This window comes from Arthrobacter bambusae (genome assembly GCF_022606295.1).
Classification (GTDB): Bacteria; Actinomycetota; Actinomycetes; order Actinomycetales; family Micrococcaceae; genus Arthrobacter; species Arthrobacter bambusae_A.
Map to the genome: position 1 here is coordinate 1 of NZ_JAHHZS010000032.1, position 48,719 is coordinate 48,719.

Here is a 48,719-nt window from a genome sequence, read left to right on the forward strand (position 1 = left end):
TTCCACGCATGCCGCGGTCTCCCAGCAGCGCGCCGAGGGCATCCGGCTCATGCGCGACGGGCTGTCCGCGCATTACGCGGACGATCCCGGGCAATCCTTCGAGCCCCAATCGCGGATTACCGCCCGACGCCGGCACGACTACCTCTCGACCCTCGCCACCGCCACCCTGGGCGGAATCACCCGCAGCTTCAGCGCTCCGGGACAGCCGTCCCGATAGTTCATTGTCCGACGTAAGCCGCCAGGTGCTCGCCGGTGAGGGTGGAGCGGGCTGCGACGAGATCGGCAGGCGTGCCCTCGAAAATGATCCGTCCGCCGTCGTGACCTGCTCCCGGGCCGAGGTCGATGATCCAGTCGGCATGCGCCATGACCGCTTGGTGGTGCTCGATGACGATGACCGACTTCCCGGAGTCCACGAGCCGGTCGAGCAAGCCAAGCAGCTGTTCGACGTCGGCGAGGTGCAAGCCCGAGGTGGGCTCGTCGAGGACGAGCACGCCGCCCTTTTCGCCCATGTGGGTGGCCAGCTTGATCCGCTGCCGCTCGCCGCCGGAAAAGGTGGTGAGAGGCTGGCCGAGGCTGAGGTATCCGAGTCCGACGTCGGCCAGGCGCTGGAGGATCGCGTGGGCTGCCGGGATCCTTGATTCGCCGGCAGAGAAGAACTCCTCCGCCTCTTTCACCGACATCGCCAACACTTCAGCGATGTTGCGGCCGCCGAGGCGGTACTCCAGCACCGATGCCTGGAACCTCTTGCCTTCGCATTCCTCGCACGGAGTGGCGACGGTGTCCATGAACCCGAGATCCGTGTAGATAACGCCCGCGCCGTTGCAGGTGGGGCATGCCCCCTCGGAATTCGCGCTGAACAGCGCAGGCTTCACTCCATTGGCCTTCGCGAACGCCTTGCGGATGGGCTCGAGCAGTCCCGTGTACGTCGCTGGATTGCTCCGCCGCGAGCCCTTGATCGCCCCTTGATCAATGGAAACGACGCCGTCCCGCTTGGACAACGAGCCATGGATCAGCGAACTCTTCCCTGAACCTGCGACGCCCGTGACCACAACCAGGACCCCCAGCGGAATGTCGATGTCGACGTCGCGCAGGTTGTTCTGGGTGGCCCCGCGGATCTCCACTGCACCGGCGGCTGTCCGCACCGCTTGCTTGAGGGTTGAGCGATCCTCCAGGTGGCGCCCGGTCAGGGTGCCGCTGGACCGCAGCCCTTCGAGGGTACCTTCGAAGACCACTTCGCCGCCGGCGGTGCCAGCGCCGGGACCGAGGTCGACGACGTGATCGGCGATCGCGATCGCCTCCGGTTTGTGCTCCACGACGAGCACGGTATTGCCCTTGTCCCGCAGCTGCAGCAGGAGTTTGTTCATGCGCTGGATGTCGTGCGGGTGCAAGCCGATGGTGGGCTCGTCAAAGACGTAGGTGACGTCGGTGAGCGAGGAGCCCAGGTGCCGGATCATCTTGGTGCGCTGCGCTTCACCGCCGGACAGTGTGCCGGCCGGCCGATCGAGTGAGAGATAGCCAAGACCGATCTCCGCGAACGAGTCGAGGAGGTGCCGCAGCCCTTTGAGCAGCGGTGCCACTGAGGGTTCGTCGAGGCCGCGCGCCCATTCGGCAAGGTCGCTGATCTGCATCGAGCATGCGTCGGCAATGCTGATTCCCTTGATCTTGGACGAGCGGGCGGCTTCGGTGAGTCGGGTGCCATCGCATTCGGGACACGTGGTGAAGGTGATCGCCCGCTCCACGAAGGCGCGGATGTGCGGCTGCATTCCCTCCGGGTCCTTGGAGAGCATGGTCTTCTGGATCTTCGGGATCAGGCCTTCGTAGGTGAGGTTGATTCCCTCGACCTTGATCTTGGTGGGCTCCTTATGGAGGAGGTCGTGGAGTTCCTTCTTCGTGTACTTGCTGATCGGCTTGTCCATGTCGAAGAACCCGGAGCCGCTGAAGATGCGGCCGAACCAGCCGTCCATGCTGTAGCCGGGAATCGTGAGGGCGCCTTCCGAGAGCGACTTGCTGGCGTCGTACAGTGCGGTGAGGTCGAAGTCGGTGACCGAGCCCCGACCTTCGCAGCGCGGACACATGCCGCCGGTGATGCTGAAACTCCGCCGCTCCTTCGTCGTCGTACCGCCGCGCTCGAAGGTGACCGCGCCCGCGCCGGAAACCGAGGCGACGTTGAACGAGAACGCCTGGGGCGATCCGATGTGCGGCTGGCCAAGTCGGCTGAAGAGCATGCGCAGCATGGTGTTCGCATCGGTGGCGGTACCGACGGTGGAACGGGTGTTCGCGCCCATCCGCTCCTGGTCGACGATGATCGCCGTGGTGAGTCCTTCGAGCAGGTCCACATCCGGCCGCGACATGGTCGGCATGAACCCTTGCACGAAGGTGCTGTACGTCTCGTTGATCATGCGCTGCGACTCCGCGGCGATCGTGGCGAACACGAGTGAACTCTTGCCCGAGCCGGAGACGCCCGTGAACACCGTCAACCGACGCTTCGGCAGCTCGATGCTGATGTCCTTGAGGTTGTTCTCCCGCGCGCCCTGCACGCGAATCAGATCGTGGGTGTCGGCAGTATGCAGCTCAGGCGACTGGGTGTCGGTGCTCGTGGCCGTGCTCATCGTGTCTCCATCTGGTACGCGGGGGTCGTCTTCGGTCTTCGTCGGCAAGTCCGGTGGGCTATTGAGGATCCTGAAGCAGCCCGAGGACGTTGCCGTCCGGATCGGTGACGGTGGCCACCAAGCGGCCTCCTCCGACGTCGCGGGGTGCGTCCTTCAGGGTAGCGCCGGCGGCGGTCACCTCTGCCAGCTTTGCCTCGATGTCCGAGACGTGCCAGTAGGCGACGGGCGAGGTCATGGCCTGCGGGCCACCTCCCGGAACGAGCCCGATGTGCTGGCCCGCGACGTCGAAGCCGACGTAATACGGTCCGTCGGCCTGCGGCGGTGTCCCGAGCAACGCCGTGTACACCGCCTTGGCCGCGGCGAGGTCGGATACGGGATGCAGCACGGTCTTGATTCCCTCGGTGGAAGAGTCGCTCATGATCACTCCTGGAGTCATTAGGGGACGAAGCTGGCGAGGACGGTTGTCCATGACCGCCATTCTAGGCGCGGCCCGAAAGCGGCGCTTCTCCATTCCTGACCGGTCCGGGCAGGGCTCAGCCACCACTCCCCAGGTGCAGGATCAACGCGTCGAGGATCGGCACCTGCCCGCCTACCAGTTTGGTGCGGGCAACGGCCTCCGTGGCCCAGATGGCGTCGTCAATCTCCGGATAGCTCCGAACGACGCCAGATCCGCGTGGCCATTCCAGCTCGAAGGTGTTGCTCACGATCCTCTCCGGTTCAAAATCCGACTCCGCGGTGAAGGCCGCCACGAGCTTGCCCGACGGTTGCCGGAAGATGCCCAGCTGGTGATAGTCGACGTCGGGCGGGGGAGTGCCCATCTCCTCGGCGAATTCACGCTTGGCGGCGACGAGCGGATCCTCGTCTTCGAGGTATTCGCCTTTGGGGATCGACCAGGAACGTGCAGCCTTGTGGGCCCAGAAGGGCCCGCCCATGTGGGCTATCCAGAATTCCAACTCCGCCGCGGAATTCCGCCGGTATAACAGAATGCCCGCGCTTCGAATTGTCATTTACCCTCCCAGGCATAAGTTATCCGCCGGGTCCGGCGGTCGGAACACGCAGCACGGCCATGGCCTCAAGCAAATACGGCACCAGATCCGGCTCCGTCCCCACGGCCCACTGCATCCACGCTTCGAACGTCGCCCCGAGATACGCGGCGCACAGATAGCCTGCCGCGCTTTCGCTGACGCCCTGCGAAACGAGGTATAGCCGTGCCCGGTCCCGTTGTGGGGCCAGGGCGTCGTAGCTCCTGCTCGCCAGCTCCGGGTGTTCTGCGATCAGGCGCAGGCGCCCGCGCGTCACGGTAAGGTCCGGGAGCGCCGAAACCCCGGCGACGGCGGCCGCCGCCAGCCCGGCGAGGATGCCGCCGTCGGACGGCTCCGCTGTGCGGGCGTTCTCCAGCGCTCGGCCCGAGGCTTCCACCACCGGTTCCATGCCGCCCCAGACGAGGTCGGCCTTACTGGGGAAGTAGCGGTAGAGGCTCTTCCGCCCGATTCCGGCCTCGCGTGCGATGTCCTCCATTGATGTCCGCTCGTAGCCGTTCTCGGCAAAAAGCCGGAGCGCGACGCCGGCCACGGCGTCCGGATCAATCGTCGCCGGGCGTCCGGTGGAGCGCCCGATGACGGGCTTCGTATGGTCTGAGGGCATCTCTCCAGTATCCACTCTTACATAATGAGACTGAGTGTCATTATGTGAATGGAACGCCACCAACGGCCAGGCCACGGCCCTGCGCGTCGCGAAGGAAAGCGGCCGGGGCATATCGTCGTTGCCCCTGGCTGCCCCGTGAATCAACGTCACCGTGCTCATGCGCCTGACCCGTGCCGTGGTCGGCGCTGTAGGGCGGCTCAGCCGGTGTAGCCTTCCACCTGCTTCGGGGGCCGTGGCTTCGCCTCGTTCGGGTTCTCCCCGTACTGTCTCTTGGCCCGTCGTTGCCGCAGCAGATCCCAGCACTGATCCAGGTCCTGTTCAATACGCTCCAGCCTTGCGCGGTCCGGGGCGTGCGCAGGACCCGGCGGGGCAGCCTCAGCTTTCTCCCGGAGCTCCCGTTCCTCCTCCACGAGTGATTGGATGCGGTGGAGAATGCCCTGTTCGTCCATGGTGACCCTCTTCCTGAACTAGCCGTTACCAGTCAGGTTAGTGAGGTGCGCTGGGCGTGAACAGAGCTAGCGGGAGGGGAGCGGTTCGACCGGAGGACCAAGTCGTACCGAAATGTCGCAAGCCTTGACGAGTGACTCGTCGTGCGTGGCTATGATGACGGCGGCACCGCGCGCTGCTTCTTCCCACCGCTCAGGGTCGCGACCTTCTAGCTGCCCCGTCCGGTGAGGCCCACCCGCTCGAGTGCACTTTCAATGCTGGCTTTCAGGCGCGTCCTGACGCCGAACAATGACATTTGGGAGAGACGGACGTTGCACTCGACCGATTCCTCATCGATGAGGCCGTTGTCTTGGAAGACAAATGCGGCGTGCTGCTGCCAGAACCGGCGGCGACGGCGGTCATCCCAGCTCGTGGCTTCCTGGCCCTCTACGAGCACCCGCCCGTCTTTCCGCACCCACTGGGTCCAACAAACGCCAGGGATGCCCCGGGTGTCGCGTGGACTCTTCGTCTTTTGAAGACGTCCTTGCCGTCGATTGTCACTGTAATGTTCTCTGCTTTGATGTCCACTGGATGGTCCCGATTTGAGTGGCCTCAGGGTAGATACTCAGCCCCGAGGGTTTGCGGAATACTAGGACGCAGATTCAAGATTTCCGCAAGCGAAGGCGGTGATTATCCGTGAACGGCGAAAGCAGTGCATTCAAGCGCCGGCTGGAGCGAGCCATGGAGCTGCGGAACGTCCGCGCGACCGGCATGACGGCCGAAGAAGAAGCCGAACTGGAAGCCGCCGAAGAAGAAGAGCGGCAGAAGCGCAAGAAGGTGGATGACGCCGCGCGGGTTGAATACCTGATCCGCGACGCCATGGCACAAGGGAAGTTCGACAACCTGAAGTACGCAGGCAAACCGATCCCCGGGCTGGGGGAGCGCTACGATCCCGATTGGTGGGTCAAAGGCCTCATTCAGCGCGAGCATCTCAGTGGCCTTGGCCCGAAGGCCATTCTCCTCCGGACCGAGGATGCCGAACTGGATGCAAAGCTCGATGCGCTTTACTCGGAAAAGCAGGTGCGCGATCTGGTGGAGGACTTCAACGCCCGGGTCATCGACGCGCGGCGCCAGCTCCAGGGCGGCCCGCCGGTGATCACGAAAACCCGCGACGTCGGCGTCGAGCTGGAACGCTGGCGCGAGCGCCGGGCGGCGGCTGCCGAGGCAATCGCGGCCCGGGAATCCGTGAACCAGGAACTTGCGGGCAAGAGGCCGTGGTGGCGCCGGATCTGGAAAGGATCGGGGTAGGTCGGGCCTCAGTGGCTTCTGCTGGTGTTGAACGCTGGCGTTCCTGCCAGCCGGCCGCCGTCGACGGCGAGAACGGTTCCGGTGACGAACGAGGACTGGTCCGAGCAGAGCCAGAGGGCCGCCGCAGCAACATCGGTCGTGGAGCCGATCCGGCCCAGCGGCACAGCGGCGGCGACGCGATCCTGGGCGGCCTGGCCCGCCTCTGCAAGCCGCTCGGTGAGGATGGGGCCCGGAGCAATGGCGTTGACCCTGATCCCGTGCGATGCGTAGTCGAGGGCAGCAACCCGTGTCAGGCCGCCGACGCCGAACTTGCTCGCCACATAGCCGCTCATGCCGGCGACGCCTTGTTCGCCTGCTGTGGAGGACATGTTCACGATCGCCCCGCTGTTCCCGCTTGCCAGCATGAGCTCGATTTCGTATTTCAGGCAGAGGAACGCTCCCCGAAGGTTGACTGAGATTGCACTGTCGAACTCCGCGCTCGCCCACTCGGCCAGGGGTGCCGGGATTCGACCGCCGCCTGCGGCATTGTTGACCGCGACGTCCAGCCGGCCGAAGCGATCCCGGATCCGGGCCATGAGGGCTTTCACCGAGTCCTCGTCGCCCACATCCACGGTCATAGCCACCGCATTCCCGCCGCCCGAAGTAATGGCGGCAAGCTGTTGGGAGAGGCGGGCGTCGTCACGAGAGGCAAGGACAACGTCGGCGCCGGCGCCAGCCAGCACAGCTGCGACCTCCGCACCGATTCCGCGGCTCGCTCCGGTGACTAGCGCGACCTTGCCGGACAGCGGCCGGATGGGATCCGCCGTCGTCATGGCGTTGTCCGGCTTGCGCGGTGCATTTGGCTTGCCCCGGACGCATGCGCCCGGGGTTCTTGGTTCGCTGCTGCCCGGGTGCGCGGGAGCAGGAAGCCGGCGGCAACCAACCAGAGCAGGCCGCCGAAGCGTCCGATCGGCAACAGGAACTGAAGGGGCTCGATCGCCATGGACAGGAAGCTCAACTCTGACAGTGCGGCAATGACCAGGCCGGTCCAAGCCAGCCAACGTGGCATGAAGCCCAGGATCAAGGCGGGGACGGCCACGCCCGCCATGAGAAGGCCGATTCCGACGACGAAGCCGACGCCGCCGGTGATGAACGCGAGGAATGCGAGTGCGTGGGTGAGCGTCACATCCGCGGTGATTTCGGGCCGGCTCAACAGCCACGTCACGGAACCTGACAACATCAGGAAGAGCGCTGAGCTGACGCCGCCAAAGAAGCTGATGGCCGGTCCGGGAACACGAACCCCGAGCCGGAGCTGCCGGGCGTAGATGGTAGCCGCGTAGATTCCCAATGGCACTGCGGAGCCGAATTGGAGCATTCCGCCGACTCGCGTCGCGGCGACGTTTTGCTGGAAGAATGCGGCCACATGCTCCGCCTGGGCAAAGGGCGAGACGAAGGTCTGGCCTCCCGTCAGTATTGCGGACGTGATGAGGCTGGCGAGGAAAATGCCCAGGCTGACGAGGGCTAGAACGCCGGGGTGCGGGCCGCCCGACCGAGCTGGACGGCCGCCTTCATCGGGAATAGAACGACTACTCATGGCTGGACCTTTCTAGTGCTGGCCGATATCTCGTAATTGCATCACTACTAAAATAGTTCACCTCTAGAATTATTCTGTCAAGCATGTATCCTGAATCCATGGACTTAGCCACGCCGGGCCGGCCGAAACGGACTGCTTTTCTTTTGTCGCAGCTAGGGGCCGTGGCCTCCTCCCGCTTTGCCGACCGCACCCGGGAGATCGGGCTCACGCCCAGCGACGCCGGTGTCATCCGCCTGCTCGGTCGCGCTCCGGGATTGAGCCAGCGCCGGCTTGCGGACCGGCTCGGTGCCGTCCCCAGCCGGGTGGTCTCACTCATCGACTCGCTTCAGGAACGCGGCCTCGTGGAGAGGGTCCGCAGCAGCACGGACCGGCGGAACTATGAACTCCATCTCACCGACGCCGGCAAGCGCGTGCTGCGGGAACTGCGCGGAATCGCGGAACAGCATGAAGCAGAGATCCTGGCCCCGCTGACAACGGAGCAGGTCACGCAACTTGGCGACTTGCTCGTCCAGCTCGCCAACGGCCACGGGCTGGACAGGGAGCTCCACCGCGACGTCGGCCGCGAGCGTGGAGGGGCGGCGGACCTGACGGCCGATCCAGGCCCTGAGCCGGCTATCGGGCCGCGTTAAGCCGCCTGGAACGGACGTGACGAATAGGGCACGATTTTTGCCACATTGTGGGGAATAGCAGCCGCATGGTGTATGTTGCACATTCGCCAGCAAATATACAAGAGAAGAGATAACCCCAGGTGGCAACCGATTACGACGAACTCCGCTCCGACGTCGCGGAATCCCAAAGCACGTCACTTCAGGCCCTGCAGTCTGCCAATGCTCCGGATGCCCGCAGCGTTGTACGGGAGCTTGACGAGGCCGATGCTTTTGAAGGCAACGAGGTACCAGGCGGCGAATTCGTGGCCGAGGAACTCATCATTGCGGTCGTTCCCCAGAAGGAAGACGAGTTCACGTGCTACTCCTGTTTCCTCGTCCGTCACCGCTCCCAGATTGCCCGTGAAAAGAACGGTCACGCGTACTGCGTAGAGTGCGAAGGCTGAGCCTCTGAGATCCAATCCACGTGCCGCTTAGCCATCTCCCTCACCGTTACGTTCATCACAGGGGATGTAGGCGCTTCTTCTTGGCGAGCTTTTCATAACGTGCCCCGGAATCCGCTGCTCGCTGCTCTTCGGCAGCGAGCAAGGGGCGGTATGGCGAGTTGTCCTCCACCGATCCGCCGGTATCGCTCGCGAGCCGGAGCAGCACCGAGCGGCTGACAACGCTGTCCTGGTGCTCTCCTAGGATCTTCTGGATCTTCTGGGCGTTGCGGGCCAGTTTCACAGCGGGTTTCCTGTGGACGTCCCGCAGCGCTTCGGCTGCATGGCGCAGCCGTTTTGCGTCTTTACGGACCTGATGCAATGCCCTGTCGCCTTCGACGCCGGTTTGCCCGGCCGCTGCCTTCTGGGACCGGCGCAACCGCTTGACCGCTTTCCCGGCCAGCTTGGCCGTGACGGGACGGGCCTTCTTCCCCGCACGAGGTTTCGCGGGAGGCTCGTCGCGGAATTCCTCGAGTGACTCCAGGAGCCGGAAATAGCGTTTCGTTCCCAAGGAGCGGAGCATCTCGCGATACCCGGAGTTGAAGGCGGCCTCGAGTTCGTCATTGATCCTGCTGGCAGCTGGAGCGGACACCGAGCCGTCGGGTTGTTCATTCATCAATTCCCCGATCCGGTCCCGCAACACCTCGGCATCCCGTGCCTTGCCCAGGACCTTGCTCAGCCATTTGAGTTCGGCCTTGAGCTGATCCACGGCATCGGCGTCGAAGAGCTTGCCGTAAGCGGACAACGTCGAGCGGAGCCTGCGGGTGGCCGAGCGCATGCGGTGAACAGCGTCGTCGACGCCTTGCCGGACTCCGGAATCCAGTTCGGTGATTTCAGCGATCTGCGCGGCGATGTAGGCAACTATTGCGTCGCCCGCAGAACCCTTCCGACGTGCTTTCGGCGGCGCCGGCACGGCTGCCGGCCAGGCCGTGCCAAAGGCACGCGCAAGCTTGGACGCATGCCCGGAGGGGGTTGCGCCGGCCTCTGACAAGACACTCTCCGCGCTCTCGAACAGGGATTCGTCGCCGTGGACCAGCTCGATTTCCCATTCCCGCCAGCGCCTCTCCAGTTGCCTCGGGTGCAAGGTCTCTGCGGTCACGTGGTCATCCATGAAATCGGCCAGCGTGACGTCGTCGCTTCCGTGTAGCCGGTGCAAAGTGCGGCGGGTATGGATCCTGGCCACGGGCCTGAGCTCCTCGCCGCGGGTGAAGACGATGAGACGCTCCGCCAGCTCCTCCGGGACGATCTCAGGCTGCCCCAGCGGCGCCTGGATCTCCACGCGGTTGTCCCGGTCTGCCGGCAGTTTCAAATGCCAGCCTGAATCGATGCCTCCGGAGCGGCGCCGCAAGGTGATCCGGTGCTTGGCAAGGACCAGGCCTTCTGTATCGAAGTAGACGGCCTCGAGTTGATGATCCGCAGGATCTGCGACCTGTTCGACGCCGGTGATGTCCTCGAACGCGGGAAGGGGCGTTTCCAAGTCGGCGTCGTACTTGCGCTCTGTTTCCACGGATTCCTGGGTCGACATGCCGTTTCCCGTCCTTCTCGTAGCTGGTCCGCACCTATAGGCATCCTCCCACTAGGCCTCCTGCAGGGAAAGAGCGGTCAAGGTTTTACAACCCCGGTCCTTCGATTCCCTAGACCGGAATCCGCCCAAGCCCTAAGATCACTCTGACGGCACCAGCCCTGCGCTGATCGATGTCCGTCGCGGTCTCACCCTTAAGCGTGAGCGCCGGGTCCGTTCTGCGACTCCTGGGTCTTCGAACGGGCCCGGTCGACCTCCGCCGGGACCAGCCAACAGGGCCGCCAAAACGGGACATGAACCCGTGGCCTCGCCGCGCGCCCGACGCAATTCGCGATGGTTAGAGAGTAATTACTCGCAGAGGGTGACGGCGGCCCGACAACGGAGGATGCTTGATTGATGGGAGGGAAAATCATGACACGAGATGTGAGTCATTTCGAGCGCCTTTCGGCGTGGACTGAAGATGACATGAAGCCAGCCGTCGGCAAGCTGTTGCGCGGCGATGGCGTGCCTTCCGAATCGCAGGAAGACCGCCGTCCCTCGCCCTTGGACTTCCAGATTCCCGGAGAACTGGACCGCGCCCTGGAGTCGGCTTCACAAACGCTTAGCCTCACGCCCAGCGAGATCTTGCGCGAGGCCCTGTCCGAATGGCTGGGGAGCCACGGACAGCCGGCCACGGGCCACCATCCGTTCGGGAAGCACACCGCGCTGTAACGGCGGCCGGGCTGCGGGTCGCGAAGCTCCAGCCCTTACTGGCGTCTGCCCTGGACAGCGTCGCCGTGCCGCGCAGAGCGGAACGGAGAGGCCGCAAGGAGCAACGCCGCCGCCGCGAATCCCGCAATTCCGATCCACAACGTCGGCTGGTATCCGATTGATACCGCGAGGAGTCCGCCGGCCGGTGCGCCGACCACGATCATCGCGCGGTTCGCGGACCGAATTGTGGTGTTCATGCGTCCTTGCAGATGGTCCGGTGTTACCGCTTGCCGGTAACCCATCTCGTTCGCGTTGCTCAGTCCCAGGGCCAGTCCGTAGACGGCCTGCCCCGCGGCCAGCAAGAGAATCACGAGCCACTTCTGTCCGTTGCCGGTAGGCACGACGGCGATGATCGCCCAGCCGACCGACATGAGGAAATTGCAAATGATCACCGCACGCCCGGCACCCCATCGCATCCCGAACCTGGTCGAGAAGCTGCTCCCGAGCAGCCCCGCGACGCCGGCGGCCGCCAGCGTGATGCCAAGCTCGAAAGGCGACAACCTCAATTCGAGCAAGACGAAGGATACGAAGACTGTTCCGAGCATGCTGTTGGCGAGGAACCAGACGTGGGATCCGACGGCCATTGGCGCAAGAACGCGGTGCCGGTAGACCCAGCGGAGTCCCTCGGCGATCTCCGCGCGGAGGCCTCGCAGGGATGAGCCGGATACTTCCCGGGGCTCCACAACACGCACCCGGGAGATCGCCAGCGCGGAAAAGAGATAGGACACGGCGTCGGCGAGGACAGCGAAGGGAGCCCCCAGGAGCGTGACCAAGCCGCCGGCAACCAGCGGGCCGGAAGTCTGGGCGACGGCATCGCTTTGGTCGGCCCTCGCGTGTGCAGCCAGCAAGTCCCGCCTGCCCACGATCCGAGGGAGGAACGACTGGGATGCCGCGTCGCCGAAGAGGGAGAACACGCCGAAGAAAGCTACGAAGACGATGAGGACAACGAGGTTCAGCCGTCCCACGGCGTAGAGAACAGGAATGGCCAGCAGGAGGATGCCCCGCGCAAGGTCTGTTCCCACGAGCACGGGCTTCCGCGGCCGTCGGTCGACGAGGGCACCTGCGAGCAATCCGAAGAAGAGATAGGGGAGCCACCGGGCAGCGTTCAGCAGACCGACGTCGGTTGCTGTTCCTCGGAGCGAATCCAGCACCAGGACCTGCAGGGCCAAAGTGGTGATGTAGGTTCCAAAACCCGACACTGTGTAGGCCGACCAGAAAGCCAGGTAGCCGGGAATCCGGAAAACGTCCCGCGGGTTCGAACCATCCATGCGGTCAGCGTCCGTTCACAGGCAGGATGAAGCCGACACAGCGCACGCCATACCGACGCAATGCACCCGAGGACTGGGCAGCCATGGCCAGTCCTCGGGTCCGGAATGCAAGCTGGCTTTAGCCGCCGCAGTACTTGCTGTAGTTGGTGCCCGCGTTCTGGTAATCGTTCTTCAGCGCGTTGAGCTTCGCGGTATCCGGGCTGTCCTTCGAGGACTCGTCAAGGTAGTCCACGATCGTCTTCAGGGTGGGCTTCAGCTCATCCGAGGACACGGTTTCGATCGGGCGGAGCTGGTTGGCTACCCGGATGGTTCCCGTTTTGTCCGTGGTGTTCGTGGGGTTCGAGATGACGGTCTTGACCCGGCTGCAGGTGTCCGCGGTGCTCAGCTGCTGCGGTGCGGAGCAAGCCGATGCGGAGAGGACGAGCCCGGCCGCGAGCAGGGCTGTGGTGATTTTCTTCATGGTTCCCTCAGTAGTTGCTGACGTTTGATTGTAAGCAGACGTCGCGTGGCGCCCAATGCAGCTTCGCCAGCCGAACGGTTCATTTCGTGCGGCCACGGGTTCGAAGATCACAAGGGAGGGGCCCCGCGGCCGTCCGGCCGCGGGGCCCCTCCAGTGTTCGAAGTGCGCTGGATCAGCGCTGGGGGAGTGCCTTGGTCCCCTCGATCTGCACGGCCTGCAGCTTGTTCGGATCCAGGCCAAGCGTCTTCAGGATGGTCGGCGCAATCTGCGTCGTCTCAACGGCGGTGGTCACGGTCCGGGCGTGTTGGTCGTTGCCGCCTGAGATCACGAGGGGCACATCGCGGTCGTCCGCGCTGGCTCCGCCGTGTTCAGCGATCTTGGCCTTGCCGCCCGTGTACACCACGCCGGTCTGGGCGATGCCCAGGATGTCCGGGTAGCGTGCGTCGCTGGTTTTGGTGCCGAAGTAGTTTGCAACCTCACTGCCCGCGTAGACCTTGCTCAACCCCGAGGTTGTCACGGTCTTGGCGGCACCGTTGACGTCGTTGCCGGCGGCCGAGTGCGCTGCCAGGTAGTCCTTGGCGAACTTGGCTGCCGCCTGCGAGTGGTCCGAAAGCCACAGCTGCATGATGTCGTCGTCGGTGGAGAAGGCCACGAGGTCTGCCGAGCCGGGGTGCGCCGACTTCCATGCCGCGTTCAGGCCATCGATGATTGCGCTGTCAGGAACCCTGGTCAGCGTCGAAGAGTCCATCGGCGACTGTCCGTGCTTGGCCGAAAGCATCACCGTGGTGTCCTTGGCGTGACCGGAAGCGGCCAGCTCGGACTCGAACTTGCCCACGGAAGCGTTGACGAAGTCCAGGGCTTTGCTCAAAAGCGGCCCGGGGACGGTGCCGCCCTGAAGGTAACCTCCGGTGAGGCCGTCCGACGTCGGGAGCTTCTGTGCCGTCGAGACGGCCTGGAAGTTCATCCCGAAGATGCCCGGTACTCCGGCTGTCTTGGTGCCGGAGTGGTCCTTGCCGTCGATCTCGTTCAGCACGGCCTGGACCTTGTAGCCGTCGTACTGCTGGGTAGCGGCGTTGTCCTGCGTCCAGTCGCCAGTAAACGGAGCGGCGGCCTTGCTGTTGATTTCCGGGGTGAAGAGGTCATCCAGGCCCTTCCCGGAAGGGCCGTTCAGGATTTCATAGGCCGGGTGCTTATCCGACCATGCGGTGGTCAGGCCAGCGCTCTTCGCCACTTCGAAGACCGTGTTCACCTTCAAGTACTGGTGCGGGTAGACCGGCTTGCACGTCGCCGGGTCAACCGGGAGGGCTGCGGGGTCCAGGAGCGAACCGGGCTGTCCGGTCATGTTCAGGATGCTGCCCGGAAGCCCGGGCAGGCCCTGGCCGGCGTCGAGGGCGTTCTGGTCCTTGTCCGCCGCTTCGGTGAAGGCCACCTCGGCGCCGGGCGCGGTGTTCTTGCAATCCGTAGTGCCTGCCGGCAGGAGTGCCCGGTTGAAGGTGTCGTCATAGTAGACGCCGGTGGTCCCGGGATTGCCGCCGGTCAGCTGGCCGACCATGCCGGGGAAGGAATCCGAGGGCACGGGAGTCTGGGCGTGCGTGTAGCTGGTGCCGTGGTTGACCAGCGACGCGAGCGCCGACGTCGGGTGGTTCTTCACGTAGAGATCCAGGTCCTTCTGGTGAAGGCCGTCCACCGAAAGCAGCAGGACGTGCTTCGCCGTTTCGCCCTGGCCGCCCTGGCCCTTGCTGCCGTCTGATGCCTGCTGGCCCTGGACGTCCTGGCCGCCGCGTGAAGCGTCGTCGGCCATCGCCGGCGCCACCGCGGACCCGGCCACCAGCACGGCCCCCAGGACCGCTGCTGTGGCAAGCCTGTTTTTCTTGGCTGTCTTCATGGAAGTAAGACCCTTCGCTATTGCGTTCTTATCGTTCGAGAATGCGTCCCCGATTGATTCTTGTTGCGGGGAGGGCCTCCGTCCCCCGAATTGGGCCGCACGGCAGAAACGTTCACGACAGGTTCAATTGCGGGTAGCCGAACTCTTCCGGAACTCACAGGAAATCCGCGTAACCCCCGGGGTTGTGCAGGCCGTCGTGTCCCTCATCGACCGGAATTCTCACCGGGAAGGACTCGGCGGGGGCGTGCCCGTCATGGACGCGGGCGGCGCAGGGAAAGCAGCCGCCGGGTACAGCCCGGCGACCTGTGTCATGTAGTTGGCCCACTGCGGCCCCGCCAGCATGTATCCGTCGATGGCGGTGTAGAACTTGCCGTTGATCGTGACGTTTTGTCCGGCCCGGCTCTGTCCTGCCATGGTGTCGCCGAAGAAGGACGCCGTGGCGAGCCCCGTGGTGTATCCGACCACCCACGTGGAGCCGTTGCTGTTGTTCGTTCCCGTTTTTGCCGCGGTGGGGAACATGTCCTGGACTTTCGGCTGAATGTAAATGCCGGATCCCCGCTTCAAGACGTCCTGGAGTGCCGAGTTGACGCCCCGGGCAACCTCGGGCTTGATGGCGGGGTGGCATGAACCGGCTTGGGCGGGCAGCTTCCCGCCGGAGGGATCGGTGATGCCCACAATGGCGATCGGCGAGCAGTACGTGCCGTCGTCGGCGAAAGTGGCAAAGGCGTCGGCCATCACGAGCGGCGATATTTCGGTGCCGCCGAGGAGATTGCCCAATTGGTGCATGTTGACCGGTGCGTTGTCCACGCCACTGTGGAGGCCCACCGCGTCCACCACCTTCTGGATGCCGCAGAAGTCCAGTTGGGCCGCCTCGGCAAAGGTTGCGGTGTTGATGGAGTTGTAGAGCCCATAGTTGACGGGCATGGGACGGTAGTAGCCCTCGTCGTTGTTGCGGAGATCGTCAGCTGTGCCCAGGCCGGCAATTCTCTGGGCCGTGCTGTAGCCGCCCAGTACCCGCCCGCAGCTGTCCCTCCAAGGGAATCCTAGTGGGTAGACCCTCCTCGACGCGTCCACCACCGTGGTCATGGACTTGCCCTCGTTGAGCCACTCCGTGAAAGTGAACGGCTTCATGGCGGAACCCGGCTGGAAGCCTCCGGCTCCGTTGAGATCATTGCCGTTGGCGTCTTTGGAATCGACATTGAAGTTGAGTTGGGTATCGAATTTTCTGGGTTGGGGAAGAAATACCGTGTTTTGCGCCATGGCCAGGATCTTGCCCGTGCCGGGCTGCACTGTGACCAAGGAGGCGCCCCATTTGTCCGGGTTCGCGCCTGCCGTGGCATCGACCTGTGTTTGGGCGACTGCCTGGAGCCGGCTGTCCAGCGTGGTGGTGATCGTCAAGCCGCCGCTGTACAGGAGCTGTTCCCGGTCCGTGACGCTGGCACCGTACGCAGGGTTGTTGAGGATGAGGTGGGAGATGTAGTCGCAAAAGTACGCGGCCATGTTTGCGGCGGCGCAGCCTTGCTTCGCTGGTGTGATGGTGAGCTTCAAGGGAGTGACGACGGCGGCGGCATACGCTGCCTGCTGGATCTTGCCCTGAGCGAGCATGTCGGACAGCACCAGGTTGCGGCGCTGGATGGCGTTGTCCGGATGGACGGAGGGGTCGAAGTAGCTGGGGCTATTGACGAGGCCGGCGAGCAGGGCGGCCTGCGGAAGACTCAGGTCCTTGGCGGAAACGCTGAAGAAGTGCTGCGCCGCGGCTTCGATGCCGTACGCGTCCCGGTTGAAGAACACGATATTGAGGTAGCCCTCCAGGATCTGGTCTTTAGTGAATTTCTTCTCCAGTTCGACGGCGAGTTTCATTTCGCGCACCTTGTCGCCAATGGTTTTCTGACCGCTGAGCACCACTTGCCCGGTCTGGCCTGCCGCCAAACGGGACTCGTTGAGTACGTTGGTCACGTACTGCTGGGTCAGGGTCGAGGCACCCTCGTTGGTGCCCTTGGTGAAATTGGATGCCAATGCCCTGAGAATCCCTTGGGGGTCAATGCCGCCGTGCTCGTAGAAGCGGTTGTCCTCGATGGCGACAATCGCTTCCTTGATGTAGGGCGACATCTGGTCCAGGCTGACCCGAACCCGGTTCTCGGCATAGAAGGTGGCGATCGTCCTTCCGTCCGCGCTGAGCACTTTCGTGGACTGCGACGGCGGGTTGACCACCAGATCACCCGGGAGGTTGTTGAAGTACTCGATCGAACCGCTGACGGCCATCCCGGCCGACGCTACGCCGGGGACCACGAGCCCGGCAGCCAGCACGCCGCACAGCGCACTCACCACGAAGAATCCGAAGATCCTTCGCAGGACCCGCGCCAAACCACTTTTCGGGCTGTTCTTCGGAGCCATTTTTCCAGCTATCGAGCGTGCGTGTTTACAGATTACGCCGCCATTCGTCCCTTCACATAGGCCCTGAAATCCGTGGCGACACGGCCCTCGTGGTTATGTTCGTCACTTCGCCCGCGCGCTGACCGTGTCCGGCGTTTTTGCGGATGCATACTGAAGTTATTCGGGCGCGGTGATGGAAGGCAGGTGGCAGCCGGTGGAGACGCTGATGGCTGTAGTGAGGAGCGAGTATTTTCCGGCGGGAGCCGTGCTCTTGGGCGTGGTTTTGTTCTGGACAATCGGCTTGCTCGGCGGGTTGTCCTGGTTGAGCGGAGCCCAGCAGCCCTTGGCAATCCTGACGTGGCTGATCTTCATCTACGGCGTGGTTGTGCTGTCTCCCCTCGCTGGAATCTGGGCCGCCGTGGACCTTGCCCGCCGTTGGTTGCGGAACCGCCAGGCCCGCCGGCAGCAGCTCGGATCGGCCGACGTCGAGTCCTTCTAAGTCCCCACCGGCGTGAGCCCACACGGTAGGCGATAGCCTGAGGCTAGCGCCTGCCCACGATCGGACCGCACGGAACGAGGACCTCCCATGATCACACGCGTCGACGTCGATGAAGCCGCTGCCCGGATTGCGGGGAGGATCCGCCGCACACCCGTCTTCGAGGCGGATGCCGGGACGGTGGCCGGACAATTGTGGTTCAAATGCGAGTTCATGCAGCACACGGGGACGTTCAAGGCGAGGGGCGCGCTCAACCGTGTGCTGGCCGCACGGGAACGCGGCGAGCTCAAGGAAGAAATCGGGATCGTCGTCGCCTCGGGCGGCAACGCGGGGTTGGCGAATGCCTACGCCGCAGCCCAACTCGGTGTGCCCGCAACCGTTTTTGTCCCGGAAACCGCCCCTGCCGTGAAGGTCAGGAAACTCAAGGCCAGCGGAGCCACGGTGGTCCAGCGCGGAACCGAGTACGCCGAAGCATTTGAGGCCGCCCTCGACTACGCCACGGAAACCGGGGCGGTCTACTGCCATGCCTACGACCAAGCCGAAATCGCCGCGGGGGCCGGAACCGTGGGCTCGGAGCTCCTGGACCAGCTGGGCGACATCGACACCGTGGTGGTGGCCGTTGGCGGCGGCGGGCTCATGGCGGGAATCGCGGCCGCCGTCGAAGGCCACGCCCGGGTTGTCGGCGTCGAACCGGACAATGCTCCCACCCTCTATTCGGCCCTCGCCGCAGGCGCACCTGTCGACGTTGCCGTCTCCGGGATCGCCGCGGATTCCCTCGGCGCCCGGCAGATCGGCCGGATCGGTTTCGACGTGGCCGTCCGCACGGGCGTCCGGACGGTCCTGGTGTCCGACGACGACATCGCCGCGGCGCGCTCGCTGCTCTGGGAGCAGTACCGGATAGTCGTGGAACACGGCGCAGCAGCTGCTTTCGCGGCCGTGAACTCCGGAGCGTATGTTCCTGCCGAAGGGGAACGCGTGGCCGTGATTCTTTGCGGTGCCAACACCGACCCCGCCACGGTCTAGGGGCGAGTCAAGCCCTGCCGCGAGCGCTCCGCAGTTGCTAAGCTCGAGCCACAATGCCGGGGCACGCGAAACCGCTTCACGAACGGACAGGTGACATTTGCGATTGATCATCATGGGCCCTCCCGGCTCGGGCAAGGGCACCCAGGCCGAACATATTGCCGGGCATTTCGGTATACCCGCCATTTCCACCGGAGACATCTTCCGCGCGCACGTTGGAGGCAGGACGGAACTCGGAGCCGAAGCGAGCAAGTACATGGACAGCGGCGAGTTCGTGCCGGATCACGTCACCAATGCCATGGTCCGCCAGCGGCTTGGCGGCGCCGATGTCCTGGCTGGGTTCCTCCTGGACGGATACCCCCGCACAACGGCTCAAATCGATGCCTTGGACGGCATCCTGGCCGGCAACCGGCAGGAGCTTGACGCCGTCGTCGAACTAACCGTCGACGACGACGAACTCGTGGCGCGAATGCTCCGCAGGGCGCAGGAGCGGGGCCGCAGCGATGACACAGCGCCGGTGATCCGGCGTCGGCTGGAGCTTTACCGCAACGAGACGCAGGCCGTGGTGGAGCGGTACTCCGAGCGCGGTATCGTGCTCGCTGTGGAAGGTTCCGGCCAGCGGGAAGAGATCACTGCCAAGGCCATAACCGCCATTGAATCAGCACTAGGAAAGGGACTGTGAACGGTCAACCGCCTATCGGCCAGAGAATCGAAGACTATGCGATGATCGGGGACCTGCACACCGCGGCCCTGGTCAGCACGACGGGCTCCATAGACTGGCTGTGCCTCCCACGTTTCGATTCGCCCGCGTGTTTCGCCGCGCTCCTGGATTCACCGCAAGCAGGGCGCTGGCTTTTGGCGCCTGAGGCCGGGGGAATCTGCACGCGCCGGCAGTACCGGGACGGAACCCTCATCCTGGAAACAGACTGGGAAACCGAGGAGGGGCACGTCCGGGTCATCGACTTCATGCCCCCGCGCGACGCCGTCGCGGACATCGTGCGGGTTGTTGAAGGGATCCGCGGGACGGTCAAGATGCGCGGCGAGCTGATCCTGAGGTTCGACTACGGGCACGTCGTGCCTTGGGTGCGCCGCGACAGGCATGGCCTCCGCGCCGTTGCCGGTCCGGACTCCGTCTACCTCAAGACCCCGGCGCCGTTGAAAGGCAAGGACTTCACGACGGTCAGCGAATTCACGGTGAACGCCGGCGACCACATCCCCTTCGTGCTGACCTGGGCTCCGAGCCACGAACGGCGGCCACGCACGGTCGAGGCAGATATCGCGCTCGACGACACCGCGGCGTTCTGGATGGACTGGTCCAAGCGTTGCACCGTCCGGGGGCCTTACCGGAAAGCCGTACTGCGTTCCTTGATCACGTTGAAGGCCCTCACCTACGCGCCCACCGGGGGCATTGTTGCCGCCGCCACCACCTCGCTGCCCGAGCAGATCGGCGGCCCGCGGAACTGGGACTACCGCTATTGTTGGCTCCGTGACGCCACGTTGACCCTCCAGGCCTTCCTCGCAGCGGGCTATACCGAGGAGGCCGCCGCGTGGCGGGACTGGCTCCTGCGTGCTGTGGCAGGCGACCCGGCCGACCTCCAGATCATGTACAGCCTGCACGGACGCCGGAGGTTGCCTGAGGCGGAGCTGACCTGGCTTTCGGGGTACCAGGGGTCGACGCCGGTGCGCACCGGGAATGCGGCAGCGGAGCAGCTTCAGCTGGACGTCTGGGGAGAAGTCCTCGACTGCCTGTCCCTGACCCGCGCATCGTTGATGAACGTCGGCGATGAGACCTGGGCAATCCAGACCGCCCTGATGCGCCACCTTGAGAGCACCTGGGACCAGCCGGACAACGGGCTCTGGGAAGTACGCGGCCCGCGGCGGCACTTCGTGCACTCCAAGGTGATGGCCTGGGTTGCAGCTGACCGCATGGTCCGCGGAATCCGTGAATCGGGGATGCCCGGCCCCTTGGATCGCTGGGAGGCTTTGCGGGACACCATCCATGACGAAGTCATGACCCACGGATTCGACGCGGACCGCAACACCTTTGTCCAGTCCTATGGGAGCAAGGAACTGGACGCGAGCCTTCTCCTGATCCCCAAAGTAGGCTTCCTGCCGCACGACGATCCACGCGTGATCGGCACCATTGACGCCATCCAGCGCGAGCTCACGGAAGACGGCTTTGTGCTGCGCTACCGTCCGCAGGACAGCGACGACGGGCTGCCGGGCAGGGAAGGAGTCTTCCTTGCGTGTTCCTTCTGGATGGTGGACGCGCTTTTGGGGGCCGGGCGCCGCGCGGAGGCGACGGCACTCTTCGAGCGGCTTCTGGCCTTGCGCAATGATGTGGGACTGTTGAGCGAAGAATGGGACGTCCAGGAGGGCCGGCAACTTGGCAATGTCCCCCAGGCCTTCAGCCATTTCGGCATGGTGCTCAGTGCCTTGCAACTTCACCACGGCAAAGCGCACCACAGCAATGTACCGATCGGCGGGGTCCCGCCGTCGGACACGTCGCCAGGGTCGCATGAATCGTAGCCGGCTTCAGGAGCGGCCTTGAGCTGAGGTTCCGGCGCGCTTGGGCCAGCGGAAGATCCGGCCTGCCAAGGCAAGCCCGGCCCCGAGGTTGAGCATTGGCAGGTAGGCCCGCGCCACGGCGGTTCCAACGGCAGGCAGGGACGCGGCATCGGGGTAGAGCATGTAGAGGGGCTCGTACCGGGGCCGGAACTTTGCCTTGAACGCCAAGAGGGACCTGAACCCGTACACCGGTTCCAAAGTCGCCCCCAACCAGTCGAGCAAGCGGTCGAGGTTGCCCGGAGGCCGGGATCGGAGCCTCGGGCGTGGCATCTCGGAAGGATCCTCTTCGACCCGTGCCAAGGGCGCACCGGAAAGGCTCACGAATTCGCATCCTTCATCCTTGAGGCTGAGGGCCGCGGAAGCGATGAGGAATTCGATGCTGGCACGGAAGCCGCCGCTGCGTCGTCGCATGAAATCCAGGGTCCAGCCCACGATGTGCCCGTTGCGGTAAACGGGCAACCAGGAGGTGACGGCGTGAACGGTGTGGCGCTGGTCGATTGCGAGCAGGCAACGCACTTCGGGGTCGTCGAGCTCGTCGAGGCTGCCTAGGGTGAAGCCCATTTCGGGCATGTTCTTGTCAGCCACCCATTCTTCGGAGATTTCCTCGATCTGGACCTGGACGGAGAACGGCGCCGAGGCGTAACGCGTCCATTCGTAGCGGATGCCCGCCTTCGAGGCATTGTTCAACGCCGTGCGGATGTCCTGGAACTTCTTCCCCTTGAAGGACACCGAATGCAAAGGCAGGATCGTTTCCTGGGCTACTTGTGCCGAGCTCCAACCGGAGGCATCAGCGTGGTCGCGCAATTCCTGGGGTACGGAGTAGAAACACGGCGTCCACCCATTGCCCCTGCAATAGAGGACAAATTCGTCGAAGACGGCCTTCATCTCGGATTTGGGGCCCACCGGGCCGCCGAGCGTGAGGGCGACCCCCGTGCTGACCCGGTAGGCGACAAAGGACTGCCCGGACGCTGAGAACCAGTACATGTTTCCCGGCCAGGTGGTCATCCAGGACAGCGAGCTTCCCTCCCACGTCTTGATGACCTTCCGGGCACGCTCCGTACTGGCGTCGTGCCGGGTGTGGGACTGGTGGAGGAAAGTCCTGAAGATCAGGACACCCGCGACGGCCCAGAAGACGACCCCCACGCCCTCGTACACGAGAACGGCGGCCGTGCCCAGGGGGAAGATGGCCGGGGGCACGTCCAGGACGAAGCCCAGCGGAAGGAAGCGGTCAGGGACATCCGCCAGTAGGTCCGGCAGCCCCGGAACAGGGGAGAATTCCCGGGCAAGGAAGAGCCCGGCGCCCACATAGACAACACTGAGCACGGCCGCCATCGCGAGAACCCTGATGGCGAGGCGTCTGTAAGTCCCCTTCGGCGCCTTGACGTGAAACAGCTTCCGGGTTGCGAGCAGGATGATGGTCAACGCAAGGGGCAAAAGGAGGGGGAGTGCCAAGGTGAATGGCTGCGAGGAGGCCGAACCTTCGATTGCGACGATCCCCTCGCTCGCACCGGTGTCCGAAGTAGACGGCTGCAGGACTCCGGCGAGTGCAATTCCGGCCAGGACGGAAAGGCCCACCTGGATCACGAGCGTCCCCACCCATGCAAAGCGCCGTCCACGGCGGAGGCCCTCCGCAAGCAGGAGCAGGAGGAAGGACGGAAGGATGGCCATGAAGATCCCACCGGCGCCGGCGCGCAACTGCAGCTGTGCGACGGCACAGTCCTTCGCTTGCGCCGGATCCGAACAGAGGCTCTGGAGTGTCTGGGGATCGACAGGTTGGATGTTGGTAAACAGGAAACGCAGGATGGACAACGGTCCCACGGCATGCGGGATCAGGCCGGCGACCACCGGTCCGATCGCCGATGCGGCAATGAGCAGCGAGAGCAGCACCCGGCCTTCGTGCCGGGAACTGACCGGGCGCGCGAACCGCGGCCGACGGCCCATCAGGAATGGACCGAGAGCCATGCCCGCACCTGCGGCGCCGAGCCTGACCAGATCCGCAAAGCCTCCGCTGTACAGGGCCAGGAGAAGGAGCAGGGCGGAGACGACCAGCCGGATGCGGCGCCTCCACAGGGTTGGCACGGACGCAGTTCCCGCCATCGCCGTACCGATGATGAATGCACTCGGACCGAAGAAGAGGTGACTGCCTATCTCCTCGGTCCAGTTACCGAGCAGGCCCTGGGCCACAGCAAGGAATCCAAGGGCAATGCCGACGCCAAGAATCTGGCTGGAGACCGCAGCTATGGCGAACGCTCGCCGCCCCATTCGCCGCTCCAAAGGCACGCCCAGCAGCAGCACCAACGCAGTATCCAGCACATAGCCCGTCAGATCCCTGGCCCAGGCGGCGGAAGCCACGATGGCCTCCCAGTGATCAGGCAAGGAGCGGGGGGTCAGGGCGACGTTGAGCCGCCACTGCGCGTCCGGTCCGGTGGCAAGACTTGAGGTCAGGGCTCCCAATCCCCAGAAAACGATGACAAAGCCCAACGTGAGCTGCGCTGAGCGCAGCCTTCCCGTCCATGATCGCCGCAAGCGGACGTCCGGGACAGGCGGGGTTCCCGGCTTGGGCGCCGGTGCGTGCACGGGGTTCCTATCTGTGCGTCGGAAGGATGGGGGTGCGAAATGAAATTCTTCCACACCGGCCGTCCGACGAGGTTAATTCCGACGTCGCGGTGACCTTCCCGGTCCCGATCCAATAGACTCCGACGTAGGCAGGCCGGCGGCTCGCACCGTCACCCGCCTATGAGTAATGGAATGGTGCTTCACCACCGCTAAACCGAACAGAAAGCAAGCCCGGTACAGGACGATGCACAAATCTCGCATATTCCGCTTCTCTGCGTCCGTGATCGCCGCCGGAGTGCTCTTGGCGGGCTGTTCGCAAGCGGCCACCGTACCGTCCGACTCATCCGGCGGCAGGCAAACAGCGGCACCGATTGCCCCCTCGGGGAGTCCGGCGGCAGCGGGCCAAGGTCCCAGGAAGGTTGATTCGGGGCAGGACCCGTCAAAGCTTCCCGTGGGGTCCTTGTACAAGAATCCCGGCGACAACCGGAACGAGATCATCCTCGCGGACGTCCGGCACACGGCCGTCCTGATTGGCGACTCACAGTCCCAGCCTGAAGGATCCTGGCCGCGGGCAGCCTTGGGCGCCATTGGCTACAAGGTGTACACAGTCGGTCGCGGCGGAACGGGTTTCGTGGCCGCCACGAGCACCACCGGCAACTATATCGATGCGCTGCAACGCGGAGACTGGGTACTGCCGTATGGGACGCCACCCCTGATCGTCCTCCAAGGCGGCGGCAACGATGCTTCCCGCAAAGTGAGCGATGAGCAGATCACGAGCAATGCCAACAGGCTCATTGCAGCCCTCAGGAAGAGGTATCCGCTGGCGAAGATTGCGATGATCGGAACCCTGGCAAGGGGTACCAACGCCGGCGGTGGCCGCCGTACGCAGGTTGACGCGCTACTGGGCACCATCGCGGCAAAGGCCGGAGCGACCTTCTTCAGCGTGGGCGATTGGATCACCAAATATCAGGTCGCCGGGGACCTGGTGGACGGCGTGCACCTGAATGCTGCCGGGCATGCCAAGCTCGCTGGTGTCCTGGCGGCAGACATGGCCGCGGCGGGACTTCGCTTGCCTGCGGATCCTGTCAACTGACCCGTCTCCACAGTCACGGACCTGCGCCAAGATTGACGCTGGCAGAACTTCGTGCGCCGGAGAACAATTGATCTATGGTCAGCTATTCAGCCCTTGAAGACGCGTCCAGCAAGAATCCGCATGACTGGGGCCGGGCGATGGCAACGGCGATGACGAAGCTCCTGGATGCGGCTCGGATTGACGGACGGCATTTTGAACACGAGTTCCTCTACGGCGAGGAACTGCGCCTGAGGATCGACGAGAACAACGGCGGAGCCACGGTCAAGCTCACGTGGACGCCCGCGGACCAAGAGCCCGAACAGGAGGGCAACCCCGGCTGAGCGCGCCCTTGGCGTACTGAGCTTGGGCGGCGGCTACTCCTTTGCGAGGGGCCCACGGTCGTCGCTTCCGAGCAGGCTCCGTGTGAGGGCCTCGCCATCGGCCATGAGCTGGCCCACCGCGTCGCCCAGGTGCGAATCGCCGGGAGCCTGGCCTGCCGTCGCGGCCGCTACCACCGAGCGTCGGATCAGTTCCTTGGCGAACGACGCCGTAGTGCCGGCTGTGTGGGCAGCGGCACCTTCGATCGCCGAAGGGGAGAACCGGAGTCCGCTCGAATACAGCTTCAATAGCTCCACCCGTTCGTGCTTGGACGGAAGGGGTATTTCAACCGCCAGGTCCACTCGTCCAGGCCGCTGGGAGAGTGCCCGTTCCAAAAGTTCCACGCGATTGGTGGTCAACACGAACGCGACGTCAGCGTCGTTGTCCAACCCGTCCATGGCGTCGAGCACTTCGAAAAGAAAAGGTCTGGGTCCGTGGCCGAAGCTGCGGTCCTCGGCGATCAGATCGCAGTCCTCCAGCACCACGATGGACGGCGCCAAGGCCCGGGCCATCTTGGCTGCCTCGGCAATCCTGGCGAGCGAACCGCCGGAGAGGAGTACCGCCGTCGTACCCTCGCTTTGGCTGAGCAGGTACCGGACCGTGTGTGTTTTGCCGGTGCCCGGCGGCCCGTAGAGGAGGAGGCCGCGCTTGAGATGCTGTCCGTGCGCAGCCAGGATGGCCGATTGCCGGGCAATGCCCAGGGTGTGGCCCTCCACTTTGTCGAGGAGGCCGGCCGGAAGGACCACGTCGCTGCTGGCCAGCTCCGGGCGCCTGATGAAGGTCACCCCGCTGATGTTCGGCCCGTAATCGCTGACTGCGAGGGCGACGATCTGGCCTTTGAAAACACTCTGGCGTTCCATGTCGCGACGCACCTCCGCCAGAAGCCCGGATGCGACGGCAGGGCGGGTGGCCAGGACTTCGAGCGAGACAGTCTGCCGGTGTCGTTCCATCTTGGCCTCGCGCTGGAGGACTGCCACGGGCGAGCCGCCATAGTTGAAAAGCCACAGTCCCAGCGCCACGGCCTGGCGCTGGGAATCCGGCCCCGTGGCCAGGTTGGTGTAATCCGGCTGGGCGATGGGAAAGCGCGGATAGCTGCGGGACTGCTGGAGCATATCGCTGAAGGACATATGGTGGCGTTGATCGCCACCGCCGATGCCTACCAGCCGATAGTCCGGATCCCGGCCGGCAAGCCTTTCCATGACGATGTCCACATCCACCAACCGGTGCGGCGGGATCTCCTCCGCCACCACGGATAGTTCATGTGCGGGCACGCCGAGATGCCCGGTCAGCGCCTGCAGCAGCTGCTCGGCGTCGGACTGGTCCAATCCAGACTGGGCCAATCGGGTCAGTGTTGCGAAGTCCTCGATGAATTTCCCCAGATTCTCATCCATGGTCAGACCCTAGCAGGAGGGGAATTGCATGGTCAGGGGCGCCGGCATCGGAGTGAATCAGCAGAGTCCGTTCATCGCCGCGATGCCCACCTCCCGGAGCTGTTCGAACTCCGGCTGGCCGCTCCCGTCTGTCGACTCAAGGTGCTTTTCCGTGTCGGAGGGATAGGCGAAGCTCATCGCTATCTGGCGGCTCCCGTCGCTCGTGGACAACGCGATGCTCGCAAACCAGGTGCTGCCCCCATAGCCGTAGTAGAAACCGTTGGTGCATTCGTCATTCCAACGCTGCAACCCGAGTCCGTGGTCCTCCTGCCACATGGTTTGCATGTCGCGGAGGGTGTCCGCCGTCAGGAGGCGGCCTTGCATGAGCGCTGCATAGAACGTGTTGATGTCGCCCACCGTCGAGATGACCCCCTCGGCGGGGGAAGCGATGAGATACTCCGGCTGCGAGGCGTTGATGCGCTCGCCGTCGATGAATTCGTAGCTCTGGATCATGTCGCGGGCATCGCGATCCGGCTCGGCTGCCAGCGAGGTGTGGCTCATTCCCAGCGGCGCGAAGATGTCCGAATTCAGGACATCGCCGAGTGGTCGGCCGCGGAGCTTTTGCAGGATCGCGGCGAGGACGAAGTAGTTGGCATCCGAGTAACGGAAGAGCTGGAAGTTTGCGTGCGCCCACGGAACCGTCCCGGCCATCCGGAGATAGTCCTGGATGCTGAACCTCGTGTCGATGGCCTGTTTGGGCGGCATGGCCTTCAAGATGGCTTCCGGCGCATCGGGCAGGCCGGAACTGTGGTTCAGAAGGGAGCGGATGGTGACGGGGCCAGGCGGATGGTCGAGCTGCTCGAATTCCGGGAAGTATTCCGTGACGGGGTCCTCAAGGCCAAGCTTTCCTTCCTGGACCAGCTTGAGCACCGAGACCGCCACCATCGACTGAGTGATGCCGCCGGCCTGGATCCGGTCGGTTACGGCAACGGGTTCGCCGGTTTCGACGTCTTGGCTTCCATAGGCCTGGGACCATTCCCGACCCCGGACTTTGATCTGGACGACGACGGCCGGCGCACCCCGGTTGAGCATTTCATGCGCGAAGAAATCCGCAACAGGGGACTCAGGAAGTGCCGCCTGCGAATCGGATAGCGAAGTGTCCGCCGGGGGTTCGCTTGTCAGGGGGTAGGTGCAAGCTCCGGACACCAAGCTCAAAGCCAGGACCGCGGCGACCCGCGCTCGCCGCGACGTCCGGGAAGTCCGAGAGGCCCGCGCAGCCTCCATGGCTGCCTCCTGAAGCAACGCTGCAGGGCAACGGCTGGGCGCCCTTGCCCCCTAGCTTCGATCGTCCTCTTCCCAAGCGAGGGGGTCAACGCCGAGAACGCAGGTGCCCCCCAAACCCAACTGACTCGCAGTAGTTGTCGTTATGAGCGCTCATAACGACATTAACTGCGAGCCAGTTGGGGAAGCCGGAAGGACGAGTCCTAGGTCAGTTTGATCTGCCGGTTCATGTCCTTGTACAGCAAATAACGGAACTGGCCCGGACCGCCGGCGTAGCAGGCCTGCGGGCAGAAGGCGCGGAGCCACATGAAGTCGCCGGCTTCCACTTCCACCCAGTCATTGTTGAGCAGGTACATGGCTTTGCCCTCAAGCACGTAGAGGCCGTGCTCCATGACGTGGGTCTCCGGGAACGGGATGACCCCGCCCGGCTGGAACGTCACAATGTTCACCTGCATGTCGTGGGCCAGGTCGCTGGAATCCGTGAAGCGGGTGGTCTTCCAGGCGCCATCGGTGTCCGGCATCGCGGTGGGTTCCACCTCGGCATCACTCGTTACGAAGGACTTTGCCTCGTAACCCTCAAGCCGTTCGTAGGCCTTGCGGATCCATTGGAAGGAGACGATGTCGTCGGAGACGTTTTCCAGGCCCCAGGAGGCACCGGCGGCGAGGTAGGCATAACCGCCCTCCTCGAGCTCGTGCAGTTCGCCGTCGAGAGTCAGGTTGACCTTGCCCTTGGTGACGAAGACGACGCCTTCGACGCCGGCCTCGAACTCGGCCTTGGGAGCGCCGCCTCCCGGGCCGATCTCAACGATCAACTGAGAGAACGTGGTGGCGAATCCGGAAATGGGGCGGGCCAGGATCCAGGAACGGGTGTTGGAGAAGCCCGGCAGGGTGCTGGTCACGATGTCCGTCATGACACCCTTGGGGATCACGGTGTAGGCCTCGGTGACGATGGCCCGTTCCGTGGTGAGGTGGGTCTGCGGCGGCAGCCCGCCCTGGGGGTAGTAGTACTTTCCCATCATTGGATCCTTACTTGGAGGTGGTGTGTGCGAGCCGCGGATGCGCCAGTGCAGTCAGCCGGGGGAGTTCGACGCCGGCAAGCGCCAGCACTTCTTCGGAACCCACCGCTCCGCATTGGACGCCGCGCAGGACGAAGGCGGCCAGGGCGCGGGCGGTGGCGGGTTCGTCCATGACGCCGCCTTCGGTACGCTCCACGTAGTTGCGGAGGCGGGCCGCGGCGGCAGGCAGGCCCTCGCGGTAGAAGGCGTACGTTGCCGCGAAGCGACTCGGCAACTGGGCAGCGTGCAGGTCCCAGCCCTGGTAATAGCCGCGTTCAAGGGAGCGGCGGACCAAACGACCGTGCAGCTTCCACGCGTTTTCCACGTTGTCCCCCACAGGGATGATGTTGGTGGAGCCGTCGGAGAGCCGGATGCCCGTTCCCGCGACGGCCAGCTGCATGACTTCCTTGGCGAAATCGGCCACCGGGTGCTCCATGGACTGGTACTCCGCGGAAATCTGCAGCGAAGCGGAGTAGTCGTAGGTGCCGTAATGCAATGCGCTGATACGGCCCGGAACTGCGTGCGGAAGCCGGGCAACGGGGGAGGTCCCCTCCGGGCCGAGGATCAGCTGCGGCGTTTCCACCTGGACTTCGAAACGGAGCCGGCCCGCCGGAAGGGAGTGGATCTCTTCCAACCGGGACACTGCGAAGTCCATCGCCTGTACCTGGGCCACTGTGGTGACCTTCGGCAGTGTCAGGATAAGACCCTCGGGCAGTTCCCCGGCGGAGGCCAGCGTGGAGACGAACAGGTCAAGGGTCTTCAGGCCACGTGCCCGGGTGGGGGCCTCGAAGCATTTGAAGCGGATGCCGATGAACGGCGGGGCGGAACCCGCGGAAACGGCTTCGCTGACAGCCTGGGCCGCCGCTACGGCCGCGACGTCTTCCGCTTCGTCACCGCGGTCGCCGTAGCCGTCCTCGAAGTCGAGGCGCAAGTCCTCGATCGGTTCGCTGCGCAACTTGGCAGCCACACGGGTGGCGACGGCGGCAGCCAGTTCAGGCTCCTGGCCCAGAAGCGTGCCGAGCCTTTCGAGACCGCCGTGGGCCTCCGCCGTCGTGATCGCCTGAGCGCCCCATTCTGCGGAGAGCGACGGCGTGAAACGGTCCGCCGGGACGTACACGGTGTGCACGGGCTGGCGGGTGCCGTCGTCGCCAGGGTAGTTGCGTTCCAGCAGCTGGTCGGTCGCGGCCAGCTGGGAGTCTATCGCGGCGAGATCGGCCGCCGAGAAGGAGGATGCGGCCATTCCTACACCAGCTCGTAGGCGGGAGTGGTGAGGAAGTCCGTGTAGTCCTCGGACAGGCAGATGTCCGCGATCAGGCGGCTGGCCGGCTCGTAGAACTTCCCGAAGGTCTCGGCGTCGACCTCGCTGCGCAGGCGGTCGGTCTCTTCGCCCAGGATCTTGGTCACCAGTTCGCGGGTGACCGTGTTGCCGGTGTCAGCCAGGACGGACTTGTTGCGGATCTGCTGCCACACCTGGGACCGGGAGATTTCCGCGGTGGCGGCGTCTTCCATGAGGTTGTGGATGGCAACGGCGCCGCTGCCGGAGAGCCACACGGCGGTGTACGCGACGGCGACATAGAGGTTCAAGCGAAGCCCCGCCTCGGTCACGTGGCCACCGGCGGAGGAAATGTCCAGCAGTTGCTCGGCGGTCACGGAAACCTCGGGTCGCTGCTTGTCCAGCTGGTTCGGCTTCTCGCCCAGCACCGAGTCGAACACTTCGCGGCACGTGGAGACGAGGTCCGGGTGGGCCACCCAGGAACCATCGAAGCCGTCGTTGGCCTCGCGGGTCTTGTCCGCGCGGACCTTCTCGAACGCCTGGGCAGTAACCTCGGGCTCGCGGCGGTTCGGGATGACGGCAGCCATGCCGCCCATGGCGAAAGCGCCGCGCTTGTGGCAGGTCTTGACCAGCAGTTCCGTGTAGGCGCGCATGAACGGGGCCGTCATGACCACGGACGCACGGTCCGGCAGGATGAAGGACTCGCCGGCGTCGCGGAAGTACTTCACGATGCTGAAAAGGTAGTCCCAACGGCCGGCGTTCAGGCCGGACGCGTGGTCCCGCAGTTCGTAGAGGAACTCGTCCATTTCGAAGGCGGCCGGGATGGTTTCGATCAGCATCGTGGCGCGGACGCTGCCCTGCGGGATGCCGAGGTAGTCCTGGGCGAAGACGAAGACGTCGTTCCACAGCCTGGCCTCGAGGTGGCTTTCCATCTTGGGCAGGTAGTAGTACGGGCCGTGGCCGTTGAGCAGGAGCTGCTTGGCCACGTGGAAGAAGTGCAGGCCGAAGTCCACCAGCGCACCCACGGTGGGTTCGCCGTCGAGCAGCAGGTGCCGTTCGTCCATGTGCCAGCCGCGGGGGCGGGCGACGACGACGGCGAGCGGCGCGTCCGTGCGGAGCCGGTATTCCTTGCCCTCCGGGGAGGTGTAGCTCAGGGTGCCCTGGGCGGCGTCGCGGAGGTTCAGGATGGCATCGATGACGTTCGCCCACGTCGGCGTGCTGGCGTCTTCGAGGTCGGCGAGCCATACCTTGGCGCCGGAGTTCAGGGCGTTGATGGCCATCTTGGCAGGGGAGGCCGGGCCGGTCATCTCGACCCGGCGGTCCTGCAATGCCTTGGGTGCTTCGGCGACCTTCCAGTCGCCGTCGCGGATGTCCTGCGTTTCGGGCAGGAAGTCGAGGCGGCCGGTACGGGCCACTTCTTCGCGCTTGGCGACGCGGGCCGCGAGGAGTTCGGTGCGGGTGCCCGCGAAACGGCGGTGCAGTTCCTCCACGAAGGCCAGCGCCTTGGGAGTCAGGATCTCCTCGGCTCGTTCGATCGGCCGGGGGTCTGTGACTGTGAGAGCCATGGGATGGTCCTTTCCTAGAGAGCGCTGGTGGCCTGCGTTTGCTGCTGCCGCGCGTTTGCCGCGTTGGCTGCATTGGCTACGGCTGCGGCGACGTCGGCTGCAACGTGGGGGTCGAAGACGCTGGGGATAATGTAGCTCGCATTCAGTTCATCATCTGCGACCCGGTTGGCGATAGCCTCTGCGGCGGCCACGAGCATTTCCGGGATGATGTCCGATGCTCCGGCGTCGAGCAGTCCGCGGAAGAAGCCCGGGAAGGCCAGCACGTTGTTGATCTGGTTGGGGAAGTCGCTCCGGCCTGTGGCGACCACGGCTGCGTGCTTGGACGCGATCACCGGGTCGATTTCCGGGGTCGGGTTGGCCATGGCGAACACGATTGCGTCCTCGGCCATCGAGGCGACCTGCTCTTCGCCGATAACGTGCGGTGCGCTGACGCCGATGAACACGTCGGCACCCTTGAGGGCTTCGTGCAGCGTGCCGGAGAAGCCGGCCTCGTTGGTGTTCGCCGCAATCCAGGAACGGTGCTCGTCGTCGTACTTTTCGCCTGAGTGGATGGCGCCGGAGCGGCCTGCGGCGACGATGTGCTGCGCGCCCTGGGCCTTGAGGAGCTGGATGATCGCCGAGCCGGCAGCACCGACGCCGGAAACCACAATCTTGACCTCGGACAGCTTCTTGTCGACGACGCGCAATGCGTTGACGAGGGCCGCGAGGGTGACAATCGCGGTTCCGTGCTGGTCGTCGTGGAAGACGGGGATGTCCAGCTCGTCGCGGAGCCGCTTCTCGATTTCGAAGCAGCGCGGGGCTGCGATGTCTTCAAGGTTGATACCCCCGTAGACGGGGGCCATGGCCTTGGCGATCATGATGATTTCTTCAGTGTCCTGGGTGTCCAGGCAGACCGGCCAGGCATCGACGTTGGCGAACTGCTTGAACAGTGCGGCCTTGCCCTCCATGACAGGCAGCGCCGCGGCAGGGCCGATGTTGCCCAGGCCAAGGACGGCCGAACCGTCGGTGAGGACGGCGATCGTGTTGCGCTTGACCGTCAGGTTGCGTGCAGCGGCCGGGTCCTCGGCGATGGCGAGGCAAACGCGTGCGACGCCGGGGGTGTAGGCGCGCGAAAGGTCGTCGCGGTTGCGCAGGGCCACCTTCGGGACGACCTCGAGCTTGCCGCCCAGGTGCATGAGGAAAGTGCGGTCCGAGACGTGCTGGACCGTGACGCCGTCGAGCGCGTTGAGGGCGTCCTTGACGCGGTTGGCGTGGTCTTCGTCCGTGGTGTTGCAGGTGACGTCGACAACCAGGGTGTCGTGGTGCGACTCGGTCACATCCAGTGCGGTGACGGCTGCGCCGGCAGCGCCGACGGCTGCGGCCAGCTCGCTCGTAGCAGTGAAGCTCGACGGCGCGGCGACGCGCAGGGTGATCGAATTTCCGGGGCTCGGGTTCGCCATTGAATTTCCTCCTCGTACAAGGCCCGTGACGGGCCTCCGCTCAAACTGAATGTTTTCGTATTATGGATATTATTATCTACAAAGTGGAAACACAAGCCCCGCTTGGTGAGCGAGCATTCCGGCGTCGCGTGCTGTATCTTGAGTGTTCTAAGCAATTCTTTTCACGATGCGGATAAGAGTTGTCGGATTCCGAGCCATAGGAGACAACGGAATGGCTGAAAAGCCCTCGGGAGGCGTGCAGTCCGTCGAGCGCGTCTTCGAACTGCTGGAACTCATCACCGACGCCGGCGGAGACGTCACGTTGAGCGAACTGTCGTCGTCGACGGACCTGCCGCTCCCCACCATCCACCGCCTGCTGCGCACCTTGGTGTCCCTCGGCTACATCCGGCAGCTGCCCAATCGTCGTTACGCGCTGGGCCCCCGCCTCATCCGGCTTGGCGAAGGCGCCAACAAGCAACTCGGAGCCTTGGCCCGCCCCCAGCTGAAGTCCCTCGTGGACCGGCTCGGCGAAACGTCCAACATGGCCGTGCTGGATTCCGACATGGTCATTTACGTGGCCCAGGTTCCGTCGTTGCACTCGATGCGCATGTTCACCGAGGTGGGCCGCCGCGCACACACGCACGACACCGGCGTCGGGAAGGCTATCCTGGCCCAGCTCGACGACGAGGTGGTCCGCGGGATCGTGGCCCGCACGGGAATGCCGACCCCCACGGCCAAGAGCATCGGGGACATCGACTCCCTGCTCGCCGATCTCGACCGGATCCGCGAACGAGGCTACTCGATCGACGAAGAAGAGCAGGAGATCGGCGTCCGTTGCTTCGCGATGGCCGTCCCCAACGCTCCGACGCCTACCGCCATTTCCGTGTCCGGACCGGTGTCCCGCGTGGACCAGCACTTTGCCGACCGCGCCGTGCCGCTCCTGCGCGAGGCAGCCCTGGCAATCTCGGCCGAGCTGAACCAGAACTAACCCGTCCCGGACGCTCGCTCGCTCACCTATGTGGGGGTTCGGGCGGACGCTCGCTCACCTACGCTCGTTGAACAAGTTGCATCAACACAACTGCTCCCCGGAAATCGGAACTGAAATTCTCAGTCCAACTTCCGGGGAGCAGTTCTTCATGTGAGCGAGGGTCTCAAAAACAGTCCATATACGTGAGCGGGCGTCGGAGGAGGGCCGTCAGTGCTCGGCGGGGCTGTCCGACTTGAGCGGCACTTCCTTGCCTTCGGCGTCGATCAGTTTGCCGTTCTCGAAACGGTCGCCGTGCGCGAGGCATGCAATGTCCGCTTCGCTGACCACGCGGCCCGTTCCTGCCACGAACACGGATTGGTTGTCCGAGTTGCCGGCCTTGAGGTGGTTGAAGAGCACGTTCAGCAGGATGGCCATGAGCGCGGCCGAGCTGATGCCCGAGTGGAAGATCGTGGAGAACCACGCCGGGAACTGGTCGTAGAACTTCGGGGCCGCGATCGGGATCATGCCAAAGCCGATGGACGCCGCCACGATGATCAGGTTCATGTTGTTGCGGTACTCCACCTTGGAGAGCGTCCGGATGCCGCTGGCGGCCACGGTTCCAAAGAGTACGACGCCGGCGCCGCCCAGGACCGGCGTGGGAACCGCTGCGACAACTCGCCCGAGGACGGGCAGCAGGCCGAGGATCACCAGGATGAACCCGCCGGCGCTGACCACGAAGCGGCTCTTGATGCCGGTGATGGCTACAAGGCCGACGTTCTGGGCGAAGGCGCTCTGGGTGAAGGAATTGAAGATCGGCGAGATGGCGCTGGAGAGCATGTCCGCCCGGAGGCCGTTGCCGATACGGCGTGAATCGACTTTGGTTTCCACGATTTCCCCGACGGCGATGATGTCAGCCGAGGTTTCGGTCAAGGTGACGAGGATGACGATCAGCATCGAAACGATGGAAGCGATCTCGAAGGTGGGTGCACCGAACGCGAAAGGCGTGGGGAAAGCCACCACCGGACCTTGGCCGATCTTGGAGAAATCGGCCATGCCCGTAGCGAGGGCGATGACTGTTCCGATGACCATGGCCAGGAGGATGGACAGGCGGGAGATGGCCGCGTTGCCGATCTTGCTCAGGAGCAGGACGATGCCCATAGTGGCCGCCGCGAGGCCGATGTTCGCCACGCTTCCGTAGTTGGGTGCGGCGCTGTTGCCGCCCATGGCCCAGTTGGCCGCGACGGGCATGAGCGTCAGCCCGATGGTGGTGATGACAGTACCCGTGACTACCGGTGGGAAGAACTTGATGATCTTCGAGAAAAGGGGTGTGATCAGCAGGCCGATGAGGGAGGCCACCATGACAGAGCCGAACACCGCCTGGATCCCGCCCCCGCCGTTGACGATCGCCACCATGGTGGAGACGCCGGCGAAGGACACGCCCTGGACCAGTGGCAGTTGCGATCCGAAGAACGGGATGCCGACCGTCTGCAGGATGGTCGCGAGGCCACCCACAAACAAGCAGGCCGCGATCAGGAGGCCGATGTCCTGCGAGGACATGCCTGCGGCGGCTCCGATGATGAGCGGCGGGGCGATGATGCCGCCGTACATGGTCAAGACGTGCTGGAAGCCGTAGGCGAACGTGCTTCCGAGCGAGAGGCGCTTGTCCTCGGGTCGGGCTGGCCCGGACTCTGCGGGGCGGGATTTCTTCTTCGTGTTCATGGCAGACTCTCTTGGTTCATGGCAGACGTCTTTGTCTGGCTAACTTTGTCTGGCTAACAATGTGGTTTTGGGTATGGCTGCCCAACTGACTCGCATTTGATGTCGTTTTGAGGGTCCAAAACGACACTTACTGCGAGCCAGTTGGGCGGGTACCTGGGGGCTTAGCAGAAGCCGGCGATGCCGTTCCACGCAGCCGGGGCAGGTGTGGTGTTGTCGCGCTGGACCGTGGCTTCGATCAAGCCGTACGGGCGGTCGGCGGCAAAGAAGACCTCGTTGGGGTTGTCGAGGCCGAACGGGCTAAGGTCCACCAGGAAGTGGTGCTTGTTGGGCATGGAGAACTTGATCTCGTCCACTTCGCTATGGGCTTCGAGCACCTTCTTGCCCATGTCGAACAGGGTCTGCTGCAGAGCGTGGGAGTAGTTCTCCGTGAAGCCTTCCAGAAGCAGGGCCTTGATGTCTTCGTAGCTCTTGTTGAAGTCGGTCCCGGCGACGTCAAGGCCGGTGCTGTAGCGCCAGCGGGCCGAGACATCGGTGGCCAGGATGCGGTCCGTGGTCTCGGGCAGCGTGGTGTAGCGGTCGCGGGGGTAGCCCACGAAGCCGGACTGCGTGGTCTTGAGGACGGTCAGGTCCTTGAGGCCCGAGATGACGTGCGTGGTGTTGCCTTCCCGGACCACGACGGCGGTGCGGACTTCCTGCCCCTTGCGGACAAAGCTGTGGTCGTGTTCGGAGCCGTGTGCCTGGATGCGGTCCCAGGTGTAGGCCTCGGCTTCCCAACGGCCGCCGGTGACCCACTCGAAGCTTGAGGTGAAGTGTTCGCTCAGGCGCAGGAGGAAGGCTTCAGGGGAGCCGATGCCCTCGCGGGCAAAGGCGTAGACGGTGTTCTTCTGGGTGTCCGTGGCGACGACGTGTGCGTTGTCGCCCTGGAGGTGCGCAGCCTGGAAGTCGCCCCGCAACTGCGAGGTGACGTTGAGGTCTTCGATCTGGTGGCGGTCGGTGTCGCGGGTGACTTTGACGACGCGGACTTCTGCCTTGCCGTACTGGTTGTCGCCGAGGACGATGTTGTTGCTCATGGTCATATCCCAACTTCTATGAGGTGGAACCACTAAGGTCCACCAATGAAATTAAGCGCGTGTTTCATACGCGTTTCTGGTGGAGCCGACCCAACAAAAAAAGAGCCGGCATCCGTTGATGCCAGCTCATTACGACCCTGCCTGCTGCTCCCAGGTTACGTGACCTGCGCCACGAATTGAAGAAAGCGTAGCCCACGTTTGCCAGTGGTGTACATCACTTCCGAAGAATCGTTATCTACTTTCCGATTGTGACCGACGGCGGGTGGCGGCGATGGCGTGCCTCTTGGGCACCCCTTGACGCGGTTCCGGAATCCCCCTTACGATTTCCATATAACAAAAACTGTTTTCCAGCATGTGGAAGTTCAACTGAGAAGAGCCACATCGCCACGGAGAACTTGAGCGCATGAAACAGGAGGACAGATGGACTCGCAGGATAAGAACAACGTCGTGGACTTCCCGGCGCCCGGCCAGGAACTGTACCTGCCGTTCGGCGCCACGGATCCCGACTTCTACATTCCGGCCGATTGTGACCGTATGCCCGGGACGTTCTCCCGCTGGCTGCGCGCCCTCCCGGTATTCGGCCGCCAGCGTTCCTAGGGCTCCTGCCCCGGGGATGAAGGACTCTGCGCAACAGAGCCAAAAAAGGCAGGCGGCACGGCCCCTCAGGGGTCGTGCCGCCCGCCGTTTTGCGTCGTGCGATGGAAAATCCGTCCGGCGAAGCTACATTTGCATGGCCTTGGCGAGGGTGGAAACGATCGAGCCCGCTTTGACCGACACCAGGATCAAGCTCAGTGCAGTCAGGCCAATCAGTGCCCAAACCGGTGCGAGCCCTCGCTGCGGGGCGACCTTGTGGACGATCACTGAACGGCCTACCACGTAGACTCCGGCGCCCAGGAAGGCCCATGCCCAGTGGAAGGGGCGGACTACCCCGTCCCTTTGGAGCTTTTGCCAGTCGAGGTAGGACAAGAGAACGCTGACTCCGTAGATGAGCCAGGCTGAAATAACGAGCAGGAAATATGGAACGCTGAATGCGCTGGGATCGAGGGTCGGTACGCGGCGGGCACCGACGTACCTCACGTGGAAGACCGGGTTCCAGAGCAGCAGGATGATCAGCGTGATCACAGGCAGCAGAGTGACAAGCCAGATGAACGGATTGTAGACCGGGGTCTGTTTGCTGATTTCCGGGCGCGGCGCGGGCTGGACAGGTCCCATGTATTGCCCGGTTCCGCCGTATTGCCCGGTTCCCCCGTACTGCCCCGTTCCGCCGTATTGCCCGGACCTCGCGGCCGCGGGCCACGCTGCGCCGGGCTGACCCGCGCCCGCCTGACCTGCGCCGGGCCACGCTGCGCCGGCCTGACCTGCGCCCGCCTGAGCCGCGCCCGCCTGACCTGCGCCGGCCTGAGCCGCGCCGGCCTGAGCCGGTGGGTTCCACGCGTTCCCGGTCCAGGCGTTGCCGTCCCACCACCGTAGTTGCCCGGAGCCCGAGGGGTCCGGGTACCAACCTGGAGGAGTCGGCGTGTTGTGCTGGGGGACGGTCATGATGTGCCTCCTGATCTACGACCTAATCGAGAGGCTACTCCGAAGCCCTGATGATTTTCTGTGCGGCGGCTGAGTGTTTGGCAATAAGTTCCGGGATGTCCAGGCCGGGAATCTGCCCGTCCACAACGCGCCATTTTCCACCCACCATCACACGGTCGGCGCGGTCCGCGGCGCAGAGCAGCAAGGCCGCGATGGGATCGTGGCTGCCGGAGAAGCGCAGCCCGTCAAGCGTGAACATGGCAAGGTCTGCCTGCATGCCGGGCGCAATCTGGCCGATGTCCGTGCGCCCCAACACTGCGGCGGACCCCCGCGTCGCCCAGCCGAGCGCCCGCTCCACCGGGACGTCCGCGCCGTAGCGCAGCCGCTGCAGGTACAACGCTTGCCGCGCTTCGAGGACCATGTTGGAGGCATCGTTCGACGCCGAACCGTCCACTCCCAGCCCCACCGGAACCCCGGCGGCCTCAAGTTCCAGCACCCGCGCGGTGCCGGACGCGAGCCGCATGTTCGACGTCGGGCAATGCGCGACGGCGGTGCCCGCGGCACCCAGCCGGGCGATCTCGTCGTCGTCGAAATGGATGCCGTGGCCAAGCCAGGTGCGCTTTCCGAGCCACCCGACGCTCTCCAAATAGTCCACGGTGCGCAGTCCGAACATCTCGCGGCAGAAATCTTCCTCGTCGATGGTTTCCGCGAGGTGCGTGTGGAGCCGGACATCCAGCCGTTCGGCCATGGCGGCGCTCTCGGCCATGATCTCCCTAGTCACCGAGAACGGCGAGCAGGGGGCCAAGGCGATCTGGATGACCGCCCCGTCTCCGCGTTCGTGGTACTTCCCGATGAGCCGTTCGCTGTCGGCGAGGATCACCTCAGGACGCTGGACGGTGGACCGCGGCGGCAGTCCGCCGTCGTCCTCGCCCAGCGTCATGGACCCGCGGGTGAGGGTGGCGCGCATCCCGAGTCCGCGTACGACGCCGACCTCGACGTCGATTGCGTCCTCGAGTCCCGCGGGGAAGAGGTAGTGGTGGTCGGCTGCCGTGGTGCAGCCGGACAGCAGGAGTTCGGCGAGCGCGACTTTCACGGCAAGTTCGAGGCTGTCCGGCGTCAACCGCGCCCACACGGGATACAGGTTCTGCAGCCAGGGGAACAGGGGAGCGTTGGCCACCGGGCCCCAGGCCCTCGTGAGGGTTTGGTAGAAGTGGTGGTGCGTGTTGATGAGCCCGGGCAGCAGGACGTGGCTGCCGGCGTCGAACGTTTCATGGCACGGCGCGGATGGACTCTTGCCTGCGGGGACGAGCTCGGCGATTTTCCCATCGCTGACCACGATGCCGCCGCGGGCGTCGAGGCCGTTGGCGGTGAACACTGCGAGGGGATTCTTGATCCAGAGCCGGGAAGAGGCCGGGTCTGTTGCGGGAGTGGTTGGCTGGAAAACGGATGTCGGGGACACGGGGATCCTTGTCTGGTCGGCGTAGTTGCGTTCCAGCTCAGTGGTTCCTGTCTGCTGATCCAGGTTCCGGAGGTCAATCCTGCCGGTGGCACCCAGCGTAGGTGGCTCCCCGAAGTGCGTCAATGTGACCGGCGCCCAAGCCCGGCGCTCGCCCAGCCACCTGCCCGCCACCAAGCTGGAATTTCACATGTTGAAACTTTTTTTCCAGAAACTATGGCGCGGCTCACAACTCCGGTGCTAATCTCAATTTGCCAAAGGCGGGCACCCGGACTCCGGGAAGCTATCTACCAGGCGAAACCTTCAAAAGCACATGCTGAAGCCTGGTAATCGCAGCACTGGTCTGTCATGTTCAGATGCCCCCTGGTTACAGGCTTCCTCAGCACTAAGGAAGTCGCACATGAGTACCACCGTCACGGCCGAACATTTCTTGGCCACTTCCATTGAGCTGGCAACAGCCAATGTCCTCAACAGCGGCGGGCCGTTCGGCGCCGTCATTGTCACTGCGGATGGCCGCGCCTTCGAAGGCGTCAACAGGGTCACCGCTACCAACGACCCCACGGCGCACGCCGAGGTCACCGCGATCCGCAACGCCTGCCGCGAGCTCGGCACCTTCGATCTCAGCGGAGCCACTCTCTACACGAGCTGCGAGCCGTGCCCCATGTGCCTGGCCTCGGCTCTTTGGGCCCGCATCGGCAATGTGGTTTTCGCAGCGGACCGGCACGACGCCGCGTCCGTCGGCTTCGACGACGCCGTCTTCTACGAATACTTCGAGAACGACGACCGGAATACCCTCATGCCGGTCGCCAAACTGGAACTGGGCGACCCCCAGGCGCCGGCCATCCTGGAACCGTTCAACACCTGGAACACGCTTGACTCCAGGATTGACTACTAGGGCCGGTGGCTGAAAATGACAATCCTGGACCCCGCAGAAATGCGAACGGCAACTGAAAAGCAGGCTGCGCCTTCCGGCGCAGGGCAGACAGAGGCACGCGAAAAGCACACGGCAACCGGACTGGCACGGCGGGGCAGCAGCCCCAAGCCCCCGGCGTCGAACTCCTTCCTGGATCGTTTCTTCCAGATCACCAAGCGTGGCTCCACGCTGGCCCGCGAATTCCGCGGCGGCATCGTCACGTTCTTCACGATGGCCTACATCGTTATCCTCAACCCACTGATCCTGGGGGGATTCTCCGCCCAGAACGCACCCACGGACGTGGCCGGCGGATGGTTGTCCGCGGCGCAGGTCGGGGCAGTCACCGGCCTGACCGCCGGCGTCATGACGGTCCTCTTCGGCCTGATCGCGAACCTGCCGTTCGGGCTCGCCGCGGGCCTGGGAATCAACTCGTTCCTCGCCGTAGCCGTCATCCACGAAGTAACCTGGCCGGAAGCCATGGGCCTGGTGGTCATCAACGGCATCCTGATTGTCCTGTTCGGTGTCACAGGTGCCCGGACCGCGATCTTCAAGGCTGTGCCCAAGGAACTCAAGGCCGCCATCACAGTTGGCATCGGCCTGTTCATCGCCTTCATCGGCTTCGTCGATTCCGGCTTCGTCCGCCCCACGAAAGGCGGGCCGCCGGTCCAGCTCGGCACCGATGGTTCCATCACCTCAATACCAACCCTTGTTTTCATTGTCGGTCTGCTGGTCATGGGAATCCTCGTGGCCCGCAAGATCCAAGGCGGCCTCCTGATCGGAATCGTCGCCACCACGGTCCTCGCCGCCGTCGTCGAGGCCGTCATGCACATCGGGCCTGGCAGCGCCGCCAATCCCGGTGGCTGGCACCTCAACACCCCGGTACTGTCCGGCCAGTTGGTTTCCGCCCCGGACTTCAGCCTGGTGGGCCACTTCGACCTCTTCGGTTCGTTCTCGAGGATCGGCGGCCTGGCGGCCACGATGCTGGTGTTCACCCTGGTGTTCACCAACTTCTTCGACGCCATGGGTACCATGACCGGCCTCGCCAAGAGCGCCGGGGTGGCCTACAAGGACGGGACGTTCCCCAAGCTCAAGTCGGCCTTCATCGTCGAAGGCCTGGGCGCGGTAGCCGGCGGCGCGACGTCGGGCTCGTCCAACACCGTGTACATCGACTCCGCGGCCGGCATTGGCGAAGGAGCCCGTACCGGCCTGGCGTCGGTAGTCACCGGGCTGCTGTTCCTGGGCTCGATGTTCCTGACCCCGCTCACGAGCGTGGTTCCGCTCGAGGTCGCAGCCGCGGCGTTGGTAGTCGTGGGTGCCATGATGATGGCGCAGATCCGCGAGATCAAGTTCTCCAAGTTCTCCGTGGCCCTGCCCGCCTTCCTCACCATCGTCACCATGCCGCTGACGTACTCCATCGCCAACGGCATCGGCGTCGGATTCATCTCCTGGGCCGTGATCCATTCGGCAGCAGGGAAGGGCAAGAAAGTCCATCCGCTCATGTGGGTAGTGACCGTGGGCTTCTTGATCTACTTCGCCCGCGGCCCGATCAGCACGCTCATGGGAGGGTAGCCGGCCAGGAGGGTAGCCGGCCATTGAGACGGCGGTCCGGCCGCAAGTCACCGCAATGAATAGGCGTCCGCCGATCGTCACCACCCGCACAACGCGGACGACGACGGCGGGCGGCGGCGAGATGCGGCCGCTCCGCCAAGGACCGGGGCGGGAAATGAGAGGCCCGCCCCGGTCCTCTTCACGCAACGGGGTGCCTGTTTACCCGAAGCTCTCCTGTACCGACGCAAGGAATGAGAATATGAGGCAAGATCGCACACTGCCCCGGGCGGGTTTCCGGTCCGGGACCTCGGTTATGGAGGTGTTGCCATGCTGGATTTGATGCCCTCGCTGGGCACCTGGCGGCCCGCTGTATCCGGCCAACGGTGCGCCGTCGCCACCATCGTGGCCGCGGGAGGCTCCGTGCCCCGGCCCCTCGGCACATCAATGCTGGTTTCCGAATACGGCGACGTGCTTGGCAGCCTCTCCGGAGGCTGCGTGGAAGGCGCCGTGGTGGAGGCCGCCCTTCAAGCAATGCACGACGGCGGCAGCCGCCTCGAGTGGTTCGGCTACAGTGCCGAGGACGCGTTCGCCGTCGGACTCACCTGCGGTGGCGAGTTGGAAGTCCACATCCAGCCAATCCAATCAACCAGCGCCGCCGGGCTTGACCTGGCACTCCTGAACAGCGCCGGTGGCTCTTCCCTGGCACTCATCCGCAGGCTCGACGCGGCGGGAGGCGCCGTCGTCGTTCCTGATCCGGCGGGTTTTTCCGCCGCAGGTTCACGGGAACTTTCGGCCCTTCTCGGCGGGGATGACGCCGTGATCCGCGCGGCCGCGGTCCAGCTCGAACCACTCCTGCATGGAGGCCGTGCGGGCTTGGTGCGGCTCGCTCCGGCCGAGGGCTGCGCGGGCTCAGCGGTGGAAGCCGAACCCCTTACCCTCTTCGTGGAAAGCCGCTTGCCCGCAGCCCGGATGTTGATCTTTGGCGCCAACGACTTCGGCGCTGCATTGCTCCCCGCCGGGAAACTCCTGGGTTACGACGTCACTTTGTGCGATGCGCGGCCTGCCTTTTCGAGCCAGGGCCGATTCCTTGCCGCCGACCGCCTGGTCACCGACTGGCCGCACCGCTACCTTGCCGCGGAAGCAGCCGCGGACCGGATCGATTCCCGCACGGTCGTGTGCGTGTTGACCCACGATCCCAAGTTCGACATTCCGCTGCTGGAAACCGCCCTGGATTTGGATCTCGCCTATGTGGGAGCCATGGGTTCGAGGCGCAGCCACCGCCAGCGGATCGACGGACTGCTGGACTGCGGCGTCCCGGCCGAGGCCCTCGAACGCCTTCATTCGCCGATCGGACTGGATCTGGGCGCGGTCACTCCCGCCGAAGTGGCCGTTTCCATTACCGCCGAAATCCTCGCATCCCGCGCTCCGCACCCGGCCTCCGCCCGGGGTTCGCTCAAAGACGGAACGGGACCGATCCATCAGACCAACACCCTCGAACAAAGCAAGGTGACCCCATGGACATGAACACCATCGAGTCTGTGGTTGCCACCACGGATCCAGGCCAGTGGCGCGACGGCGATGCCTGGCTTGCCGGCGGCACGGTCCTGTTTTCCTACGGCAGCCCGGTGGGCAGCGAAGAACCCCTCAAACGGCTGCTCGATCTGGGGCAAGCAGGCTGGCCCGCCGTCACCGTGAGCGACGCCGGCATTGAGCTGGCCGCCACCTGCACCATCGCCGAGCTCTACGCTGTGCCCGTGTCCGACGCCGTGGCCGGCCGGAACTGGCCGGGACTGGATCTTTTCCGGCCTTGCTGCGACTCTTTCGTTGCGTCCTTCAAGGTGTGGAACATGTCCACCGTTGGCGGCAACGTGTGCACTTCGCTCCCGGCCGGGCCGATGATTTCGCTGTGCGCCGGCCTGGATGCCAAGGCCACCATCCTCGGACGCCACGGCAGCAGCCGAACTGTTCCGGTGGCCGAGTTCGTCACCGGGGACGGGAAAAACTGCCTGGCACCCGGCGAGCTCCTGCGCAGCATCCACCTGCCGGCGTCGGCCTTGGCGGGGAGGGTGGCCTTCCGCCGACTCTCGCTGAGCAACCTCGGGCGATCCGGGGTGCTGCTGATCGGAAGGCTCGACGCCGACGGCGGCCTGGTCCTCAGCGTCACCGCCGCGACCAAACGGCCCGGGCAACTGCGGTTCGCCGCAGCGGAGTTGCCCGACGCCGAGCGGCTGGCCGCCGCCGTCGGGCATTCAATCCCTGCGGAGCTGTACCACGACGACATCCACGGGCTCCCGGAATGGCGCCGCGACATGACCCTTCGCCTGGCCGAGGAGATCCGCTCCGAGTTGCTCGATCCGGTTCCAGACGGACCGCCCACCGTATCGGGCGATTTCTGGCCGCCGCATGCCACGTCGCCGCAACCGTCCACGCAACCTGAATTCAGCACCGAGCAGCAGAAGGAGGCCTGAGCATGGCAATCGAGATCAACGGAACAGCCGCCGAGGCCGCACCCCGCCCGGGCCAGTGCCTTCGGACGTTCCTCCGCGAACAGGGCAACTTCGGCGTCAAGAAAGGGTGCGACGGCGGCGACTGCGGCGCGTGCACCGTCCACGTGGACGGTAAACCCGTGCACAGTTGCATCTACCCGGCCGTCCGCGCCGAAGGCCACTCGGTCACCACCATCGAGGGGCTCTCCAGCGAGGGCGAGCTGCACTCGGTCCAGGAAAAGTTCCTGGAAAACCAGGGCTTCCAGTGCGGCTTCTGCACGGCCGGCATGATGATGACCGCCGCCACCTTCGACGAGGAACAGAAGGCGAACCTCCCGCGAAACCTCAAGGGAAACCTGTGCCGCTGCACAGGCTACCGCTCGATCGCGGACGCGGTCTGTGGCAGTCACGCGCCCGACGGCGGCGTGGCGCGCTCCGGCGCGCCAGCCGGTTCCGGCGCAGTCGCCAAGGGCTCCGGGCAGCTCGGCGACAACGTACCCGCCCCGGCGGGGCACGCCGTCGTCACCGGCACCGCCCGCTACACCCTCGACATCCCGGCAGAACAGCTCCCGGGTCTGCTGCACCTCAAACTGCTGCGCTCGCCGCACGCGCATGCCCGGATCGTTTCCATTGACACGACGGCGGCCCTCCAGCTACCCGGCGTCGTTGCGGTCTTCACGCATGAGGACGCGCCGGACCGGTTGTTCTCGACGGCCCAGCACGAGCTTTACACCGATGATCCCGACGACACCCGCGTCCTCGACGACGTGGTGCGCTTCATCGGCCAGCGGGTTGCCGCCGTCGTCGCCGAATCGGTGGGCGCAGCCGAAGCCGGGGCCCGGGCCATCAAAGTGGAGTACGAACTCCTGGACGCTGTCTTCTCGCCGCAGGAGGCGTTGCTGCCCGGTGCGCCCGCGATCCATGGGGAGAAGGACGGAGAAACGGCCCGGATTTCCCGCCCGCAGAACAACGTCGTGGCGGAGGTCCACTCCGAGCTGGGGAACGTCGAAGCCGGATTCGCGGCGGCCGACTTCATCCACGAGAACACGTACCAGACCCAGCGGGTGCAGCACGTCGCCATGGAAACGCACTGCTCCATCGCATGGGTGGAGCCCTCAGAGAACCCAGGGGAGGACCGGCTCATGGTGCGTTCCTCCAGCCAGGTCCCGTTCCTGGTCCGGCGCACTCTTGCCCGCGTGTTCGATCTTCCCGAAGACCGCATCCGCGTGGTGGCCGGCCGCGTGGGCGGCGGGTTCGGCGGCAAGCAGGAAGTGCTCACCGAGGACCTCGTGGCCATGGCGGCGCTCAAGCTGCGCCGGCCCGTCCAAGTGGAGTTCACCCGGACCGAACAGTTCACCGCCACCACCACTCGCCACCCCTTCACCATCAAGGTCAAGGCGGGGGCGGCCCGGGACGGCCACTTGACCGCGATGCAGGTGGACGTGGTCACCAACACCGGTGCGTACGGAAACCACGCGCCCGGAGTGATGTTCCACGGTTGCGGCGAGTCCTTGGCCGTCTACAACTGCGACAACAAGAAGGTGGATGCCCAGGCCGTGTACACCAACACGGTCCCGGCCGGTGCCTTCCGTGGTTACGGGTTGAGCCAGATGATCTTCGCGATTGAGTCCGCCATGGATGAACTCGCCGTGGGAATCGGCATGGACCCCTTGGACTTCCGGCTCAAGAACATGGTCCGGCCTGGGGACCACATGCTGTCCACGCACCCGGAACCGGAGGAGGACGTCGTCTACGGGAGTTACGGACTGGACCAGTGCGTGGCTCTGGTGCGGGATGCCCTCGAGAGGGGCGAGAAACGCTACCGGGATGCCGGCCTCGACAACTTCGGCCCGGGGTGGGTCACGGGCGTCGGTTCCGCGCTGTCCATGATCGACACCGTTCCGCCTCGAGGGCACTTCGCCCACACGCGCCTCACGCTCCTGCCGGACGGGACGTTCGACGCCGCCGTCGGGACCGCCGAGTTCGGCAACGGCACCACCACGGTCCACGCTCAACTGGCGGCAACCGCCCTGTCCACGACGGCGTCGAACGTGGCTGTTCGCCAGTCCGATACGGACCTCGTGGAGCACGATACCGGCGCGTTCGGCTCCGCAGGAACCGTGGTGGCCGGGCAAGCGACCTTGCTCGCGGCGCAGGAGCTCGCGCTCCGGATCCGGGCGGTGGCGGCCGAGGTCGCCGGTGTGCCGGAGGCGGACTGCGTGCTCGAGGACGGCGCCGTGCGCTGCGGTTCGCGGGTGGTTCCCTTCACCGAGGTGTACGACGCCGCGCGGCAGCAGGGCGTTGAAGCCGCAGCCGAAGGGCGTTGGGGAGGGACTCCGCGTTCGGTCGCGTTCAACGTCCACGGATTCCGCGTTGCCGTGAATACAGGCACGGGGGAGCTGAGGATCCTGCAGAGCGTCCAGGCCGCCGATGCCGGAGTCGTGGTCAATCCACGGCAATGCCGCGGCCAGGTGGAAGGCGGAATCGCCCAGGCGCTGGGTGTCGCGCTGTATGAGGAAGTCCGCGTGAACGACGCAGGCAAGGTCACTACCGACATCCTGCGGCAGTACCACATCCCTTCCTTCGCGGACGTGCCGCGCAGCGAGGTGTACTTCGCGAAAACGAATGACCAGATGGGGCCGCTCGGCGCGAAGTCGATGAGCGAGAGCCCGTTCAACCCCGTGGCGCCTGCGCTGGCCAACGCCATCCGGAACGCTACCGGGGTGAGGTTCGCGGCGCTCCCCATCGCCCGGGACAAGATCTACCTGGCGCTGAAGGACGCCGACGCCTCCACCCCCACCCAACTGACTCGCATTTGATGTCGTTTTGGGGCCTCATAACGGCATCTACTGCGAGTCAGTTGGGGAGCTAGTCGCCGAGGAGGTGCAGCTTGTCCTTCGTGTCCACGTCGGCTCCGTCGGTCAGATCGCTGCAGTCGACGAGCTCCACCAGTCCGGCGTGCGCCTTGAGGAAACGGCGTGCCCCGGCGTCGCCGACGGCGGACTCGGCCACCTCGGCGCGGAGGCCGGCGTCGATGATCAAGGGGTGGCCGCGCCTTAGCTTTGTCGTGTGGCCGCCCTCAAAGGGGGCTTCGGCGTATCCCGCTGCCGTCACCCGGCCAGCCTGGTGGGCTGCCAGGAGCCTGGCGACGACGGCGGGAGTCACCCCGGGTTGGTCCACCAGGGCCACCATGACGTTGTGGCCATGTGTCGCCGCCGCAACACCGGTACGGAACGAGCTGGCCATGCCGGAAGCCCACTCCGGGTTGTCCACCACGAGATACCCTCCCAGGTCCGCCGCGCGGCGGACATCGCCGGCTCCAGCACCGAGCACCACGACTACCTCGCTGCATCCGCCGTCAAGCAACGTCTTGGCGATTACCTCCACCAAGGTCCGGCCGCGGTAAGGCAGCAGCGCCTTCGGGCCGAGGCCCAGGCGGGTCCCTGCACCGCCGGCCAACAGCACACCGACGGTATGCGCGGGGCTGGAATCGTTCATGGGGTTCACCTTATCCATGTGCCTTCGCGAGGTCTCTAGGCTCACCTTGCTTTCCGATATAGGTCTACCGAAAAAGGTTGAATATTACCCGTGGGTAGGCCTTCTGGCAGGCTTCCGTGGCCGATATTCTCTTATGGACTTCACGAGAGTCAGTGGTCATCGAAGGGGATGCAATGACGCATCCGCGGTGGAAAGAGGTTTTATGTCTGGCATTTTCGAAATTTTGGCAGCTGGGGAGCAATCATTCCGTTTCCGGTTGAAGGCCGATGATGGAACGGTAGTGGCGGTGTCGCCCAAGTTCCCGGATATCGCGGCCCTTGTGGCCGGCATCAATGCGGTCAGGGAGAATGCGGCCACAGGATTCGTGGTGGATCGGCGCTCGCTCGGAGCGTAGAAATAAATCGGCGGTAGTGCTCAAGGAGCACTACCGCCGATTCCTTTTTGCAGAGACCTGCCGGGCTTAGTTGTCGCCTCCCGAACCGCCGGTGGTGCCGGCAGTCACGTCGAGGAGCTTGTACCGGTCAATGGCGTACGACGGCGCACTCGGGTCAACCTCGCCCCTCGCCGCGAGGAGTTGGAGGGTTTTC

Annotated in this window: 43 protein-coding genes and 1 pseudogene; 19 read left to right on the top strand and 25 right to left on the bottom strand. The window is 64.8% G+C overall.

All coding sequences use genetic code 11. The features are described 5' to 3' along the window. Nucleotides 1-217: pseudogene (locus KNN17_RS17935) on the top strand (sigma-70 family RNA polymerase sigma factor); the annotation flags it as partial. Nucleotide 218: 1 nt separating this feature from the next. Here KNN17_RS17935 and KNN17_RS17940 read toward each other — a convergent pair. The 6 genes from KNN17_RS17940 to KNN17_RS17965 all read right to left on the bottom strand — a co-directional run bounded on the left by KNN17_RS17940 (nucleotide 219) and on the right by KNN17_RS17965 (nucleotide 5,154). Next, the gene (locus tag KNN17_RS17940; protein ID WP_241710278.1) at nucleotides 219-2,609 is read right to left on the bottom strand and encodes an ATP-binding cassette domain-containing protein; all 2,391 of its coding nucleotides are present in this window, start codon (nucleotides 2,607-2,609) and stop codon (nucleotides 219-221) included. A gap of 58 nt (nucleotides 2,610-2,667) precedes the next feature. Further along, complete coding sequence (locus KNN17_RS17945) at nucleotides 2,668-3,027, bottom strand: VOC family protein (protein ID WP_241710279.1); 360 nt, start codon at nucleotides 3,025-3,027, stop codon at nucleotides 2,668-2,670. A gap of 115 nt (nucleotides 3,028-3,142) precedes the next feature. Next, entirely contained in the window at nucleotides 3,143-3,616 is a 474-nt protein-coding gene (locus KNN17_RS17950; RefSeq protein WP_241710280.1) for an NUDIX domain-containing protein, read from the bottom strand. A 19-nt stretch (nucleotides 3,617-3,635) separates the two neighbouring features. Then, nucleotides 3,636-4,253 carry a TetR family transcriptional regulator gene (locus KNN17_RS17955; protein ID WP_241710281.1) on the bottom strand — a complete coding sequence of 206 codons (618 nt, stop codon included), beginning with the start codon at nucleotides 4,251-4,253 and terminating at the stop codon, nucleotides 3,636-3,638. 197 nt (nucleotides 4,254-4,450) lie between these two features. Beyond that, the gene (locus KNN17_RS17960) at nucleotides 4,451-4,702 is read right to left on the bottom strand and encodes a DUF2630 family protein (RefSeq protein ID WP_234753344.1); all 252 of its coding nucleotides are present in this window, start codon (nucleotides 4,700-4,702) and stop codon (nucleotides 4,451-4,453) included. A 206-nt stretch (nucleotides 4,703-4,908) separates the two neighbouring features. Continuing rightward, nucleotides 4,909-5,154 (bottom strand): hypothetical protein, encoded by a 246-nt coding sequence (locus tag KNN17_RS17965; protein ID WP_241710282.1) that lies wholly within the window; start codon nucleotides 5,152-5,154, stop codon nucleotides 4,909-4,911. A 221-nt stretch (nucleotides 5,155-5,375) separates the two neighbouring features. Between KNN17_RS17965 and KNN17_RS17970 the strand changes: the two genes are divergently transcribed. Continuing rightward, complete coding sequence (locus KNN17_RS17970) at nucleotides 5,376-5,987, top strand: J-domain-containing protein (RefSeq protein ID WP_241710283.1); 612 nt, start codon at nucleotides 5,376-5,378, stop codon at nucleotides 5,985-5,987. A gap of 8 nt (nucleotides 5,988-5,995) precedes the next feature. Here the strand turns inward: KNN17_RS17970 and KNN17_RS17975 are convergent, their stop codons facing one another. Both KNN17_RS17975 and KNN17_RS17980 read right to left on the bottom strand, forming a co-directional pair. After that, nucleotides 5,996-6,799, bottom strand: coding sequence for an SDR family NAD(P)-dependent oxidoreductase (locus KNN17_RS17975; protein ID WP_241710284.1), 804 nt, complete (start codon nucleotides 6,797-6,799; stop codon nucleotides 5,996-5,998). Then, nucleotides 6,796-7,560 carry a hypothetical protein gene (locus tag KNN17_RS17980; protein ID WP_241710285.1) on the bottom strand — a complete coding sequence of 255 codons (765 nt, stop codon included), beginning with the start codon at nucleotides 7,558-7,560 and terminating at the stop codon, nucleotides 6,796-6,798. Before KNN17_RS17980 ends, KNN17_RS17975 begins: the two co-directional genes overlap by 4 nt. 98 nt (nucleotides 7,561-7,658) lie before the next feature. Between KNN17_RS17980 and KNN17_RS17985 the strand changes: the two genes are divergently transcribed. Both KNN17_RS17985 and KNN17_RS17990 read left to right on the top strand, forming a co-directional pair. After that, a complete protein-coding gene (locus tag KNN17_RS17985) occupies nucleotides 7,659-8,189 on the top strand; it encodes a MarR family winged helix-turn-helix transcriptional regulator (RefSeq protein WP_241710286.1) in 531 nt (176 codons plus the stop codon). A 119-nt stretch (nucleotides 8,190-8,308) separates the two neighbouring features. Next, nucleotides 8,309-8,611: a DUF4193 domain-containing protein gene (locus KNN17_RS17990; RefSeq protein ID WP_059389433.1), complete on the top strand. Its 303-nt coding sequence runs from the start codon at nucleotides 8,309-8,311 to the stop codon at nucleotides 8,609-8,611. A gap of 55 nt (nucleotides 8,612-8,666) precedes the next feature. Here KNN17_RS17990 and KNN17_RS17995 read toward each other — a convergent pair whose 3' ends face one another. Next, nucleotides 8,667-10,172: a CYTH and CHAD domain-containing protein gene (locus tag KNN17_RS17995; RefSeq protein WP_241710287.1), complete on the bottom strand. Its 1,506-nt coding sequence runs from the start codon at nucleotides 10,170-10,172 to the stop codon at nucleotides 8,667-8,669. A 408-nt stretch (nucleotides 10,173-10,580) separates the two neighbouring features. On the opposite strand from KNN17_RS17995, the gene KNN17_RS18000 reads away from it, so the two are divergent. After that, the gene (locus KNN17_RS18000; RefSeq protein ID WP_139359653.1) at nucleotides 10,581-10,880 is read left to right on the top strand and encodes a hypothetical protein; all 300 of its coding nucleotides are present in this window, start codon (nucleotides 10,581-10,583) and stop codon (nucleotides 10,878-10,880) included. 35 nt (nucleotides 10,881-10,915) lie between these two features. Here the strand turns inward: KNN17_RS18000 and KNN17_RS18005 are convergent, their stop codons facing one another. From KNN17_RS18005 to KNN17_RS18020, 4 genes are all read right to left on the bottom strand, one after another. Next, a complete protein-coding gene (locus KNN17_RS18005) occupies nucleotides 10,916-12,187 on the bottom strand; it encodes an MFS transporter (RefSeq protein WP_241710288.1) in 1,272 nt (423 codons plus the stop codon). Nucleotides 12,188-12,305: 118 nt separating this feature from the next. Further along, nucleotides 12,306-12,647 carry a hypothetical protein gene (locus KNN17_RS18010; protein ID WP_241710289.1) on the bottom strand — a complete coding sequence of 114 codons (342 nt, stop codon included), beginning with the start codon at nucleotides 12,645-12,647 and terminating at the stop codon, nucleotides 12,306-12,308. Nucleotides 12,648-12,819: 172 nt separating this feature from the next. Beyond that, on the bottom strand, nucleotides 12,820-14,532 hold the full coding sequence (locus KNN17_RS18015; protein WP_241710290.1) for an alkaline phosphatase family protein: 1,713 nt from the start codon (nucleotides 14,530-14,532) through the stop codon (nucleotides 12,820-12,822). Nucleotides 14,533-14,751: 219 nt separating this feature from the next. Further along, complete coding sequence (locus tag KNN17_RS18020; RefSeq protein ID WP_241710291.1) at nucleotides 14,752-16,926, bottom strand: transglycosylase domain-containing protein; 2,175 nt, start codon at nucleotides 16,924-16,926, stop codon at nucleotides 14,752-14,754. Nucleotides 16,927-17,131: 205 nt separating this feature from the next. On the opposite strand from KNN17_RS18020, the gene KNN17_RS18025 reads away from it, so the two are divergent. The 4 genes from KNN17_RS18025 to KNN17_RS18040 all read left to right on the top strand — a co-directional run bounded on the left by KNN17_RS18025 (nucleotide 17,132) and on the right by KNN17_RS18040 (nucleotide 20,950). Beyond that, on the top strand, nucleotides 17,132-17,404 hold the full coding sequence (locus KNN17_RS18025) for a hypothetical protein (RefSeq protein WP_241710292.1): 273 nt from the start codon (nucleotides 17,132-17,134) through the stop codon (nucleotides 17,402-17,404). Nucleotides 17,405-17,491: 87 nt separating this feature from the next. After that, nucleotides 17,492-18,424 carry a threonine/serine dehydratase gene (locus KNN17_RS18030; RefSeq protein WP_241710293.1) on the top strand — a complete coding sequence of 311 codons (933 nt, stop codon included), beginning with the start codon at nucleotides 17,492-17,494 and terminating at the stop codon, nucleotides 18,422-18,424. Between the two features lie 103 nt (nucleotides 18,425-18,527). Then, nucleotides 18,528-19,103 (top strand): adenylate kinase, encoded by a 576-nt coding sequence (locus KNN17_RS18035; protein ID WP_241710294.1) that lies wholly within the window; start codon nucleotides 18,528-18,530, stop codon nucleotides 19,101-19,103. Between the two features lie 41 nt (nucleotides 19,104-19,144). Further along, nucleotides 19,145-20,950: a glycoside hydrolase family 15 protein gene (locus KNN17_RS18040; protein ID WP_241710310.1), complete on the top strand. Its 1,806-nt coding sequence runs from the start codon at nucleotides 19,145-19,147 to the stop codon at nucleotides 20,948-20,950. 6 nt (nucleotides 20,951-20,956) lie between these two features. Here the strand turns inward: KNN17_RS18040 and KNN17_RS18045 are convergent, their stop codons facing one another. After that, nucleotides 20,957-23,566, bottom strand: a complete 2,610-nt coding sequence (locus KNN17_RS18045; RefSeq protein WP_241710295.1) for a bifunctional lysylphosphatidylglycerol flippase/synthetase MprF — start codon at nucleotides 23,564-23,566, stop codon at nucleotides 20,957-20,959. Between the two features lie 439 nt (nucleotides 23,567-24,005). On the opposite strand from KNN17_RS18045, the gene KNN17_RS18050 reads away from it, so the two are divergent. Both KNN17_RS18050 and KNN17_RS18055 read left to right on the top strand, forming a co-directional pair. Next, complete coding sequence (locus KNN17_RS18050) at nucleotides 24,006-24,638, top strand: SGNH/GDSL hydrolase family protein (RefSeq protein ID WP_241710296.1); 633 nt, start codon at nucleotides 24,006-24,008, stop codon at nucleotides 24,636-24,638. A 74-nt stretch (nucleotides 24,639-24,712) separates the two neighbouring features. Continuing rightward, nucleotides 24,713-24,958 carry a hypothetical protein gene (locus KNN17_RS18055; protein ID WP_241710297.1) on the top strand — a complete coding sequence of 82 codons (246 nt, stop codon included), beginning with the start codon at nucleotides 24,713-24,715 and terminating at the stop codon, nucleotides 24,956-24,958. 33 nt (nucleotides 24,959-24,991) lie between these two features. Here KNN17_RS18055 and KNN17_RS18060 read toward each other — a convergent pair whose 3' ends face one another. The 6 genes from KNN17_RS18060 to KNN17_RS18085 all read right to left on the bottom strand — a co-directional run bounded on the left by KNN17_RS18060 (nucleotide 24,992) and on the right by KNN17_RS18085 (nucleotide 32,978). After that, nucleotides 24,992-26,386 (bottom strand): AAA family ATPase, encoded by a 1,395-nt coding sequence (locus tag KNN17_RS18060; protein WP_241710298.1) that lies wholly within the window; start codon nucleotides 26,384-26,386, stop codon nucleotides 24,992-24,994. Nucleotides 26,387-26,443: 57 nt separating this feature from the next. Next, nucleotides 26,444-27,649, bottom strand: a complete 1,206-nt coding sequence (locus KNN17_RS18065; RefSeq protein ID WP_241710299.1) for a serine hydrolase domain-containing protein — start codon at nucleotides 27,647-27,649, stop codon at nucleotides 26,444-26,446. A gap of 200 nt (nucleotides 27,650-27,849) precedes the next feature. Next, a complete protein-coding gene (locus tag KNN17_RS18070; RefSeq protein ID WP_078107582.1) occupies nucleotides 27,850-28,662 on the bottom strand; it encodes a bifunctional allantoicase/(S)-ureidoglycine aminohydrolase in 813 nt (270 codons plus the stop codon). 10 nt (nucleotides 28,663-28,672) lie between these two features. Continuing rightward, the gene (locus KNN17_RS18075; RefSeq protein WP_078107583.1) at nucleotides 28,673-29,941 is read right to left on the bottom strand and encodes a DUF6986 family protein; all 1,269 of its coding nucleotides are present in this window, start codon (nucleotides 29,939-29,941) and stop codon (nucleotides 28,673-28,675) included. A 2-nt stretch (nucleotides 29,942-29,943) separates the two neighbouring features. Then, nucleotides 29,944-31,539, bottom strand: coding sequence for a malate synthase A (gene aceB / locus KNN17_RS18080; protein ID WP_241710300.1), 1,596 nt, complete (start codon nucleotides 31,537-31,539; stop codon nucleotides 29,944-29,946). A 14-nt stretch (nucleotides 31,540-31,553) separates the two neighbouring features. Continuing rightward, entirely contained in the window at nucleotides 31,554-32,978 is a 1,425-nt protein-coding gene (locus KNN17_RS18085) for an NAD-dependent malic enzyme (RefSeq protein WP_078107585.1), read from the bottom strand. A 211-nt stretch (nucleotides 32,979-33,189) separates the two neighbouring features. Between KNN17_RS18085 and KNN17_RS18090 the strand changes: the two genes are divergently transcribed. Beyond that, a complete protein-coding gene (locus KNN17_RS18090) occupies nucleotides 33,190-33,945 on the top strand; it encodes an IclR family transcriptional regulator (protein ID WP_078107586.1) in 756 nt (251 codons plus the stop codon). 207 nt (nucleotides 33,946-34,152) lie between these two features. Here the strand turns inward: KNN17_RS18090 and KNN17_RS18095 are convergent, their stop codons facing one another. Together KNN17_RS18095 and pucL are read right to left on the bottom strand one after the other, a co-directional pair. Next, entirely contained in the window at nucleotides 34,153-35,643 is a 1,491-nt protein-coding gene (locus KNN17_RS18095; protein WP_078107589.1) for a nucleobase:cation symporter-2 family protein, read from the bottom strand. A 161-nt stretch (nucleotides 35,644-35,804) separates the two neighbouring features. Continuing rightward, complete coding sequence (pucL, locus tag KNN17_RS18100) at nucleotides 35,805-36,719, bottom strand: factor-independent urate hydroxylase (protein ID WP_241710301.1); 915 nt, start codon at nucleotides 36,717-36,719, stop codon at nucleotides 35,805-35,807. A 414-nt stretch (nucleotides 36,720-37,133) separates the two neighbouring features. Between pucL and KNN17_RS18105 the strand changes: the two genes are divergently transcribed. After that, nucleotides 37,134-37,310: a hypothetical protein gene (locus KNN17_RS18105; RefSeq protein WP_171983492.1), complete on the top strand. Its 177-nt coding sequence runs from the start codon at nucleotides 37,134-37,136 to the stop codon at nucleotides 37,308-37,310. A gap of 123 nt (nucleotides 37,311-37,433) precedes the next feature. Here the strand turns inward: KNN17_RS18105 and KNN17_RS18110 are convergent, their stop codons facing one another. Beyond that, nucleotides 37,434-38,252, bottom strand: coding sequence for a DUF2510 domain-containing protein (locus KNN17_RS18110; RefSeq protein ID WP_241710302.1), 819 nt, complete (start codon nucleotides 38,250-38,252; stop codon nucleotides 37,434-37,436). A 34-nt stretch (nucleotides 38,253-38,286) separates the two neighbouring features. After that, the gene (locus KNN17_RS18115) at nucleotides 38,287-39,690 is read right to left on the bottom strand and encodes an 8-oxoguanine deaminase (RefSeq protein ID WP_241710303.1); all 1,404 of its coding nucleotides are present in this window, start codon (nucleotides 39,688-39,690) and stop codon (nucleotides 38,287-38,289) included. 397 nt (nucleotides 39,691-40,087) lie between these two features. On the opposite strand from KNN17_RS18115, the gene KNN17_RS18120 reads away from it, so the two are divergent. The 5 genes from KNN17_RS18120 to KNN17_RS18140 all read left to right on the top strand — a co-directional run bounded on the left by KNN17_RS18120 (nucleotide 40,088) and on the right by KNN17_RS18140 (nucleotide 47,453). Beyond that, nucleotides 40,088-40,582 (top strand): nucleoside deaminase, encoded by a 495-nt coding sequence (locus KNN17_RS18120; RefSeq protein WP_241710304.1) that lies wholly within the window; start codon nucleotides 40,088-40,090, stop codon nucleotides 40,580-40,582. A gap of 15 nt (nucleotides 40,583-40,597) precedes the next feature. After that, on the top strand, nucleotides 40,598-42,169 hold the full coding sequence (locus KNN17_RS18125; RefSeq protein ID WP_241710305.1) for an NCS2 family permease: 1,572 nt from the start codon (nucleotides 40,598-40,600) through the stop codon (nucleotides 42,167-42,169). A 306-nt stretch (nucleotides 42,170-42,475) separates the two neighbouring features. Further along, complete coding sequence (locus KNN17_RS18130; protein WP_241710306.1) at nucleotides 42,476-43,672, top strand: XdhC family protein; 1,197 nt, start codon at nucleotides 42,476-42,478, stop codon at nucleotides 43,670-43,672. After that, on the top strand, nucleotides 43,663-44,616 hold the full coding sequence (locus KNN17_RS18135; RefSeq protein WP_241710307.1) for an FAD binding domain-containing protein: 954 nt from the start codon (nucleotides 43,663-43,665) through the stop codon (nucleotides 44,614-44,616). Before KNN17_RS18130 ends, KNN17_RS18135 begins: the two co-directional genes overlap by 10 nt. Before the next feature lie 2 nt (nucleotides 44,617-44,618). Continuing rightward, on the top strand, nucleotides 44,619-47,453 hold the full coding sequence (locus KNN17_RS18140) for a molybdopterin-dependent oxidoreductase (RefSeq protein ID WP_241710308.1): 2,835 nt from the start codon (nucleotides 44,619-44,621) through the stop codon (nucleotides 47,451-47,453). A gap of 49 nt (nucleotides 47,454-47,502) precedes the next feature. Here KNN17_RS18140 and nboR read toward each other — a convergent pair whose 3' ends face one another. Continuing rightward, nucleotides 47,503-48,132 carry a nicotine blue oxidoreductase gene (nboR, locus tag KNN17_RS18145; RefSeq protein WP_241710309.1) on the bottom strand — a complete coding sequence of 210 codons (630 nt, stop codon included), beginning with the start codon at nucleotides 48,130-48,132 and terminating at the stop codon, nucleotides 47,503-47,505. Nucleotides 48,133-48,334: 202 nt separating this feature from the next. Here nboR and KNN17_RS18150 point away from each other — a divergent pair, with 202 nt between their 5' ends. Beyond that, nucleotides 48,335-48,526 carry a YegP family protein gene (locus tag KNN17_RS18150; RefSeq protein ID WP_059389468.1) on the top strand — a complete coding sequence of 64 codons (192 nt, stop codon included), beginning with the start codon at nucleotides 48,335-48,337 and terminating at the stop codon, nucleotides 48,524-48,526. Nucleotides 48,527-48,719: the final 193 nt, after the last annotated feature.

What these genes read in the sequence shown, in the direction of transcription:
- KNN17_RS17940 (WP_241710278.1), bottom strand. Translation starts at nt 2,609, where the DNA reads ATGAGCACGGCCACGAGCACCGACACCCAGTCGCCTGAGCTGCATACT.
- KNN17_RS18015 (WP_241710290.1), bottom strand. Translation starts at nt 14,532, where the DNA reads ATGAAGACAGCCAAGAAAAACAGGCTTGCCACAGCAGCGGTCCTGGGG.
- KNN17_RS18120 (WP_241710304.1), top strand. Translation starts at nt 40,088, where the DNA reads ATGAGTACCACCGTCACGGCCGAACATTTCTTGGCCACTTCCATTGAG.
- KNN17_RS18065 (WP_241710299.1), bottom strand. Translation starts at nt 27,649, where the DNA reads ATGGAGGCTGCGCGGGCCTCTCGGACTTCCCGGACGTCGCGGCGAGCG.
- KNN17_RS18085 (WP_078107585.1), bottom strand. Translation starts at nt 32,978, where the DNA reads ATGGCGAACCCGAGCCCCGGAAATTCGATCACCCTGCGCGTCGCCGCG.
- KNN17_RS18150 (WP_059389468.1), top strand. Translation starts at nt 48,335, where the DNA reads ATGTCTGGCATTTTCGAAATTTTGGCAGCTGGGGAGCAATCATTCCGT.
- KNN17_RS18130 (WP_241710306.1), top strand. Translation starts at nt 42,476, where the DNA reads ATGCTGGATTTGATGCCCTCGCTGGGCACCTGGCGGCCCGCTGTATCC.
- KNN17_RS18040 (WP_241710310.1), top strand. Translation starts at nt 19,145, where the DNA reads ATGATCGGGGACCTGCACACCGCGGCCCTGGTCAGCACGACGGGCTCC.
- KNN17_RS18025 (WP_241710292.1), top strand. Translation starts at nt 17,132, where the DNA reads ATGGCTGTAGTGAGGAGCGAGTATTTTCCGGCGGGAGCCGTGCTCTTG.
- KNN17_RS18020 (WP_241710291.1), bottom strand. Translation starts at nt 16,926, where the DNA reads ATGGCTCCGAAGAACAGCCCGAAAAGTGGTTTGGCGCGGGTCCTGCGA.
- KNN17_RS17955 (WP_241710281.1), bottom strand. Translation starts at nt 4,253, where the DNA reads ATGCCCTCAGACCATACGAAGCCCGTCATCGGGCGCTCCACCGGACGC.
- KNN17_RS18070 (WP_078107582.1), bottom strand. Translation starts at nt 28,662, where the DNA reads ATGGGAAAGTACTACTACCCCCAGGGCGGGCTGCCGCCGCAGACCCAC.
- KNN17_RS17950 (WP_241710280.1), bottom strand. Translation starts at nt 3,616, where the DNA reads ATGACAATTCGAAGCGCGGGCATTCTGTTATACCGGCGGAATTCCGCG.
- KNN17_RS17945 (WP_241710279.1), bottom strand. Translation starts at nt 3,027, where the DNA reads ATGAGCGACTCTTCCACCGAGGGAATCAAGACCGTGCTGCATCCCGTA.
- KNN17_RS18005 (WP_241710288.1), bottom strand. Translation starts at nt 12,187, where the DNA reads ATGGATGGTTCGAACCCGCGGGACGTTTTCCGGATTCCCGGCTACCTG.
- KNN17_RS18030 (WP_241710293.1), top strand. Translation starts at nt 17,492, where the DNA reads ATGATCACACGCGTCGACGTCGATGAAGCCGCTGCCCGGATTGCGGGG.
- KNN17_RS18055 (WP_241710297.1), top strand. Translation starts at nt 24,713, where the DNA reads ATGGTCAGCTATTCAGCCCTTGAAGACGCGTCCAGCAAGAATCCGCAT.
- KNN17_RS17985 (WP_241710286.1), top strand. Translation starts at nt 7,659, where the DNA reads ATGGACTTAGCCACGCCGGGCCGGCCGAAACGGACTGCTTTTCTTTTG.
- KNN17_RS18105 (WP_171983492.1), top strand. Translation starts at nt 37,134, where the DNA reads ATGGACTCGCAGGATAAGAACAACGTCGTGGACTTCCCGGCGCCCGGC.
- KNN17_RS18060 (WP_241710298.1), bottom strand. Translation starts at nt 26,386, where the DNA reads ATGGATGAGAATCTGGGGAAATTCATCGAGGACTTCGCAACACTGACC.
- nboR (WP_241710309.1), bottom strand. Translation starts at nt 48,132, where the DNA reads ATGAACGATTCCAGCCCCGCGCATACCGTCGGTGTGCTGTTGGCCGGC.
- KNN17_RS18075 (WP_078107583.1), bottom strand. Translation starts at nt 29,941, where the DNA reads ATGGCCGCATCCTCCTTCTCGGCGGCCGATCTCGCCGCGATAGACTCC.
- KNN17_RS18110 (WP_241710302.1), bottom strand. Translation starts at nt 38,252, where the DNA reads ATGACCGTCCCCCAGCACAACACGCCGACTCCTCCAGGTTGGTACCCG.
- pucL (WP_241710301.1), bottom strand. Translation starts at nt 36,719, where the DNA reads ATGACCATGAGCAACAACATCGTCCTCGGCGACAACCAGTACGGCAAG.
- KNN17_RS17995 (WP_241710287.1), bottom strand. Translation starts at nt 10,172, where the DNA reads ATGTCGACCCAGGAATCCGTGGAAACAGAGCGCAAGTACGACGCCGAC.
- KNN17_RS17980 (WP_241710285.1), bottom strand. Translation starts at nt 7,560, where the DNA reads ATGAGTAGTCGTTCTATTCCCGATGAAGGCGGCCGTCCAGCTCGGTCG.
- aceB (WP_241710300.1), bottom strand. Translation starts at nt 31,539, where the DNA reads ATGGCTCTCACAGTCACAGACCCCCGGCCGATCGAACGAGCCGAGGAG.
- KNN17_RS18125 (WP_241710305.1), top strand. Translation starts at nt 40,598, where the DNA reads ATGACAATCCTGGACCCCGCAGAAATGCGAACGGCAACTGAAAAGCAG.
- KNN17_RS18095 (WP_078107589.1), bottom strand. Translation starts at nt 35,643, where the DNA reads ATGAACACGAAGAAGAAATCCCGCCCCGCAGAGTCCGGGCCAGCCCGA.
- KNN17_RS18135 (WP_241710307.1), top strand. Translation starts at nt 43,663, where the DNA reads ATGGACATGAACACCATCGAGTCTGTGGTTGCCACCACGGATCCAGGC.
- KNN17_RS18010 (WP_241710289.1), bottom strand. Translation starts at nt 12,647, where the DNA reads ATGAAGAAAATCACCACAGCCCTGCTCGCGGCCGGGCTCGTCCTCTCC.
- KNN17_RS17960 (WP_234753344.1), bottom strand. Translation starts at nt 4,702, where the DNA reads ATGGACGAACAGGGCATTCTCCACCGCATCCAATCACTCGTGGAGGAG.
- KNN17_RS18090 (WP_078107586.1), top strand. Translation starts at nt 33,190, where the DNA reads ATGGCTGAAAAGCCCTCGGGAGGCGTGCAGTCCGTCGAGCGCGTCTTC.
- KNN17_RS18140 (WP_241710308.1), top strand. Translation starts at nt 44,619, where the DNA reads ATGGCAATCGAGATCAACGGAACAGCCGCCGAGGCCGCACCCCGCCCG.
- KNN17_RS18000 (WP_139359653.1), top strand. Translation starts at nt 10,581, where the DNA reads ATGACACGAGATGTGAGTCATTTCGAGCGCCTTTCGGCGTGGACTGAA.
- KNN17_RS17975 (WP_241710284.1), bottom strand. Translation starts at nt 6,799, where the DNA reads ATGACGACGGCGGATCCCATCCGGCCGCTGTCCGGCAAGGTCGCGCTA.